The organism is Streptomyces sp. NPDC002133, assembly GCF_040296405.1.
Taxonomy (GTDB): domain Bacteria; phylum Actinomycetota; class Actinomycetes; order Streptomycetales; family Streptomycetaceae; genus Streptomyces.
In genome coordinates this window covers 215905-273575 of record NZ_JBEOXF010000002.1, presented here as the reverse complement: position 1 = coordinate 273575, position 57671 = coordinate 215905, and the positions used below count along the sequence as shown (strand labels likewise).

Annotated in this window: 48 protein-coding genes and 2 pseudogenes (1 of these 50 running past the window's edge); 14 read left to right on the top strand and 36 right to left on the bottom strand. The window is 70.5% G+C overall.

Translation table 11 applies throughout. The annotated features are described in order from the left end of the window. The 6 genes from serA to ABT078_RS03565 all read right to left on the bottom strand — a co-directional run. Positions 1-618, bottom strand: the 5' end (the start) of a protein-coding gene (serA, locus tag ABT078_RS03590; protein WP_351223369.1) for a phosphoglycerate dehydrogenase. 984 nt of this gene lie to the left of the window's left edge; the window shows 618 of its 1602 coding nt (coding positions 1-618); its start codon is at positions 616-618; the stop codon falls past the left edge of the window. Between the two features lie 232 nt (positions 619-850). Beyond that, positions 851-1852, bottom strand: coding sequence for a ketol-acid reductoisomerase (gene ilvC, locus ABT078_RS03585; RefSeq protein ID WP_351223367.1), 1002 nt, complete (start codon positions 1850-1852; stop codon positions 851-853). Between the two features lie 124 nt (positions 1853-1976). Next, entirely contained in the window at positions 1977-2501 is a 525-nt protein-coding gene (gene ilvN, locus ABT078_RS03580) for an acetolactate synthase small subunit (RefSeq protein ID WP_351223365.1), read from the bottom strand. A gap of 25 nt (positions 2502-2526) precedes the next feature. Continuing rightward, a complete protein-coding gene (locus ABT078_RS03575; RefSeq protein ID WP_351223363.1) occupies positions 2527-4413 on the bottom strand; it encodes an acetolactate synthase large subunit in 1887 nt (628 codons plus the stop codon). Positions 4414-4662: 249 nt separating this feature from the next. Then, entirely contained in the window at positions 4663-7533 is a 2871-nt protein-coding gene (locus ABT078_RS03570) for a putative bifunctional diguanylate cyclase/phosphodiesterase (protein WP_351223741.1), read from the bottom strand. Positions 7534-7961: 428 nt separating this feature from the next. Further along, complete coding sequence (locus ABT078_RS03565; protein WP_351223361.1) at positions 7962-8915, bottom strand: 2-hydroxyacid dehydrogenase; 954 nt, start codon at positions 8913-8915, stop codon at positions 7962-7964. Between the two features lie 75 nt (positions 8916-8990). On the opposite strand from ABT078_RS03565, the gene ABT078_RS03560 reads away from it, so the two are divergent. The 3 genes from ABT078_RS03560 to ABT078_RS03550 all read left to right on the top strand — a co-directional run bounded on the left by ABT078_RS03560 (position 8991) and on the right by ABT078_RS03550 (position 11580). Continuing rightward, entirely contained in the window at positions 8991-10067 is a 1077-nt protein-coding gene (locus ABT078_RS03560; protein WP_351223359.1) for an aldo/keto reductase, read from the top strand. A 158-nt stretch (positions 10068-10225) separates the two neighbouring features. Continuing rightward, positions 10226-11389: a PQQ-dependent sugar dehydrogenase gene (locus ABT078_RS03555; RefSeq protein ID WP_351223739.1), complete on the top strand. Its 1164-nt coding sequence runs from the start codon at positions 10226-10228 to the stop codon at positions 11387-11389. A 14-nt stretch (positions 11390-11403) separates the two neighbouring features. Beyond that, positions 11404-11580 carry a DUF6191 domain-containing protein gene (locus ABT078_RS03550; protein WP_351223357.1) on the top strand — a complete coding sequence of 59 codons (177 nt, stop codon included), beginning with the start codon at positions 11404-11406 and terminating at the stop codon, positions 11578-11580. A gap of 149 nt (positions 11581-11729) precedes the next feature. On the opposite strand, the gene ABT078_RS03545 is transcribed toward ABT078_RS03550, so the two are convergent. The 5 genes from ABT078_RS03545 to ABT078_RS03525 all read right to left on the bottom strand — a co-directional run bounded on the left by ABT078_RS03545 (position 11730) and on the right by ABT078_RS03525 (position 20617). Next, positions 11730-14762: a helix-turn-helix transcriptional regulator gene (locus ABT078_RS03545; RefSeq protein ID WP_351223737.1), complete on the bottom strand. Its 3033-nt coding sequence runs from the start codon at positions 14760-14762 to the stop codon at positions 11730-11732. A 97-nt stretch (positions 14763-14859) separates the two neighbouring features. After that, positions 14860-15018, bottom strand: a complete 159-nt coding sequence (locus tag ABT078_RS03540) for a hypothetical protein (RefSeq protein WP_351223355.1) — start codon at positions 15016-15018, stop codon at positions 14860-14862. Positions 15019-15197: 179 nt separating this feature from the next. Further along, positions 15198-15755, bottom strand: a complete 558-nt coding sequence (locus ABT078_RS03535; RefSeq protein ID WP_351223735.1) for a GNAT family N-acetyltransferase — start codon at positions 15753-15755, stop codon at positions 15198-15200. Between the two features lie 143 nt (positions 15756-15898). Then, the gene (locus ABT078_RS03530; protein ID WP_502981158.1) at positions 15899-18286 is read right to left on the bottom strand and encodes an MMPL family transporter; all 2388 of its coding nucleotides are present in this window, start codon (positions 18284-18286) and stop codon (positions 15899-15901) included. Between the two features lie 234 nt (positions 18287-18520). Then, positions 18521-20617: a phosphocholine-specific phospholipase C gene (locus ABT078_RS03525; protein WP_351223351.1), complete on the bottom strand. Its 2097-nt coding sequence runs from the start codon at positions 20615-20617 to the stop codon at positions 18521-18523. Positions 20618-20812: 195 nt separating this feature from the next. Here ABT078_RS03525 and ABT078_RS03520 point away from each other — a divergent pair, with 195 nt between their 5' ends. From ABT078_RS03520 to ABT078_RS03510, 3 genes are all read left to right on the top strand, one after another. Next, a complete protein-coding gene (locus ABT078_RS03520) occupies positions 20813-21721 on the top strand; it encodes a hypothetical protein (protein WP_351223349.1) in 909 nt (302 codons plus the stop codon). A 207-nt stretch (positions 21722-21928) separates the two neighbouring features. After that, positions 21929-23338, top strand: a complete 1410-nt coding sequence (locus ABT078_RS03515) for an MFS transporter (RefSeq protein ID WP_351223347.1) — start codon at positions 21929-21931, stop codon at positions 23336-23338. Then, the gene (locus ABT078_RS03510) at positions 23335-24294 is read left to right on the top strand and encodes an ATP-grasp domain-containing protein (protein WP_351223345.1); all 960 of its coding nucleotides are present in this window, start codon (positions 23335-23337) and stop codon (positions 24292-24294) included. The genes ABT078_RS03515 and ABT078_RS03510 overlap by 4 nt, the downstream gene beginning before the upstream one ends. Before the next feature lie 166 nt (positions 24295-24460). On the opposite strand, the gene gatB is transcribed toward ABT078_RS03510, so the two are convergent. From gatB to gatC, 4 genes are read right to left on the bottom strand one after another with little or no spacing between them, the layout of a single operon-like run. Then, positions 24461-25975 (bottom strand): Asp-tRNA(Asn)/Glu-tRNA(Gln) amidotransferase subunit GatB, encoded by a 1515-nt coding sequence (gatB, locus tag ABT078_RS03505; protein ID WP_502981150.1) that lies wholly within the window; start codon positions 25973-25975, stop codon positions 24461-24463. 16 nt (positions 25976-25991) lie between these two features. Continuing rightward, complete coding sequence (locus tag ABT078_RS03500; RefSeq protein WP_351223343.1) at positions 25992-26231, bottom strand: hypothetical protein; 240 nt, start codon at positions 26229-26231, stop codon at positions 25992-25994. Continuing rightward, positions 26228-27727, bottom strand: coding sequence for an Asp-tRNA(Asn)/Glu-tRNA(Gln) amidotransferase subunit GatA (gatA, locus tag ABT078_RS03495; protein WP_351223341.1), 1500 nt, complete (start codon positions 27725-27727; stop codon positions 26228-26230). The genes ABT078_RS03500 and gatA overlap by 4 nt, the downstream gene beginning before the upstream one ends. Positions 27728-27733: 6 nt before the next feature. Continuing rightward, on the bottom strand, positions 27734-28030 hold the full coding sequence (gene gatC / locus ABT078_RS03490; RefSeq protein WP_071961876.1) for an Asp-tRNA(Asn)/Glu-tRNA(Gln) amidotransferase subunit GatC: 297 nt from the start codon (positions 28028-28030) through the stop codon (positions 27734-27736). A gap of 287 nt (positions 28031-28317) precedes the next feature. Between gatC and ABT078_RS03485 the strand changes: the two genes are divergently transcribed. Together ABT078_RS03485 and ABT078_RS03480 are read left to right on the top strand one after the other, a co-directional pair. Then, positions 28318-29709 carry an endonuclease/exonuclease/phosphatase family protein gene (locus tag ABT078_RS03485; protein WP_351223338.1) on the top strand — a complete coding sequence of 464 codons (1392 nt, stop codon included), beginning with the start codon at positions 28318-28320 and terminating at the stop codon, positions 29707-29709. Continuing rightward, positions 29697-29885 (top strand): annotated as a pseudogene (locus tag ABT078_RS03480) (phospholipase domain-containing protein); the annotation flags it as partial. The gene ABT078_RS03485 and the pseudogene ABT078_RS03480, both read left to right, overlap by 13 nt. A gap of 171 nt (positions 29886-30056) precedes the next feature. Here the strand turns inward: ABT078_RS03480 and ABT078_RS03475 are convergent. The 5 genes from ABT078_RS03475 to ABT078_RS03455 form a co-directional block, all read right to left on the bottom strand. Further along, positions 30057-32177: a putative bifunctional diguanylate cyclase/phosphodiesterase gene (locus ABT078_RS03475; RefSeq protein ID WP_351223336.1), complete on the bottom strand. Its 2121-nt coding sequence runs from the start codon at positions 32175-32177 to the stop codon at positions 30057-30059. Between the two features lie 240 nt (positions 32178-32417). Beyond that, on the bottom strand, positions 32418-34601 hold the full coding sequence (gene ligA / locus ABT078_RS03470; protein WP_351223334.1) for an NAD-dependent DNA ligase LigA: 2184 nt from the start codon (positions 34599-34601) through the stop codon (positions 32418-32420). A 12-nt stretch (positions 34602-34613) separates the two neighbouring features. Beyond that, entirely contained in the window at positions 34614-35612 is a 999-nt protein-coding gene (locus tag ABT078_RS03465) for a methionine synthase (RefSeq protein WP_351223332.1), read from the bottom strand. Further along, on the bottom strand, positions 35609-36298 hold the full coding sequence (locus ABT078_RS03460; protein WP_351223330.1) for an SDR family oxidoreductase: 690 nt from the start codon (positions 36296-36298) through the stop codon (positions 35609-35611). The genes ABT078_RS03465 and ABT078_RS03460 overlap by 4 nt, the downstream gene beginning before the upstream one ends. A 16-nt stretch (positions 36299-36314) precedes the next feature. After that, positions 36315-36854 (bottom strand): LOG family protein, encoded by a 540-nt coding sequence (locus tag ABT078_RS03455; protein WP_351223328.1) that lies wholly within the window; start codon positions 36852-36854, stop codon positions 36315-36317. Positions 36855-36978: 124 nt separating this feature from the next. Between ABT078_RS03455 and ABT078_RS03450 the strand changes: the two genes are divergently transcribed. Continuing rightward, positions 36979-37785 (top strand): alpha/beta fold hydrolase, encoded by an 807-nt coding sequence (locus ABT078_RS03450; protein ID WP_351223326.1) that lies wholly within the window; start codon positions 36979-36981, stop codon positions 37783-37785. 29 nt (positions 37786-37814) lie between these two features. On the opposite strand, the gene ABT078_RS03445 is transcribed toward ABT078_RS03450, so the two are convergent. The 3 genes from ABT078_RS03445 to ABT078_RS03435 are packed head-to-tail and all read right to left on the bottom strand — an operon-like array spanning position 37815 to position 40359. Continuing rightward, on the bottom strand, positions 37815-38408 hold the full coding sequence (locus ABT078_RS03445; protein WP_351223324.1) for a hypothetical protein: 594 nt from the start codon (positions 38406-38408) through the stop codon (positions 37815-37817). Beyond that, a complete protein-coding gene (locus ABT078_RS03440; protein WP_351223322.1) occupies positions 38405-40189 on the bottom strand; it encodes an alpha/beta hydrolase in 1785 nt (594 codons plus the stop codon). The genes ABT078_RS03445 and ABT078_RS03440 overlap by 4 nt, the downstream gene beginning before the upstream one ends. Then, positions 40186-40359, bottom strand: a complete 174-nt coding sequence (locus ABT078_RS03435; protein WP_351223320.1) for a hypothetical protein — start codon at positions 40357-40359, stop codon at positions 40186-40188. Before ABT078_RS03435 ends, ABT078_RS03440 begins: the two co-directional genes overlap by 4 nt. Positions 40360-41034: 675 nt before the next feature. Between ABT078_RS03435 and ABT078_RS03430 the strand changes: the two genes are divergently transcribed. Continuing rightward, positions 41035-41475: a hypothetical protein gene (locus tag ABT078_RS03430; RefSeq protein ID WP_351223318.1), complete on the top strand. Its 441-nt coding sequence runs from the start codon at positions 41035-41037 to the stop codon at positions 41473-41475. Then, positions 41468-42412 carry a DUF2637 domain-containing protein gene (locus ABT078_RS03425; RefSeq protein WP_351223316.1) on the top strand — a complete coding sequence of 315 codons (945 nt, stop codon included), beginning with the start codon at positions 41468-41470 and terminating at the stop codon, positions 42410-42412. Before ABT078_RS03430 ends, ABT078_RS03425 begins: the two co-directional genes overlap by 8 nt. Before the next feature lie 71 nt (positions 42413-42483). Here ABT078_RS03425 and mnmA read toward each other — a convergent pair whose 3' ends face one another. Further along, positions 42484-43626, bottom strand: coding sequence for a tRNA 2-thiouridine(34) synthase MnmA (gene mnmA, locus ABT078_RS03420; RefSeq protein ID WP_351223314.1), 1143 nt, complete (start codon positions 43624-43626; stop codon positions 42484-42486). 106 nt (positions 43627-43732) lie between these two features. Here mnmA and ABT078_RS03415 point away from each other — a divergent pair, with 106 nt between their 5' ends. Then, entirely contained in the window at positions 43733-44416 is a 684-nt protein-coding gene (locus tag ABT078_RS03415; RefSeq protein ID WP_351223312.1) for an N-acetylmuramoyl-L-alanine amidase, read from the top strand. Positions 44417-44496: 80 nt separating this feature from the next. Here ABT078_RS03415 and ABT078_RS03410 read toward each other — a convergent pair whose 3' ends face one another. The 3 genes from ABT078_RS03410 to ABT078_RS03400 all read right to left on the bottom strand — a co-directional run bounded on the left by ABT078_RS03410 (position 44497) and on the right by ABT078_RS03400 (position 46485). Then, positions 44497-45660, bottom strand: coding sequence for a cysteine desulfurase family protein (locus ABT078_RS03410; protein WP_351223310.1), 1164 nt, complete (start codon positions 45658-45660; stop codon positions 44497-44499). 339 nt (positions 45661-45999) lie between these two features. After that, positions 46000-46275 (bottom strand): DUF4190 domain-containing protein, encoded by a 276-nt coding sequence (locus ABT078_RS03405; RefSeq protein WP_351223308.1) that lies wholly within the window; start codon positions 46273-46275, stop codon positions 46000-46002. An 18-nt stretch (positions 46276-46293) separates the two neighbouring features. Next, positions 46294-46485 (bottom strand): hypothetical protein, encoded by a 192-nt coding sequence (locus ABT078_RS03400; RefSeq protein WP_351223772.1) that lies wholly within the window; start codon positions 46483-46485, stop codon positions 46294-46296. Between the two features lie 62 nt (positions 46486-46547). Between ABT078_RS03400 and ABT078_RS03395 the strand changes: the two genes are divergently transcribed. Continuing rightward, on the top strand, positions 46548-47255 hold the full coding sequence (locus ABT078_RS03395) for a TetR family transcriptional regulator (protein WP_351223306.1): 708 nt from the start codon (positions 46548-46550) through the stop codon (positions 47253-47255). Positions 47256-47257: 2 nt separating this feature from the next. Next, positions 47258-47447: pseudogene (locus ABT078_RS03390) on the top strand (alpha/beta fold hydrolase); the annotation flags it as partial. On the opposite strand, the gene ABT078_RS03385 reads toward ABT078_RS03390, so the two are convergent. From ABT078_RS03385 to ABT078_RS03345, 9 genes are all read right to left on the bottom strand, one after another. Next, complete coding sequence (locus ABT078_RS03385) at positions 47444-48307, bottom strand: thioesterase family protein (protein WP_351223304.1); 864 nt, start codon at positions 48305-48307, stop codon at positions 47444-47446. The pseudogene ABT078_RS03390 and the gene ABT078_RS03385 sit on opposite strands and share 4 nt — an antisense overlap. Positions 48308-48362: 55 nt before the next feature. Then, on the bottom strand, positions 48363-49022 hold the full coding sequence (locus ABT078_RS03380) for a trimeric intracellular cation channel family protein (protein WP_351223302.1): 660 nt from the start codon (positions 49020-49022) through the stop codon (positions 48363-48365). Between the two features lie 133 nt (positions 49023-49155). Then, positions 49156-50583 (bottom strand): oligopeptide/dipeptide ABC transporter ATP-binding protein, encoded by a 1428-nt coding sequence (locus ABT078_RS03375; protein ID WP_351223300.1) that lies wholly within the window; start codon positions 50581-50583, stop codon positions 49156-49158. Next, positions 50580-51572, bottom strand: a complete 993-nt coding sequence (locus tag ABT078_RS03370; RefSeq protein WP_351223298.1) for an ABC transporter ATP-binding protein — start codon at positions 51570-51572, stop codon at positions 50580-50582. The genes ABT078_RS03375 and ABT078_RS03370 overlap by 4 nt, the downstream gene beginning before the upstream one ends. A gap of 8 nt (positions 51573-51580) precedes the next feature. Continuing rightward, the gene (locus ABT078_RS03365) at positions 51581-52543 is read right to left on the bottom strand and encodes an ABC transporter permease (RefSeq protein WP_351223296.1); all 963 of its coding nucleotides are present in this window, start codon (positions 52541-52543) and stop codon (positions 51581-51583) included. Then, positions 52543-53547: an ABC transporter permease gene (locus ABT078_RS03360; protein WP_351223294.1), complete on the bottom strand. Its 1005-nt coding sequence runs from the start codon at positions 53545-53547 to the stop codon at positions 52543-52545. The genes ABT078_RS03365 and ABT078_RS03360 overlap by 1 nt, the downstream gene beginning before the upstream one ends. Positions 53548-53652: 105 nt before the next feature. Then, on the bottom strand, positions 53653-55323 hold the full coding sequence (locus ABT078_RS03355; RefSeq protein WP_351223292.1) for an ABC transporter substrate-binding protein: 1671 nt from the start codon (positions 55321-55323) through the stop codon (positions 53653-53655). A gap of 243 nt (positions 55324-55566) precedes the next feature. After that, positions 55567-56370, bottom strand: a complete 804-nt coding sequence (locus ABT078_RS03350) for an enhanced serine sensitivity protein SseB C-terminal domain-containing protein (RefSeq protein ID WP_351223290.1) — start codon at positions 56368-56370, stop codon at positions 55567-55569. Positions 56371-56482: 112 nt separating this feature from the next. Further along, the gene (locus tag ABT078_RS03345; protein ID WP_351223288.1) at positions 56483-57247 is read right to left on the bottom strand and encodes an enhanced serine sensitivity protein SseB; all 765 of its coding nucleotides are present in this window, start codon (positions 57245-57247) and stop codon (positions 56483-56485) included. Between the last annotated feature and the right edge of the window lie 424 nt (positions 57248-57671).

The window sequence follows — 57671 nt, the reverse complement described above, 5'->3', positions numbered from 1 at the left end:
GTGGACCGTGATGAAGTCCGAGACCTCGAGCAACTCGTCGAGGGAGAGGAGCTTGACGCCCATCTGCGCGGCACGCGCAGGCTGTACGTACGGGTCGTACGCGACGATCTTCATGCCGAAGGCGGACATCCGCTGGGCGACCAGCACACCGATGCGGCCGAGACCGACGACGCCGAGGATCTTCTCGCTGAGCTCCACACCCGTGTACTTGGAGCGCTTCCACTCGCCGTTCTTCAGGGCGGTGTTGGCCTGGGGGATGTTGCGCGCCGTGGCGACGATCAGACCGCAGGCGAGCTCGGCGGCGGTCACGATGTTGGACGTCGGGGCGTTGACGACCATCACGCCGGCCTTGGTGGCGGCGGAGACGTCCACGTTGTCCAGACCGACACCGGCACGGGCAACGACCTTCAGCCTGCTCGCGGCGGCGATGGCCTCGGCGTCGACCTTGGTGGCGGAGCGGACGAGGATCGCGTCCGCATCGGTGACGGCAGGGATCAGCTCGGCGCGGTCCGCGCCGTTGCAGTGCCGGATCTCGAAGTCCGGACCGAGCGCGTCCACCGTCGCGGGCGACAGCTCTTCGGCAATGAGTACAACGGGTTTACGGGGCGCAGTGCTCACGTGAGTCCTCACTGGTCCAATGCGGACGGCCGTCCCGACGGCCGCTGGCGGTGGAGGGGGCTAGCCGCGTGGAAGACGCACGACGCTGTGGGCCTGACCTGACGCGTTTGTTGACCACTCTAGTGGTGTCGGAGGGCTGGTTTTCCGCCTTGACGGAAGGATCACCCGTCCGTGGTTGGACTGCATGTCCAACGGGAAGCGGCGGGCCCCGGAGGACCCGCCGCGCAGAGGCTTACGCCTCCTCGTTGTCGACCCAGCTCATGAGCTTGCGGAGCTCCTTGCCGGTGGTCTCGAGCAGGTGGTTCTCGTCCTGCGTCTTGTACTCGTTGTACTTCTTCAGGCCGCCGTGGTATTCGTCCATCCAGTTCTTGGCGAACGTGCCGTCCTGGATCTCGGCGAGGACCTTCTTCATCTCGGCCTTGGTCTGGTCCGTGATGATGCGCGGGCCGGTGACGTAGTCGCCCCACTCGGCGGTCTCGGAGACCGACCAGCGCATCTTCGCCAGGCCGCCCTCGTACATGAGGTCCACGATCAGCTTCAGCTCGTGGAGGCACTCGAAGTAGGCGATCTCCGGCTGGTAGCCGGCCTCGACCAGGGTCTCGAAGCCCGCCTTGACCAGCGCCGAGGCACCGCCGCACAGGACGGCCTGCTCGCCGAAGAGGTCGGTCTCCGTCTCCTCGGTGAAGGTCGTCTTGATGACGCCGGCACGGGTGCCGCCGATGGCCTTGGCGTAGGAGAGGGCGAGGGCGAAGGCGCCCCCGGTCGCGTCCTGCTCGACGGCGGCGATCGCCGGAACGCCGCGGCCCTCCTCGTACTGGCGGCGCACCAGGTGGCCCGGGCCCTTCGGGGCGACCAGGGCGACATCCACACCGGCCGGGGGCTTGATGAAGCCGAAGCGGATGTTGAAGCCGTGGGCGAAGAACAGCGCGTCGCCGTCCTTCAGGTTGTCCTTGATGGACTCCTCGTAGACCTGGGCCTGGATCGGGTCCGGGATGAGGATCATGATGACGTCGGCCTCGGCGGCAGCCTCCGACGGCGTCACCACGCGCAGGCCCTGCTCCTCGGCCTTGGCCTTGGACTTGGACCCCTCGTGCAGACCGACGCGGACGTCCACACCGGAGTCACGGAGCGACAGCGCGTGGGCGTGGCCCTGGCTGCCGTAACCGATGACCGCGACCTTGCGGCCCTGGATGATGGACAGGTCGGCGTCGTCGTCGTAGAACAGCTCGGCCACTGGGTTTCTCCTTGTTGACTGGTCTTGCTGGCTTTGCGTCCCACCGTACGGCGGGGAGGGACGAGGGGGTTCGAGGGTCTCGGTATCCGGGCGGGGCCGGACGGGGCGCTGCCGCCGGCGCCCGTTACGCGCTGCGGTCGAGGGCCCGCAGGCTGCGGTCCGTGATGGACCGCGCACCACGTCCTATGGCGATCGTGCCGGACTGGACCAGCTCCTTGATGCCGAACTGCTCCAGCATCTTCAGCATGGCGTCGAGCTTGTCACTCGATCCGGTGGCCTCGATGGTGACGGCCTCGGGCGAGACGTCCACGGTCTTGGCGCGGAAGAGCTGGACGATCTCGACGATCTGGGAGCGGGTCTCGTTGTCGGCGCGGACCTTCACCAGGACGAGCTCGCGCTGGATCGCGGCGCCGGGCTCCAGCTCGACGATCTTCAGGACGTTGACCAGCTTGTTGAGCTGCTTGGTCACCTGCTCGAGCGGCAGGTCCTCGACATTGACCACGATCGTGATGCGGGAGATGTCGGGGTGCTCGGTGACGCCGACGGCGAGCGAGTCGATGTTGAAGCCGCGACGGGAGAACAGGGCGGCGATCCTGGCCAGGATGCCCGGGGTGTTCTCCACCAGGACGGAGAGCGTGTGCTTGGACATGGTCGTTGTGTCTCTCTCTGCTCGCTCAGTCGTCTTCGTTGTCGCCGAAGTCGGGGCGGACGCCGCGCGCGGCCATGACCTCGTCGTTGGAGGTGCCGGCGGCGACCATCGGCCACACCATGGCGTCCTCGTGGACGATGAAGTCGATCACGACGGGGCGGTCGTTGATCGCGTTGGCCTCGGCGATGACCTTGTCCAGATCCGCCGGGTCCTCACAGCGCAGGGCCACACAGCCCATGGCCTCGGACAGCTTGACGAAGTCCGGGACGCGGGTGCCCTTGCGGGGCGCCTGGCTCGCGCCGACCTGGGAGCCTGCGGTGTGGTGGCCGGTGTCGTCGGCGTGCAGCACGGTGCTCGAGTATCGCTCGTTGTAGAAGAGGGTCTGCCACTGGCGGACCATGCCGAGCGCGCCGTTGTTGATGATCGCGACCTTGATCGGGATGTCGTTCAGCGCACAGGTGACCAGTTCCTGGTTGGTCATCTGGAAGCAGCCGTCGCCGTCGATCGCCCAGACGGCGCGGTCCGGCATACCGGCCTTGGCGCCCATCGCGGCCGGGACGGCGTAGCCCATGGTTCCCGCACCGCCCGAGTTCAGCCAGGTGGCCGGCCTCTCGTAGTCGATGAAGTGGGCCGCCCACATCTGGTGCTGGCCGACGCCGGCGGCGAAGATCGTGCCCTCCGGTGCCAGCCGGCCGATGCGCTGGATGACCTGCTGCGGGGCGAGGCTGCCGTCGTCCGGCGTCTCGTAGCCGAGCGGGTAGGTCTCGCGCCAGCGGTTGAGATCGTTCCACCAGGCGGTGTAGTCGCCGGTGTTGCCCTCGGTGTGCTCGGCCTGGACGGCCTGGACCAGGTCGGCGATGACCTCGCGGGCGTCACCGACGATCGGGACGTCCGCGGCCCGGTTCTTGCCGATCTCGGCCGGGTCGATGTCGGCATGGACGATCTTGGCGTACGGGGCGAAGCTGTCCAGCTTTCCGGTGACGCGGTCGTCGAAGCGGGCGCCGAGGGCGACGATCAGGTCGGCCTTCTGCAGCGCGGTGACGGCGGTGACCGAACCGTGCATGCCCGGCATTCCCACGTGCAGCGGGTGGCTGTCGGGGAACGCGCCCAGCGCCATCAGGGTGGTGGTGACGGGGGTGTTGGTGAGCTCCGCGAGGACCTTGAGCTCGGCGGTGGCGCCGGCCTTGAGGACGCCGCCGCCGACGTACAGGACCGGGCGCTTGGCCTGGGTGATCAGCTTCGCCGCCTCGCGGATCTGCTTGGCGTGCGGCTTGGTGACCGGCCGGTACCCGGGGAGGTCGGTCTGCGGCGGCCAGCTGAACGTCGTCCGCGCCTGCAGGGCGTCCTTGGCGATGTCGACGAGGACCGGTCCCGGGCGGCCGGTGGAGGCGATGTGAAAGGCCTCGGCGATCGTCCTCGGAATGTCCTCGGCCTTGGTGACCAGGAAGTTGTGCTTGGTGATCGGCATCGTGATGCCGCAGATGTCCGCCTCCTGGAAGGCGTCCGTGCCGATGGCCCTGCTGGCCACCTGGCCGGTGATCGCGACGAGCGGGACGGAGTCCATGTGGGCGTCGGCGATCGGCGTGACCAGGTTGGTGGCGCCCGGCCCCGAGGTGGCCATGCACACGCCGACCTTGCCCGTGGCCTGCGCATAGCCGGTGGCGGCGTGGCCCGCGCCCTGCTCGTGGCGGACCAGGATGTGGCGGACCTTGGTCGAGTCCATCAGCGGGTCGTACGCGGGGAGGATGGCGCCGCCGGGGATACCGAACACGGTGTCGGCCCCGACTTCCTCGAGAGAGCGGATGAGGGACTGCGCGCCCGTGACGTGCTCAACGGTGGCGGAGGTCTGTCCGCCGTTTCGGGCCCGCGGCTGCGGATGGTGGGCCCCGGTGGCCTGCTCGGTCATCGGCATTCTCTTCTCGAAGCTGAGGGTGTGTGCGGGTCTCGGAGCTGGGGTTCCAGCGGGGGTCTCGTGGGGGATTTTGCGGGGTTTTGGGAAGATCCAGTGCAACAAAAAACCCCTCGTGCCGTGAGGCAAGCGAGGGGAGCGCGCCGGTGCGGTCTACAGAGCCCAGAGGGCCCTGCTTCAGCCGACGCGCTTTCCAAGTACGAGAATTCGGGTGCGCATGGCACAGACCCTCCCCCCGGCGCACTACCACTGTCAAGCGGGTGGGACGGGCGTCTCATTATTTGAGCGGATCGGCGGACGCCCGACGAGCTCGGCGCCCGTGGGCGCGGAACGGCGTGCCGGCAGGGAGCTCCCGGTGAGGACCGGCAGGGCCGCTCCCCCGGGCACCGGGTACTCGCCACGGACCAGGGCGCGGCGCAGCCTGTGCTCGTCCAGCGGCCCCGAGAACGCCATCCCCTGGCCATGGCTGCACCCCATGGCACGCAGGGCCAGCACCTGCTCCGGCGCGTCCACGCCGTCCGCCACGGACTGCATGCCGAGATCGCAGGCGATCCGGAGCAGCCCCGCGGTGATCTTGTGCAGCCTGGCGGACTCCACGATGCCCTCGACCAGGCCCCGGTCGAGTTTCAGTACGTCGACGGGGAGCCGGCGCAGCGCGTTGATCGCGGCATAACCGCTGCCGAAGCCGTCCAGGGCGATCCGTACGCCGAGGCGGCGCAGGACGACGAGGCGTTGCTCCAGCTCGTCGAAGGAGATGCGGGGGTCGCTGTCGGCAAGCTCGATCACGAGGGCGCCTGAGGCCAGCCCGTGGCGGGTGAGCAGGGCCTCGATCGAGCCGAGGGGCACGGACCGGTCCAGCAGTCCGCGGGCGGAGAGCCGGATCAAGACCGGGATCTCGTGACCGAGGCGGCTGCGCTCGGCGGCCTGCTGGACGGCCTCCTCCAACTGCCAGCGGCCGAGCTCGGCGGTGCGGTCGCTGTCTTCGGCGGCGACCCGGAGGAACTCGGCCGGTGTGAAGAGGATGCCCTGCGCCGATCGCCAGCGCGCCTGGGCCGCGACGCAGGTGATCCGGCCGGTGGCCAGGCTCACGACCGGCTGGTGGAGCAGGGCGAACTCGCCGTCGTGGAGGGCTGCGCGCAGCCGCGTGGCCAGCTCGGCGCGGCGCACGACCTCGGCCTGCATCTGGGGCGCGTACAGCTCGACGCGGTCCTTGCCGCCCGCCTTGGCCCGGTACATGGCCAGGTCGGCGTTGCGCAGGAGGTCGCCCGCGCTGATGCCGGGCTCGGCGAAGGCGACGCCGATGGACGCGGCGACCCGCACTTCGTTGCCCTCGACGCGGTACGGCTGCGACAGCATGAGACGGAGCCGGTCGGCGATCTCGTGCACCTCGTACTGACGGCCGGACGGGTCCCGGCTGCCGTCACCGAGGATGAGGGCGGCGAACTCGTCGCCGCCGAGCCGGGCCGCGGTGTCACCCGCCCGCACGGACTCCTGGAGGCGCCGGGCGGCCTGGATCAACAGCTCGTCGCCGGCCTGGTGGCCCAGGCGGTCGTTCACTCCCTTGAAGCCGTCCAGGTCGATGAAGAGCACGGCCGTACCGGCGTCACCGGCGCGGCGGCCGCCGAGTGCCTGACGCACCCGCTCGGTGAACAGCGCGCGGTTGGGCAGGTCGGTGAGCGGGTCGTGCTCGGCGTTGTGCTGCAACTGGGCCTGGAGGCGTACGCGTTCGGTGACGTCCCGGCTGTTGAAGATCAGACCGCCCTGGTGGCGGTTGACCGTGGACTCGACATTCAGCCACTGGCCGGTGCCTGACCGGAAGCGGCACTCGATCCGGGTCGTGGGCTCCTCCGAGGGAGGAGCGGCCAGAAACCGGCGCACTTCGTGGACGACGCGACCGATGTCCTCGGGGTGGATGAGCGAGGCCAGTTCGGAGCCGATGAGCTCGTTCGCGTCGCGCCCGTACACACCCGCGGCGGCGGGGCTCACGTAGCGGAGTACGCCGGTCGGCGCCGCGATCATGATGACGTCGCTGGAGCCCTGCACGAGGGAGCGGAAGTGGTTCTCCTTCTGCGCCAGTTCGTGGGTGAGGGAGATGTTGTCGAGCAGCATGATGCCCTGCCGGATGACCAGGGCGAGCACGACCGTGCAGCCGGTGAGGACCACCACGCGGTCGACCCTTCGGTCCTCGATGACGTTGTAAAGGATCCCGAGGGTGCAGACCGCGGCCGCCAGATACGGGGTGAGCGCGGCGAGCGAGCCGGCGATGGGACGACTGAACGCCGTGTGGCTCGCGGGTCGGGGGCCGCGCGGGAGCGTGGTGGTCGCCTCCGTACGGCGTGCTCCCCAGGGCGCGTACGCGAGGAGGAGCGAGCCCGCGAACCAGCCGGCGTCGAGCAGCTGGCCCGAGCGGTAGTGCTCCCGCAGCAGCGGCGAGGTGAACAGCGCGTCGCAGAAGACGGTCAGGGCGAGGGCGGCGATGGCGGTGTTGACCGCCGACCGGTTCGCGTTCGACCGCCGGAAGTGCAGCGCGAGCACCATGCTCACGAGCACGATGTCAAGCAGCGGATAGGCGAGCGAGAGCGCCGCTTCCGCCACGCTCTCTCCCTGGAAGTGCGCCGTGTGGGCGAGCGCGAGGCTCCAGGAGAGCGTCAGCAGCGAGCCGCCGATCAGCCACGCGTCGAGCGCGAGGCAGACCCAGCCGGCCCTGGTGACGGGGCGCTTGGCCAGGACGAGCAGCCCGACGATCGCCGGTGGCGCGAAGCAGAGGAAGAACAGGTCGGCGAGGGACGGGCTCGGCACCGCCTGCCCGAGGACCACCTCGTACCAGCCCCACACCGCGTTTCCGCACGCGGCCATGGCGGAGGAGACCGCGAACAGCATCCAGGCGGGACGAAAGCGGCTGTACCGCGAGCGGGCGAAGAGGAAGCACGAGACCGAGGCGAGGAGAGCGGCGAAGCTGAGCCCGAAGTCACCCATGATCAGCGCCAGTTGCTCGGACCCCCAGCCGACGGCGGCCCCGGCGGCATAGCCCCCGCAGGCGACGGCGAGCAGCACCTGGGGCAGCAGGCTCCCGCCGCCCTCGGAGACCGGCAGCCGGGCAAGGAGGGCGCCCTGGGCATTCACCGCGCCGCCCCTGACAGCGCTTTCACCCGGCTCCGCCCGCGGAGGCGGCACTTCGGGGCGCGCTTCGAGGTGTGCTGCGGCGCGCGCGGGACTGGTGGGCGGCACCTTCGCCGCGTCGGATCGTTGGTCCATTGGCCGTGCATCGCCCGTCGCCCCCCTCGAAGTCTGGTCGCTCCGCAGCGCCGTCCGTACACGACGCAGCCCCCAACTCGGGACGATACACCAGTCTCGTCACTCAGGGACAGGGTTTATCTACTCTCCGTGACGATCTGGAATACCGTCGGCACTGGGTGCATCCGTACGACTCCACTGAGTGTCGAACGAGTCCCCGGCGGCGTCCAGAGCGGTGTCCCCTGATGGGGTTCACGGACCGGCACCACTGATGGTTCACGGGCGTCCGGAGGCAGTCGAAGCGCCGCAGCGGGCGGCTACCCGGTCGTGAGGACCACGTTGCGCAGAGGCTCTCCGGCCGCGAACCGCGTGAGTTGCCCGGCCAGCAGGCGCTTGGCGCGCGGCATGAACGCCGAGGTGGGGCCGCCGGCATGAGGGCTGATCAGCACGCCCGGAGCGTGCCAGAGGGGGTGCCCGGCAGGCAGCGGCTCCGGATCGGTGACGTCGAGTGCGGCGGTGATCCGGCCGCTCTCCAGCTCCGTGAGCAGCGCCTTGGTGTCGACGACCGGCCCACGGGCGACGTTCACCAGAAGGGCGCCGTCCTTCATCCGGGCCAGGAAGCCCGCGTCCACGAGGTGGTGAGTGGCCGTGGTGAGCGGCGTCGAGAGGATCACTACGTCCGCGTCAGGGAGCAGCCCCGGAAGTTCGGCGAGTGGGTGCACCTCACCGCGCTCTGTGGTGCGTGCCGAGCGCGCGACGCGCGCCACCCGCGCGCACTCGAAGGGCACGAGCCGGTCCTCGACGGCCGCGCCGATCGAGCCGTATCCGACGATGAGCACGGACTTGTCGGCGAGTGCCGAATAGATGCCGGCCCGCCACTCCTCCCGCTGCTGGCCCTCCACGAAGCCGGGGATGCCGCGAAGGGACGCCAGGGTCAGCGCGAGGGCCAGCTCGGCCGTGCTCGCCTCGTGGACGCCCTTGGCGTTGCACAGGAGCACGCCCGCGGGCAGCGAGCCGAGGCCGGACTGCACATGGTCGATACCGGCCGAGAGGGTCTGGACGACCTGCACGGACGTCATGGCGGCCATGGGTCGCACGGCGACCTCCGTGCCCCTCATGTACGGGACAACGTAGAAGGCGCAGTCGGCGGGGTCGGCGGGATAGTCCTGACCGCCGTCCCAGTAGCGGTAGTTGAGTCCTGCGTCGGAGGAAGCGGGGAGTCCCTCGATCTCGTCGGCCGGAATGGGGAGCCATACGTCCGTTGCAGTCATGGTCACGAGGCTATGCGAAGTGCGGCGGAGGACAGAGGTTAGTTTTGGGGGCGGCACAAGGAGGGGTACGAGCAGGTGGAGCGCAGGACAATCGGTGCGGCGGCGCTCGAGGTGGGCGCGATCGGCCTTGGTTGTATGCCGATGAGCTGGGCGTACACCACCTCGCAACAGCGTGGTGACCGCTCGTTGCGCACGGTGAACGCCGCGCTCGACGTCGGTGTGAATCTGCTCGACACGGCCGACATGTACGGGCCGTTCACCAACGAGCTGCTGCTCGGCCGGGCACTGAAGGAGCGGCGCGCCGACGCCTTCGTGTCGACGAAGGTCGGTCTGCTGGTCGGCGAGCAGCACCTCGTCGCCAATGGACGGCCGGCTTATGTGCGGCGGGCGTGCGACGCGTCGCTGCGGCGGCTCGGGACCGATGTGATCGACCTCTACCAGCTCCACCGGGCGGACCCGGAGGTTCCGGTGGAGGAGACCTGGGGCGCGATGGCGGAGTTGGTGTCCGCGGGCAAGGTGCGGGCGCTCGGGTTCTGCGCGGTGGGTGCGCGCGCGACGCGGAGGCCGGGTGCGGGGGCCGCGGGATCTCCCGCGTTCCCGGGGTCGGCGGCACCGAGAGCGGCGCCGGCGGCGGCGAGGGGGCCGGCGGGAGGACTGTACGAGGGAACGATCCGCCAGTTGGAGCAGGTGCAGCAGGTCTTCCCGGTCAGCGCGGTGGAGGCGGAGCTGTCGGTGTGGTCGCCCGAGGCGCTGTCGCAGCTGCTGCCCTGGTGCGAGGCCCGCGGTGTGGGTTTCCTCGCGGCGATGCCGCTGGGCAACGGCTTCCTGACGGGAAGGCTCACGCCCGGGGAGGGCTTCGAGCCGGACGATCCGCGGGCGCGGCATCCCCGTTTCACCGCGGAGATGATGGCGGCGAACCAGCCGCTGGTGGCAGGGCTCCGGCGGGTCGCGGAGCGCCACGGTCCCTCGACGACTCCCGCGCAGGTGGCGCTGGCGTGGGTGCTGGGGCGCGGACCGCACGTGGTGCCGGTGCCGGGGGCCAAGCGGGAGTGCTGGGCCGTGGAGAACGCGGCGGCCGCGGACCTCGAGCTGAGCGAGCGGGACGTCGCCGAGATCGCGGGACTGCCACCGGCCAGGGGATCCTGGGACTGACCTCCGGTCGTGTCCGTCGCCGGCTCGTCGTCGGGATCGTGGGCGGAGATCGGGAACCTCGGGCGGTGCTGCGGTGTATGAACAGTAGACGTGCGGCTCACGGAGATCGCACAGACCGATCACCCGGCGAAGGGACAAGTTCAGTGCCACGTCCAGCTGTGACGGCCGTGCTGGCCGCTGCCGCCCTCCTGCTCGCCGCCGGGTGCTCGTCCGACGGCCCCGCGGATCAGGCGGGCGGCAGCGGCCAGGACGCCCCCTCGCGCCCGGCCTCCTCGTCCGCCACGGCCGGCGGCACCCCTCCGAAGGCCCCGCCGGCGAAGGGGTCGGTGGAGGTGGCGGCCACCCTGGCCGAGGACCTGAAGTCGCCATGGGGCCTGGCGGCGCTTCCCGACGGCGATCTGCTGGTGTCCTCGCGCGACGAGGGCACGATCACGCGCATCGACGTGGAGAGCGGCAAGAAGTCCGAGATCGGGTCGGTGCCGGGCGTCGCACCGGCCGGTGAGGGCGGTCTGATGGGCCTGGCCGTCTCCCCGTCGTTCGCCTCGGACCATCTGGTGTACGCGTACTTCACGACGGAGTCGGACAACCGCATCGCCCGCATGCTGTACGACGAGAGGAAGCCCGCCGGGCAGCAGCTCGGAGCGCCCGACACGATCCTGCGGGGCATCCCGAAGGGGGTCGTCCACAACGGCGGCCGGATCGCGTTCGGCCCGGACAGGATGCTGTACGCGGGCACGGGCGAGACGGGTGACAGAGGGCTGGCCCAGGACAAGGATTCGCTGGGCGGCAAAATCCTCCGGATGACCCCGGACGGGCAGCCGGTGCACGGCAATCCCTCGGCGGACTCGGTGGTGTATTCGTACGGGCACCGCAATGTGCAGGGCCTCGCCTGGGACTCCGAGAAGCGGCTGTGGGCGGCCGAATTCGGGCAGGACACGTGGGATGAGCTGAATCTCGTCGAGCCCGGAAAGAACTACGGCTGGCCGGAGGTCGAGGGCAAGCGCGGCAGGTCGGGCTTCGTGGACCCGGTGGCCCAGTGGCGGACGGAGGACGCGTCGCCGAGCGGCATCGCCTATGCACAGGGCTCGATATGGATGGCGGGCCTGAGGGGCGAGCGCCTCTGGCGGATCCCGCTGTCCGGTGCGGAACGTTCCGCGGAGCCCCAGGCGTTCCTCCAGGGGGAGTACGGCCGTCTGCGTACGGTCCTGCCGGTCGGCGGGGCCGGCGGCGCCTCGGCTGTCTGGCTGGTCACCAGTGAGACGGACACCAGGGGCACACCCGAGGCGGGGGACGACCGAATCCTGCGGCTCGAGGTGAAGTGAGAGGTGGGCGGCTTGTGTTCAATCTGATCGAAGAGCTTTTCGCGCCCGGCCGTAAGCACACCGACGACGAGCGCAACCGGCTGCAGCTCACTCGGGTGGACGTCGGCGACGGCGATCCGGGGCACGGCGAGATAGACCTGGCCTCCGGGAAGGTCGTCATACGCACGCGGCGCGAGCACCCGGAGGCCTGACCCAGCGGGCCGACTTCCGCCCGTGCGGCGATCGAGGACGGGCAGCCCCGGCCCACCGGGCGTTGAGGACGGCGCGAGCCCGTCGGGCGGCACCGGGCGTCGAGGGGTCTCGCCCGGTCACGGGTGCCGTGTGGCGCGGTGCCGCGCGCTCAGGCTGTCGCGGGGAACAGGTGGAGGCGATGGGCGAGCGCCGCTGCCTCGCCTCGTCCGGTCACGCCCAGCTTGGCCAGGATGTTGGAGACATGGACGCTTGCGGTCTTGGGTGAGATGTAGAGCTCCTCGGCGATCTGGCGGTTGGTACGGCCCGCCGCGACCAGGCGCAGCACGTCCTGTTCGCGGGGGGTCAGCCCGAGGTCTTCGGCCGGGGCGGGTGCGGCAGGGGCGGGGAGGGCCTCGGCGCCGGGACCGGTGAGCCGTAGGCGGGCGCGCTGGGCGAGCAGCGTGGCGGCCTCGGCGAGCGGACGGGCTCCGAGGCGCTCGGCGGTCTCGTGGGCCCGGCTCAGGAGCTCGGCCGCGCTCTCGCGCTCCCCGGCGGCCAGCAGCGCCTCGGCGGTGCGGTGGCGCACGCGGGCCACGTCGTAAGGGCGGTCGACCGTGGCGAAGGCGGCCAGCACCGCGGCCCAGGTGTCAGGGGTGTCCCGGTCCTCGGCGCGCAGGAGTTCGGCGTGGAGCCACTGTTCGTAGGCCGTCCAGACCGCCGCGCAGGTGGGGAGTGCCTTGGCGGCGCGCTTGATGCGGGACAGGGCTTCGGCGCGGCCCGGCGCGGCGGCGGGCAGCCCGCGGATGTCGGCCTCGGCGACGGCGGCGGAGAGCAGGAGCGGCCAGGCATAGCGCTGGGTGCCGGGCGGGAAGCCGGCGGCCACGGCCCGGTCCAGTTCGGCACGGGCGTCGAGAATGCGGCCCTCGCCGGCGGCGACGCCGACCGCGATGCGGGCGAGGGGCAGCGACTGCTGCGGCTGCGGGTCGTGGGTGCCGTAGTGGTCCTGGGCGGCGGCGAGCCGCCGGGCGGCCTCGGCCATGTCGCCCCGGGCGAGCGCCAGATAGGCGAGCCGTCCGGCCCCCGCGCCGCGCGGCTGGCCGCTGTGCCCGAAGCGCTCGGCCTGCCCGGCGGCCTCCGCCGCCTCGTCCCAGCGTCCGAGGGCGTACAGCGATTCGGACAGATTGCCCCACACCCACGCTTCGACGTCCAGCAGTCCGTACTTCCTGGACAGGACAAGGCCTTCTTCGAGGATGCGGACCGCTTCCCCGGATCGGCCGACGCCTTCCAGGCTGGAGGGGAGGTTGACATGGCTGCGGCCCACCAGGGAAGCGAAGCCCAGTTCGACGACGCGGTCCTTGACCTCGTACAGATCGGCGAGGCCGGCCTCGACGTCACCCGCGTCGACCATCAGGCCGCCCAGGGTGATCCGGGCCGTCATCTCGATCTCGCGGGCACCGACCATGCGGGCGTACTCGACGGCGCGTTCGGCGGCGGCGAGGGCGTCGGGCCCGGGTTCGTGCAGCATGGACCAGCCGGCGACACTGGCGAGGACCTCTGCGTGCACCTCGGACGGCGGGAGTCCGCGCATCAGCTCCTGCGCGGTGGCGAGTTCCCTCCAGCCGTCGCCTCGGCCCTGGCTCTGTATCAGCCGGGAGCGCTGCACCCAGAACCAGGCCGCGCGCAGCGCGTCGTTCTCCCGCTCCAGCAGCCGCAGCGCCCGCTTGGTGATCGTCAGGGCGCGTTCCCTCTCGCCGCTGTGCCGGCCCGCGACCGCGGCCTCGGCCATGAGGTCGAGGTAGCGCAGGGGGGTGGTGGCCGGGTCGCAGCCGCACGGAGGGTACACCTCGGCGTAGTCGGCGGGCCGCAGGTCGATCCGCACGTCTTCGGGGGCGTCGTCCCACAGCTCCATCGCCCGTTCCAACAGCCCGAGTTGCTCGGAGTAGGCGTGCCGCCTCCTCGCCTCGACGGAGGCGAGGAGGACGGCGGGGAGGGCCTTGGCCGCGTCGTGGGCGTGGTACCAGTAGCTGGCGAGCCGGGCGGCGCGCTGGTCGGCGGGTACGAGCGCCGGGTCGGCTTCCAGCGCCTTGGCGTAGCGGCGGTTCAGCCGCGAGCGTTCGCCGGGGAGCAGATCGTCGCTGACGGCCTCGCGCACGAGCGAGTGACGGAAGCGGTAGCCGTCCCCGTCCGGGGTGGCGAGCAGGATGTTGGCGCCCACGGCCGCCCGCAGTGCCTCGATCAGCTCGTCCTCGCCCAGCCCGACGACGGCGGCCAGCAGTGGGTACTCGACGGTGGATCCGCCTTCGGCGACGACCCTGGCGACTCGCTGGGCGTACTGGGGCAGCCCTTCGACGCGGACGAGCAGCAGATCGCGCAGGGAGTCGGTCAGTCCGGAGCAGGAGTTGCCGTTGTGCGTGGCGACGGCGAGTTCCTCGACGAAGAAGGCGTTGCCGTCGGAGCGTTCGAAGATGTCGTCGACGAGGGACTGGGCGGGCTCGGCGGCGAGGATTCCGGCCATCTGGCGGGCGACCTCGTCCCGGCTGAAGCGGGGGACCTCGATGCGCTGGACGGTGCGCAGCCGGTCGAGTTCGGCGAGGAGGGGCCGCAGAGGGTGGCGGCGGTGGATGTCGTCGGCGCGGTAGGTGGCGATGACGACGAGCCGGCCGCGCCGCAGGGTGCGGAAGAGGTAGGCGAGGAGATGGCGGGTGGAGGCGTCGGCCCAGTGCAGGTCCTCCAGCACGACCACGACGGTGCGCTCGGCGGCCAGCTGCTCCAGGAGGCGGACGGTGAGTTCGAAGAGCCGGGCCATGCTCTCCTCGTCGTGCCTGCCCGGTTGGCGCGACGAGTCGCCCACCTCGGGGAGGAGTCTGGCGAGTTCCTCCTCACGCCCGGCGGCCGCCGCGGCGAACTTGTCCGGGAGCTGCCGAAACAGGCTCCGCAGGGCAGTGGAGAAGGGGGCGAAGGGCAGCCCGTCGGCGCCGATCTCGACACAGCCGCCGATGGCGAGGACGACCTCCCCGCGGCAGGCCTCGTCGCGGAACTCCTCGATGAGCCGTGTCTTGCCCACGCCGGCCTCGCCGCCGATGAGAAACGCCTGCGGCTCGCCCGCTGCGGCGCGGGCGAGCCCATCGGTGAGTGTGGTCAGTTCGCCGGCGCGGCCGACGAAGACGGGGCTGACGGACCTGGTCTCCACGCCGCCGAGCATCGCACATCCGTCCGCTCGGGCGGCACCGGTTATCGCGGCGGCGACGGCACCGGCAGCCGAGGCTGCCGTCGTCGGGACGACCGTCACGGTGCGGGCCTCAGGCGGCCCGCTCCAACCCGCCCCGCGCACTCACCCGCCCTTCGGGTTCGTTCTTGCCGGACCGGCGGTTCCGGCGCACTTGGCGGGCCAGCCGCTCTTCGTCGGCACGGCGGATCAACTCGGCCTGGTGCAGCTTGTGGAACTCGTAGTCGAGCATGGGGTTCTCCTGAGGACGAGGTTTCGGCGGCTCGTGGGAGCCTCGCGTTCTGCGATGCCTCAACTCTCGTCTCCCAGGGGGTGCGACCACATCGGGAGAGTGCCGCATCTTTGCGGCCGCGGCGCCTTAGACCGCCGGGCCCGGTGCCCCGGTCCGCCCTAAGGCACCCCCGTCGGAACTCAGTGGTGGTCCATCGCTGCGCGTCGTTCGCGCCATTCGGGCGCGAGGACGGACCAGACCTCCATGTCGTGGCGGATGCCCTGCCAGGGGAAGCTCTCGCGCAGGACTCCGCCACGGGTGAAGCCGAGTCGCTCGGCGACACCGGTGGAGCGGTGGTCGGCGGAGGAGGCGAGCCGTTCGACGCGGTGCGTGCCGCGCTCGTCCACGGCCCGGTCGACGAGGTGGTCGACGGCACGGGTGATCAGTCCGCGGCCGGCCGCGGCCGGCTCCAGCCGGACGCCGACCTCGCAGGACTCGGTCCGGGTGTCGAAGACCCGGAAGAGCGCTCCGCCGACGAGGGTGCCGTCGTGCCGGATCACGTAGAGACTGCCGGTGTCGGCGGCCTGCCTGTCGGCGAAGTTCTGGAGGAAGGAGCGGGCCGATTCGCGATCGGTCACTCCGACCATGAACGGCACCCAGGGCCCGGCGTACTCACGGGCCCGCTCGACATGGGCGAGGAACTCCTCGGACTGCCAAGGGCCGATGGGCTGCAGCTCAGCGCCGTCTCCGAGGGATATGAAGAACGTGCCGCTCCTTCACAGTCGTGGTGTCGGATTCACGGTGGTGCGGGACCCGGTGGTGCGGGACCCGGAGGTCCGACAGCCGGTGATCCCGGCCCTGTGATCCCGGTCCCGGTGGTGCGGGACGTGGGCGTGTCGGACTACCGCGCGAGCGGACTGTCCTCGTTCACCCGCACTCCGGGGATCTTCGCCTGGGGGCGGGTGCGGCTCTCGGGAGCTTCGATGCTGATACGCGGCAGCCGCCGGTCCAGCCATCGGGGCAGCCACCAGTTGGCACCGCCCAGCAGGTGCATGAGCGCGGGCACGAGGAGCGTACGGAGGACGAAGGCGTCCAGGGCGACGGCGGCGGCGAGGCCGATGCCGAACATGGCGATGACCCGGTCGCCGCTGAGGACGAACGCGAGGAACACGGAGATCATGATGATTGCCGCGGAGTTGATCACGCGGCTGGTCTCGGCCAGGCCGATCCGGACGGCCCGCCGGTTGTCCTTGGTCTCCAGCCATTCCTCGTACATCCGGCTGACGAGGAAGACCTGGTAGTCCATCGACAGCCCGAAGAGCACCGAGACCATGATCACGGGCAGGAACGGTTCGATCGGGCCGGCGCTGCCCAGGCCGAGCAGATCGCTGCCCCAGCCCCACTGGAAGACGGCGACGACGACGCCGAAGGCGGAGGCGACGGCCGCCACGTTCATCAGGGCCGCCTTGAGCGGGATGCCGAGGGACCGGAAGGCAAGGAGCAGAAGCAGACAGCCGAGCGCGATGACGACCCCGACGAACAGGGGCAGCTTGCCCACGATGACCCCGGCGAAGTCGTCGTAGCTCGCGGTCACCCCGCCGACGTGGACGTCCAGCGACGTACCGCTCTCGGCGACCGGCAGGACGGTGTCGCGGAGCCGGTCGACGAGTGCGCTGGTCTCCTGCGACTGCGGCGACGTCTCCGGCACGACCGTGAGGAAGGCGGTGTCGGCGCTGCCGTTGTACGTGACGGGCCCGACGGACGCGATGCCCGGGGTGCCCCGAAGCGTGTTCGGGAGCCCGTTCAGCGCCAGCCGGTCGTCGGCACCGTCGAGTTCGGCGACGAGGGTGAGCGGGCCGTTGACGCCGGGCCCGAAGCCGTCGGCGATCAGGTCGTACGCCTTGCGGGTGGTGCTGGACACGGGGTTGTTGCCCTGGTCGGAGGTGCCGAGGTGGAGCGAGAACGTGGGCAGCGCGAGCACCAGCATCACCACGGCCGCGATCGCGCCCAGCAGCTTCGGACGGCGCTCGACGAAAGCGGACCAGCGGGCGGCGAAACCGGTCGGGAGCTCGGGCCGGGGGCCGCGGCTGGCGAGCAGGCGGCGCTCGCGTCGGCTCAGCGCACGCATCCCGATGAAGGACAGCAGCGCAGGCAGCAGGGTCACGGACGCGGCGACGGTGAGGAGGACCGTCAGACAGGCGGCGACCGCCACGCCGTTGAGGAACGACAGACGCAGGACCAGCATGCCGAGCAGTGCGATGCACACGGTCGCTCCGGCGAAGACGACGGCCCGCCCCGTGGTCGCCACGGCGTTCTCCACGGCCTCGGCGACGGGCAGACCGCGTTTGAGGCCCTTGCGGTGCCGGGTCACGATGAACAGGGCGTAGTCGATCCCGACTCCGAGGCCGATCAGCAGACCCAGCAACGGCGCGAAGTCGGCGACGTCCATGGCATGGCCGAGCAGCACGATGCCGGCGTACGCGGTGCCGACGCTGACCAGTGCGGTGGCTATGGGCAGCAGGCTGGCGGCAAGCGAGCCGAAGGCGAGGAAGAGGACCACGGCGGCGACGGCCACACCGACGACCTCGGCGATGTGCCCCGAGGGCGCTTCGGTCAGTGCGGTGACACTGCCGCCGAGCTCGACCTGGAGCCCGTCGTCCTCGGCCGCCTTGGCGGTGTCGATGACGGCCCGCGCCTGCTGCACGGGAATGTCGTCGGTCTGCCTGTCGAACGTGACGGTGGCGTAGGCGGTGCGACCGTCCTCGCTGATCCGGTCGTCGCCGGACGAGAGGGTGGCACGCCGATCACCACCTTTGTCCGCATTCCCCTTGGGGGCTTTTGCTTCCTCGCCGGAATTGCGAGTCCCGCTCGTACCGTTGGCGTCCGCTGTGCCCTGGGCCTCGACCTCAGCCTTGCCCTTGGCCTTCTCCTTGGCTCCGGCTCCGGCTTTCGCTCCGACTTCGGCTTGGGCTTGGGCCTTTTCCTTGGCCGTCACCTCGGCTCCGGCATCGGCGTCGTACGGGCCCGTGACCGAGGCGACGCCGTCCAGCCCGGCGATCTCGTCGAGCGCACGGGACATGCGCTGTTCCACGGCGGCCGCACCGACCGTGCCCTGCGGCGTGTGCCAGACGATGGTGTCGCTCGCGCCACCCTGTCCGTGGAAGGCATCCTCGAGGAGTGCGACAGCCCGGCCCGATTCGGTGCCCGGGACCTCGTAGTCGTTGGAGTACGCGGCACCCGCGAAGGCCGCGGCGGCCGAGACGCCGCCGAGGGTGAGCAACCAGAGCAGGACGACTACAAGGCGGTGCCTGATGCACCATCGGGCAATGGCTGCCAACGGACGGGCTCCCTGGTGGTTCGTGGGTCTTCACTGGGAAATGCCCGTAAAGAACACATGACCTTGGAGAAGTCACTCTCTCAGGCGATAGTGATCGTTAGTGATCTTTTGCCCGGTTCGTGGCGATACTCACACAGGTGCGCGGGAGCAGGGGGCTCGGGTCCTGCTCCCGCGCACCCCGAAACGTCAGCCGGAGACGCTCGGGCGCCCGTTCTCGATATGGCCCATCAGGCGCCGGCGGAAGCCGGTGTCGCCGTCCGCGGTGACCTCGACGTCGTACCAACCGTGTGCGTCGGCGGCCGAGTGGACGACAGTGCGGCTGCGGCCCGGCTTCACCGTGAGCCGGCGGCTCCAGTCCCGCAGATCCTCGTCGTCGACATAGCCGAGCGGGCGGACGGTGAAGGTGACGGCCCGGTCGCCGTTGTTCCGGAGCGTGAGGTGCAGGTCGCGGTCGTGGTGGTCGATGCGCGAGGTGACCTCGGCGCCCGCGCCGGCGGCACGTCCCGCGAACTCGCGGCGGAATCCGTTCGGCCCGGTGATGGTGAAGCGGTACGCCTCCCCGGTGAGGGGCACGTTCCACTGTGCCGTGCCCCGGACGTCCGTGTGCTGCGGGACGGGGAACTCACCGGCGTACGGGTAGAGCGCGAAGTGCGCGCTCGCGCGCCCGGTGTTGCTGAGCGTGACCGTCAGCGCGCCGTCGCCGAGCCGAGCCGAGGCGTCCGGCTGGTACGGCAGCGGGCGCGCCGGCCGGCTGCCAGGCTCCTGCACGGGCATGTGCTGCACCAGCGGCGGCTGCGGCCGCCAGCGGCCCGTGAACGCCGGGATCGCCCCGGGCTGCTCCACATCCGGCAGCGGTCGGCCGCGCCGGAAGTCGAAAGCCGAGGTGAGATCGCCGGTGACGGTACGCCGCCAGGCGGTGATGTTGGGCTCCTCGACGCCCGTCCACTTCTCCAGGAAGCGGATCACCGAGCTGTGGTCGAAGACCTCGGAGCAGACATAGCCGCCGACGGTCCAGGGCGAGACCACGAGCAGCGGCACGCGGATGCCGAGACCGGTGGGCTTGCCCTGCCAGCGCTCCTCCGTGTTGCCCGCGGGCGGCACCGGCGGCGGCACATGGTCGAAGAAGCCGTCGTTCTCGTCGTAGTTGATCAGTACGACGGTGTGCCGCCAGACGTCGGGGTGCGAGCCGAGGGCGTCGAGCACCTTGTAGACGAGGGTGGCGGAGGCGATCGGCGAGGACGAGCCCGGGTGCTCCGAGTCGATCGCGGAGGGCACCAGGTACGACACCTCGGGCAGCGTGCCCGCCGCCACGTCCGCGCGGAACTGATCGGCGAGCGATCCGGTCTCACCGCGCCGCAGCCCGCGCTCGAAGAGCGATCGCTCCTCCTGGGTGAGCCTCGCGACGCCCTCCTCCAGGGCGGCGAGCAGCCGGGCCCGCTCGGCCGTGTCGGAGGTGTCGCGGACCTTCGCGTAGAACGCCTCCATAAAGGTGAAGTCGCCGGCCTCGGCGAGGGCCTTCCGCGCGATCTTCTTGAAGGTGGTGAAGAACTCGATGTTGTTGTCGGTGAAGTTCTCCCACTCCTGGTACGTCTTCCAGCTGCGGCCCGCCTTCTCCAGGCGCTCGGCGTACGTCGGCCACGCATAGCCGGGGTGGCTGCCCTCGGCGTACGCGGCGTTGGTCACGGCACGGCTGCCGTCGGCCTCGAAGCCGGTCCAGCCGCTCCACAGGTGGTTGCGGTTGGGGCTCGTCGACGTGTGGATCGAGGAGTGGTAGGCGTCGCAGATGGTGAACGTGTCCGCGAGCTCGTAGTGCAGCGGGATGTCACGGCGGTCGTAGTAGGCCATGGTCGCGGCGGTCTTGGCCGAGATCCAGCCGTCCATCCAGCCGTCGCGCCAGGCCTTGGCGCCGCCGCCCCAGGAGTGGTCGAGGTCGCCTATGTACTGCAGGTCCTTCTTCTGGGCCTCGGCGGCGCCGCGCACCGGGAAGGGCAGCACGGCGCCCAGCGGGCCGGGCTGTTCGAAGACCGCCTTCCCCGAGGGCAGTTCCACGGCATTGCGGTCGCCGAAGCCGCGTACACCGCGCAGGGTGCCGAAGTAGTGGTCGAAGGACCGGTTCTCCTGCATCAGGATCACGACGTGCCTGATCGCGTGCAGACCGCCCGTCGGCGGCTCGGCTGCGAGCGCGGCCTGCAGGGAGGGCGGCAGCAGGGACCCGGCCGCCGCGGCACCGAGGGCTCCTCCGCCGAGTGCAAACAGCCGTCGCCGAGAGATGTCCGTGGCCAAGTGATCCTCCTGAGTCGCGCGTTACCGCCCGGAAGCTAGTGAGAGCAGATGGCGGAGGAAAGACCCGTGGACGACAGCCGAATGAACGTCCAAGAGGTGCTTCCGGACAGTCCGGGCGAGATCACGCCACCCGATCGGGGAATGCAAAGATCTGGAATTGGCAGCGTTGTCAGCAACGCCTGGCAGCATGGACACATGACCAATACGGGGGCATCGAAGACCATCACCGTCAGGACGCCCGAGGATGCGGCCGTGCTCGCGGAGCAGCTGCACGACGCTCCGGGGGGACACTTCGGCCGCCCACCGGTCACGGTCGTGGCATACGAGTCGGGCGCGGCGCCGGTGGAGCGGCGCGAGGACTTCCGTGTGGTGTACAACGCGATCGTCGCCCGGATCGGTGAGCCGACGCTCTACGGGGGATCGGCGCAGGGGCCCAGCGTCCGCTGGCGCGACGGCCGCCGGCTGGTGCTGCTGTCCGGCGACCGGTTCGGCGCCAGGCTCTCGGTGCACCGGCCCGAGGCACTCGAGGCGGAGGAGCTCCGGAACTTCGAATGCGGCGGCGCCTGGTCGACGGCCGAGCCGCACGACTTCGATCTGCTGCCGTACTGCTGGCAGTTGTACCGGGGAGGGCCGGGCGAGCGCCCGGCGGCCCGGCCCGGCGCCCGTCTGGCGGGGTGCTGGGAGCATCTCGAGGCCGCCCTCGAGCTGATGCTCGCCGCATGGATCGAGCAGCTGCCCGTGCAGGTGCCGGGCGACTGGGCGGGATTCACGATCCTGTCCAGCCGGGACTGGGGGCGCCATCTGGTCGTGTCGTACAGCCCGGACGAAGGGCTGGGGGTGGCCGTCGACGACCGGGACGCACAGCAGGGCCCCGAGCGGGAGCTGCAGATGAGGGCCCACGGCTGGCAGACGAGCGACCGCGGCTGGTGGCAGTCGGCGTTCCTGGAAGCGGACGAGCGCTCGGCGGGCGCCGCCGCGCGGCTGACCGTCGCCGAGCTGCGCGGCCGGGGCGCGGTGTCCCCGGACGAGCTGGTGGCCCGGGACGTCGGCGTCAACGACCGGGGCGAGTTGTGGCTCCCGGGCCTGGGGATACGGACGCACTGAGGCGCTCACCGGCGCGCTGGCCGATGCGCGGGTGAGCCGCGCGCGGGCGCGGGCGAAGCGGTATCTCTCAGTCCACTCTCACCCGCTCTGGGATGCCTTGTGCGGATGTTTCCGGGCCGTTAGATTCTGCACGCCCTGACCCCCCTGACGTGATCGCCTTGCGCGCCCGTACTTCGGCGTGCCCCGGCGCGTCCCCGAGGCACGGTGGTGAGCACGGCGATGCAGAAGCAGGCGCGGACGCACCCGCACAGGCACACGAAGTCCGGCGGCAGGGGGTTACGACAGCTCCTGCTCGCGCAGTCCCTGAGTCAGTTCGGCTTCTGGCTGATGAGTCTGGCGATGCCGCTGCTCGCCGCGACGACGCTGCGTGCGTCGCCGTTCGAGGTGAGTGCGGTGGCGGCCAGTCAGACCGCGGCCTTCCTGCTGGTCGGCCTGCCCGCCGGGGCGTGGGTGGACCGGCTGCGCAAGCGGCCGGTGATGATCGCGACCGACATCGGCCGGGCCCTCGTGCTGGGCAGCGTGCCGGTCGTCTGGGCCCTGGGACACCTGTCGATCGGCTACCTCTGCGCCGCAGCGCTCGCGACCGGCGTACTGACCGTCTTCTTCGACGTCGCGGACCAGAGCTTCCTGCCGCACCTCGTCAGGCCCCAGCAGCTTGTCTCGGCCAACGCCAGACTCGTCGGGGTCGAACAGGTGGCGGCGGTCGCAGGCCCCGGCACCGGCGGCCTCGTCATCCAACTCACCACCGCCCCCCTGGCGTTGATCGGCACCGCCGTCGGATACCTCTGGTCGGCGGTGTGCCTCATGTTCATCAGGGACCATGAGCCCGCACCGGTCCGCGACAAGGACACCCGGCTGTTCCGGGACGTCGCCGAAGGTGTGCGGTACGTGCTGGCCGACCGGTTCCTGCGCCCACTGGTCTGCTGCTCGACCACGATGACGCTGTTCTGGAGCATGGGGTACGCGATGCTCCTCGTCCTGCTCGCCCAGGACCTGGCCGTACCGGCCGGCACCATCGGGCTGCTGTTCACGTTCGGCAGCCTCGGCGGTCTCGGCGCCACTGTCGTGGCCCGTCGCATCATCGACGCCCTCGGCGACAGCACCACGATCAAGCTGAGCGTCGCCGTCGCCGCCCCCTTCACCCTGTTCTCGGCCCTGGTCCAGCCGGGATGGCGACTGGGCCTGGTCAGCGTCTCCAGCTTCGTATTCGGGGCGGGGCTCGTCCTCTACAACGTGGCCCAGGTCAGCTTCCGGCAGCGCAGTGTCACGGCCGCCCTGCTCGGGCGGGTCAACGCCACGGTGCGTTTCTGCGCCTGGGGAGCACGGCCGCTGGGGGCGCTGTGCGGCGGCGCGATCGCCGAACTCGTCGGCGTGCGCCAGGCCGTGTGGGTCGGTGCGGCCGGGACCTCGCTGGCGATCGTCTGGCTTCTCCTCTCCCCGCTGCGCGGCCTGCGCACGCTGCCCATGGATGCCGCCACGGAAGACCGGGGCACCGAAGACCGGATCACCGAGGACGCGGTCACCGACACCCCCATCGCCGATGCCCCAGCCGCCGAAGGAGCAGCCGCCGCCGACGCAGTCACCGACGATGCAGCCACCACGAAGGAGCGCATATGACCGAGCTCGTCTGGATCACCTGCCCCGACAACTACGACCCCGTCGTCCAGGAACGGCTCAGACGCGCGGGCTCGGAGCGCGTCGACCTCCTCAGATCCCGAGGCTTCGACCTCACCGTCGTCCACGCAAACGAGATCGTCCCGGCCTGGAACGACGGCCCCCGCCTGTGGCAGGGCGACACCGATCTCCTCGGCAAGCGCCGCGGCTTCATCCTGTCCTCCTGGACCTGGGACGCGGGCGCGGGCCGGCACCTCCAGGCCGTCGCCCGCACGATCCGGGCCTCCGACAGCGTCCTGCTCAACGACGGGATCAAGGACCCCGAGACGCTCGGCAACGACAAGCTGGCCATGCACCACCACGCCGGGATGCTCGGTCTCCCCGTCCTGCCGACCGTGTCCGTCCCCTTCGGCCGGTACGCACGCCGGGCCCTCGCCACCGTCGCCGCCCGAATGGACGGCTCCGAGGGCTATGTCGTCAAGCCCCGCGAGATGGCGATGGGGTACGGCGTCCTCAAGGCGGACACCTTCGAGCAGCTGACCGCGGCCGTCGATCTGCTCACGCCCGGCGCGCTCGGCTGCATCATCCAGCCGTTCCGCCGCAACTCCGGTGACGTACGGGTCTACGTCCACAACGGCACGTTCGTCGCCGCGCTGCTGCGCGAGCCGGCCGGAGGCAGCTATCTGGCCAACGTCAGCGAGGGCGGGACGGGTTCGGCGCTGGACAAGGCCGACGGGGTACCGGCCGCGGTGGCGGAGATGAGCGAGCGCCTGGCGCGCAGCCTCGATGCGCCCTATCTGTGCGTGGACTGGCTGCTGTCGCCGGCCGGGCCGGTCTTCAACGAGTGGATGACCATCTCGGCCGCGTACGAGGACCTGCCCGAACCGGACCGTTCCCGGGTCGCGGACGCGCTGATCGACTGCATCACCGGCCGGCTGGCGGCCGCCGCCAGACCCTGACCGGGCACCCCGCACGCCACACCCGGCACTCCCGCACTCCGGCACCCCACAGTCGCCGGCCGCGCCCGGGCAGAGCGAAGGGCGGGACACCTCTCGGTGCCCCGCCCTTCCGCCCGTACAGCTGCGCAGCTCCGCACAGCACTGCGTAGCTGCGTACAGCCGTGGATCAGCCCTCGGTCACGCCGAGCCTCTCCAGGATCAGCTCCTTCACCCGAGCCGCGTCGGCCTGGCCGCGGGTGGCCTTCATGACCGCGCCGACCAGCGCGCCGACCGCCGCGACCTTGCCGCCGCGGATCTTGTCCGCGACAGGGGCGTTGCCGGCGATCGCCTCGTCGACGGCCGCGCCGAGCGCGCCCTCGTCCGAGACGACCTTCAGACCGCGCTTCTCCACGACGGTGTCGGGGTCGCCCTCGCCCGCGAGGACGCCCTCGATGACCTGACGGGCCAGCTTGTCGTTGAGCGAGCCGTCGGCGACCAGTGCGGACACCCGGGCGACCTGCGCCGGGGTGATGGCCAGCCCGTCGAGCGAGACGCCCGACTCGTTGGCGTTGCGCGCCAGCTCGCCCATCCACCACTTGCGCGCGGACACGGGGTCGGCACCCGCCTCGACCGTGGCGACGATCAGGTCGACCGCGCCCGCGTTGAGAATCGACTGCATGTCGTGCTCGGAGATGCCCCACTCCTCGCGCAGCCGGTTGCGGCGTACGCGCGGCAGCTCGGGCAGCCCGGCACGCAGCTCCTCGACCCACTCGCGGGACGGGGCCACCGGGACGAGGTCGGGCTCGGGGAAGTACCGGTAGTCCTCGGCCTCCTCCTTCACCCGGCCGGACGTCGTCGTGCCGTCCTCCTCGTGGAAGTGGCGGGTCTCCTGGACGATCGTGCCGCCCGACGAGAGCACCGCCGCGTGGCGCATGACCTCGAAGCGGACCGAGCGCTCGACCGACCGCAGCGAGTTGACGTTTTTCGTCTCGGAGCGGGTGCCGAACTTCTCGGTGCCGTTCGGCCGCAGCGAGAGGTTCACGTCGCAGCGCATCTGGCCCATCTCCATGCGGGCCTCGGAGACACCGAGGGCCCTGATGAGCTCGCGCAGCTCCGCGACGTACGCCTTGGCGACCTCGGGGGCACGCTCACCTGCACCGACGATCGGCTTGGTGACGATCTCGATGAGCGGGATGCCGGCTCGGTTGTAGTCGAGCAGCGAGTGGGACGCGCCGTGGATACGGCCGGTGGCGCCGCCGACGTGCGTCGACTTGCCGGTGTCCTCCTCCATGTGGGCGCGCTCGATCTCCACGCGGAAGATCTCGCCGTCCTCCATCTGGACGTCCAGATAGCCGTTGAAGGCGATCGGCTCGTCGTACTGCGAGGTCTGGAAGTTCTTCGGCATGTCCGGATAGAAGTAGTTCTTCCGGGCGAAACGGCACCATTCGGCGATCTCGCAGTTGAGTGCGAGACCGATTTTGATGGCGGACTCGACGCCGACGGCGTTCATCACCGGCAGCGAGCCGGGCATGCCGAGACAGATGGGGCACGTCTGCGAGTTGGGCTCGGCGCCCAGCTCGGTCGAGCACCCGCAGAACATCTTGGTCCTGGTGCCGAGTTCGACATGGACCTCAAGGCCCATGACGGGGTCGTACGCCGCAAGGGCGTCCTCGTACGACACCAGGTCAGTCGTGACGGTCACGATGAAACTTTCCCTCTCAGCCCAGCAGGACGTCGTCGTCGCCCAGGCGCTTCAGCTCGCGGTAGAGCAGCGCGAGGCCGGTGATGATGGCGGCGGCGGACACGGCGGCGTCGATCAGCCGGAGCGTGTCCTGCTCCATGCGCGCCTTCTTGACCTGCTTGACGACGCTGATCGCGCCGAAGGCGGTGGTGCCCATGGACAGGTACGTGCCGGTCCTGGACTTCTTGAAGCCCTTGGCCTTCTGCAACGTGCTCACAGTGACGGTGCCTCCTCCAGCAGCGGGTGACCCCACCTTTCCACGAAGGCGGCCTCGACGGCGGCACCCACCTTGTAGAGGCGGTCGTCCTTCATGGCGGGGGCGATGATCTGCAGACCGACCGGGAGGTCGTCCTCCGGGGCCAGGCCGCAGGGCAGCGACATCGCCGCGTTGCCGGCCAGGTTGGTCGGGATGGTGCACAGGTCGGCGAGGTACATCGCCATCGGGTCGTCGGCACGCTCGCCGATCGGGAAGGCGGTGGTCGGGGTCGTCGGGGAGACGATCACGTCGACCTGCTCGAAGGCCTTCTCGAAGTCCTGCTTGATGAGCGTGCGGACCTTCTGGGCACTGCCGTAGTACGCGTCGTAGTAGCCGGACGACAGGGCGTAGGTGCCGAGCATGATCCGGCGCTTGACCTCGTCGCCGAAGCCGGCCTCGCGGGTGAGGGCGGTGACCTCCTCGGCCGACCTCGAGCCGTCGTCACCGACGCGCAGGCCGTAGCGCATGGCGTCGAAGCGCGCAAGGTTCGAGGAGCACTCGGACGGCGCGATCAGGTAGTACGCGGAGAGCGCGAGGTCGAAGGACGGGCAGTCCAGCTCGACGATCTCGGCGCCCAGCTCGCGCAGCAGCACGACCGACTCGTCGAAGCGCTGCACCACGCCGGCCTGGTAGCCCTCGCCACGGAACTGCTTGACGACACCGATGCGCATCCCGGCGACGGAACCGTTCTTCGCGGCCTCGACGACCGGCGGGACCGGTGCGTCGATGGAGGTCGAGTCCAGCGGGTCGTGCCCGGCGATGACCTCGTGCAGCAGGGCCGCGTCCAGGACCGTACGGGCGCACGGGCCGCCCTGGTCGAGGGACGAGGAGAAGGCCACCATGCCGTAGCGCGAGACGCCGCCGTAGGTCGGCTTGACGCCGACCGTGCCGGTGACGGCGGCGGGCTGGCGGATGGAGCCCCCGGTGTCCGTACCGATGGCGAGCGGGGCCTGGTACGAGGCCAGGGCCGCGGACGAGCCGCCGCCGGAGCCGCCGGGGATGCGGGTCAGGTCCCAGGGATTGCCCGTCGGGCCGTAAGCGCTGTTCTCGGTGGAGGACCCCATGGCGAACTCGTCCATGTTGGTCTTGCCCAGGATGACGACGTCGGCGGCCTTCAGCCTCTTCGTGAGGGTCGCGTCGTACGGCGGGATCCAGCCCTCGAGGATCTTGGAGCCGACGGTGGTCGGGATGCCCTCGGTGGTGAAGATGTCCTTCAGCGCGAGCGGCACACCGGCCAGCGGACCGAGCTTCTCGCCGCGCTCGCGCTTGGCGTCCACGGCACGGGCCTGGGCCAGAGCGCCCTCACGGTCGATGTGCAGGAAGGCGTTGACCTTCTCGTCCACGGCCTCGATCCGGGCGAGGTGCGCCTCGGTGACCTCGACGGCCGTGAGCTCGCCCGAGGCGATCTTCGCGGCGATCTCGGCCGCGGTGAACTTGATGATGGTGTTGTCCGTCATGACTGTTTAGTCCTCCCCCAGGATCTGCGGCACCTTGAAACGCTGCTGCTCCTGTGCCGGGGCGCCGGAGAGCGCCTGCTCGGGGGTGAGCGACGGACGGACCTCGTCCGGGCGCATGACGTTGGTCAGCGGCAGCGGGTGGGAGGTCGGGGGTACGTCTTGGTCGGCGACCTCGGAGACGCGGGCGACCGCGCCGATGATGTCGTCCAGCTGTCCGGCGAAGTGGTCGAGCTCTTCGTCCTTCAGCTCCAGACGCGCCAGCCGGGCGAGGTGGGCGACCTCCTCGCGCGTGATGCCAGGCATGCAGCGATCCTCAGGGGTGAGTGTGATGGTTTTGGCCCAATCCTATGGGCCACGCCCCGGTGCCCGCGAAACGCTTTCCCCTACGCACCGGCGCGGGCCGTCCGGGCCCGGCGTCCGATGCGCCGCCCGCCCGGTGTCCGACCGGCGCGGCGCCACGTTCCACCGGCCCCCCTTGGCGGTCATGTCCCGTTCATCCGCCTGGCGCCGACGCCGGACTCACTGGCTCAAGTTGTCCGAACAACTTCTGGCGCCGGCGTCGTCCCGGGGTGGAGAGGACCTTCGGTCAGGTGTCCCCACTCGGAACCGCTGCCTCCGACGGCAGCAGCACACTGTCGCTGCTCTCACCCACCAGCCCGCGCGAAGGTGACCTGCTGACCTTCCGCTGTTCCACCGATGCGCCCCACCCCAAGAACTGGATCGGGATCTACGACGGCGACCGCACGCCCGGCGTGGGCTCCTCGCTGGTGTGGACGTACGTCACCACCGCCTCCGGAGACGCCACGCTCGACACCACCGGCCTCGGTGAAGGCACGTACACCGCCTGTCTGCTGGCCGAGGACGGGTACGACATCCTCGCGAGGACCGCCCCCTTCACCATCGCGGTCAGGCCTCCCGTGACACCCCCGCACTGTGCCGTCGACTCGTTCACGACCGGCGCCGTCGACCCCGGCTCCCGGGTGTCCGTCGCGCTCGCTCCGCTGTGGATCCGCCCGCAGGGCAACGCGTCCGGCACACCCTCCTTCCGGCGGCTGTCCGGCGACTCCTGGCTGGGTGCGTCGTCCGACGGCAAGGTGAGCGGCACCGCACCGGCCGTCCCGGTCAGGCACCCGGCGCGGATCACCGTCGCCGTGAAGGACAGCGCGGGCGGGACCGACGCCGTGACCGTGCAGGGCCCGGTCCTGGCTGCCGCCGCGCGGGCCCGTCTGACGGTCGCCTCGCTGAACCTCTGGGAGGCGGGCGGGAACGTCGCCGACGCCCACGAGAAGCTCCTCCGGCTCGTCCTCGGGCAGGGACTCGACGTCGTGGCGCTCCAGGAGACCGGCGGCACCGCCGCCGGGCCGCTGGCCGACGCGCTGGGCTGGTACGCGTACGACACCCCGGCCGGGGTGGGGCTGATCAGCCGCTTCCCGCTGGACGGGACGTCGGCTCCGCTCACCGATCTGCCGGCCCTGAGGGCGACCCTCCGACTGCCGGGCGACCGGACCGTACGGCTATGGGCGGCGCAGCTCGACGAGGCCGCCTACGGGCCGTACGCCCGCAGGGAGGGCCGTACCCCCGCCGAGGTCGAGGCGGCCGAGCTGAAAAGCGTCCGGTACCGGCAGGCGGGCGCGCTGCCAGCCGCGATGAAGTCCGACCTCGCCTCCGGTACGACGCCGGTGGTCCTCGCGGCCGGGCTCGCCTCGCCGTCGCACCTCGACCGCAAGGACCGCGGCGCGGTCCGCTGGCCGGTGACCGTCGCCCTCGCCAGGGCCGGGCTGACCGACGCCTCCGCGAGGAGCACCCACAGGCCGCGCGCCAGCCGGGCATCACCTGGTCGCCCGTGCGCCCCGAGGGACACGTCGGAGACCGACGGGCGGTACGACTTCACGGTCATGGGCGCGCGGACGGTTTCGTACGCCGCTTCTCCGGCACCGTCGTACGCGAGGGCCGGGAGGCGGGCACGCCGGTGCCCTCGGTGACGGCCTCGCTGCGCGGCCGCCTGGCCGAACGGGCCACCGTGGAATTGAAGTTCGGCAACCCGGGGCGCTCGGAGGTGTCCTTCACGGTGACGCCGGACGGCGACGCGAGGGCGGCCCGCACGGTGTGGGTGGGTCCGGGTGGACGGTCCTCGATGACGTGGCAGGTGCGCGACGGGCGATACGACCTGGAGGTGACGGCGGCGAGCGGGTCGCGCTTCGTCCGGCGTTACGCGGGAACGGTGCACACCCTGCGGACAGGCCGACAGGCAGCTGGGCCGACGGGCTGCATCGAGCGTGGCGGGTGGCCGGTGGCGGGTGGGGCGGCCTCTTCAGGCCCGCACCCGCCACTAGTTGACCACGTGGCCCGACGGGCTGTCCGCGTCGGCCTGTGCGGCGGGCAGCTCTGCCACGGGACGGCGCCAGCCGTGCTCGCCGCGGGCGCGGAGCCAGGCCGTGGTCTCCTGCGGGGGCATCGCGGCGGCGACCAACCAGCCCTGGACCGCGTCGCAGCCCAGGTCGCGCAGCCGCTCCCAGGTCTCGTCGTCCTCGACGCCCTCCGCCACCACGAGGAGGCCGAGCGAGTGGGCGAGGTCGATGGTGCAGCGGACGATCTCGGCGTCCTCCGTGTCGACCGCCAGTCGGGCCACGAACGAGCGGTCGATCTTCAACTCGCTCACCGGGAGCCGGCGCAGATGGACCAGCGACGAGTACCCCGTGCCGAAGTCGTCCAGCGACATCTTCACCCCGTGACCGGTGAGCGCGGCCAGGGTGTCGGCGGCGCGCTGCGGGTCCTCCAGCAGCACATGCTCCGTGATCTCCAGCTGCAGCGCGCCCGCCGGGACGCCGTGGCGCGCCAGCCGCGCCGCGACCCCGCCCGCGAAGCCCGGGGTGTGGACGTCGCGCGGCGACACATTGACGGCGACCGGCACGAAGAGGCCCTGGGCCCGCCACTCGGCGACCTGGCCGAGCGCGGTCTCCAGGACGTACCCCGTCAGATGGGGCATCAGCCCGGAGGACTCGGCGATGGCGATGAACTCGTCGGGCGGGACCCGGCCGCGGTCCGGGTGCACCCAGCGCACGAGTGCCTCGAGGCCCGCCACATGGCCGTCGAAGCCGACCTTGGGCTGGTAGTGGAGCTCCACGTCGCCCGCGTCCAGCGCCCGGCGCAGATCGCCGAGCAGTCCCAGCCGGTCCGGCGTGTTCGAATCGCGCTTGGATTCGTACACCTCGACGCCCGTGCGGTCGCGCTTCGCCTGGTACATCGCCACATCCGCGCGCCGAAGCAGCCCTTCGGCGTCCATGGCGTGGTCCGGGAAGACGGCGAGGCCTGCGCTCGCCTCCAGGACCAGCGTGAGCCCGTCGAGGTCGAGCGGCGAGGAGAGCTGACCCACCAGATGCCGGGCGACGCGCTGCGCGCTGGTGGTGGAGTCGGCCGTCGGGAGGAGCACGGCGAACTCGTCGCCACCGAGCCGTGCGGCCTCCGCCCCGCGCGGCAGGGCGAGCCTCAGCCGCTCGGCTATCTGGACCAGCAGCCGGTCACCCGCCAGATGGCCGAGTGTGTCGTTGACCGAACGGAAACGGTCGAGGTCGATCAGAACGAGCGCGGACCGGGCACCGACGCCTTCGGCCTCCTCCAGCGCCGCCCAGGTGCGCTCCAGGAGCCACTGACGGTTCGGCAGCCCCGTGAGAGGGTCGCGCAGCTGCTCCTCGGCCCGTGCGCGGGCGATCCACAGGGTCGAGTCGAGCGCGATCAGCGGGACGGCGAACAGCGGCAGCAGGACCGGCCGGGCGGTCGCGACCACACAGATCAGCGGGGCGATACCGAGCAGAGCGACCGCGATGAGGCCTTGCCGCATCAGGGCCGTACGGGCGACGGTGGGCAGCCCGCCGCCCTGCGGAGCCAGCGCGTACCAGAGCAGCAGCCGGGTGACCGCGAGATACGCCGCCGCCGCGAGCACCACCTCGGGAACCGCCTCCAGGCCCCATTCCAAGGTCTGCCAGGGCTCCTCGACGGTCGGTGACTCCCCGAACGCCGCCAGGACCAGCGCCGCTGCGGCGATGCCCAGGATGTCCGCGGCGCCGTGCAGCACCCCTTGGCGCCAGCGGTTCCGGCGGGCGGTGCCGACGAGCACCACGATGGCCAGGCTGACGAGCCCGGCCGGCACCCAGCCGAACAGCAGCAGCACGGCGAGGGTGAGTGCGGCACCGGAACCCGTGCCGCCCCACCAGCGGTCGCGGCCGAGTGCCACCAGATGACCGACGATGATGCCGGTGAGCAGGGCGAGCGCCCAGCCCTCGACGCCGCTGGGGAACAGCGCGTGCCCGTCCCGTACGGCGCTGAGCAGACCCGTCGCCAGGACGGCGGCCGCGAACCCGACGACCACGAAGGGCATCCTCGCGGTGATCCCCGCAAACCCCGCGAAACGAGGCGGCCGTGAGTCCGGGGCGGCGCTTTCGGTCGGTTTCATTCCCGTCCCTCTCACAGCCGGCGGTGCCGATGCCACGCGGTGGCCCCCTCGTCATGCCACCACGGCTGGAACCTCACCACGCAGCCATGCACGACAGACGCACGACTCAACAGTAGGCCGCGGAAGGCTCTGACGGGCAGCGCTCTACAGGTCTTGCCCGAATGCGACCCGGCCACCCTTGTCCGTCGGGTATGCGCCGAACGGGTGATCTTTGCCGGACGTCGGGCTCGAGCATGCGCGCTACCCCTCGGCCGGCACCGCGGCGTCACGGGCGGCCTCCGGCCCCTGTTCGAGCAGCACCGCGAAACCGTCCTCGTCCAGCACCGGCACCTTGAGCTGCATGGCCTTGTCGTACTTCGAACCGGGGTTGTCACCCACGACGACGAATGCCGTCTTCTTGGAAACGGAGCCGGTCACTTTCGCGCCGAGGCTCTGGAGCGCTTCCTTCGCGCCGTCCCGGGTGTAGTTCTGCAGGGTTCCGGTGACGACGACGGTGAGGCCCTCCAGGGGGCGCGGCCCCTGGTCCTCGCCCGCGCCCTCTTCCTCCATCCGGACGCCCGCGGCCCGCCACTTGCGCAGGATCTCGCCGTGCCAGCCCTCCTCGAACCACTGCTTGAGCGAGGCGGCGATGGTCGGCCCGACGCCCTCGACGGCGGCGAGCTCCGCTTCGGTGGCCTGTTCGATCCGGTCGATGGAACGGAACTCGCGGGCCAGCGCCTCGGCGGCGACCGGACCGACATGGCGGATGGACAGGCCGGTGATGATGCGGGCCAGCGGGCGCTGCTTGGCCGCCGCGATGTTCTCCAGCATCGCGAGGGTGTTCTTCTTGGGCTCGCCCTGCTGGTTGGCGAAGACCGTGACGATCTTCTCCTCGCCGGTCCTCGGGTCGTGCTTGGGCAGGCCGCTGTCCTGGTCCAACACGTACGCCTTGATCGGCAGCAGCTGCTCGACGGTGAGATCGAAGAGGTCGCCCTCGTCGGTCAGTGGCGGGTCGGCGGGCTCCAGGGGCTTGGTGAGTGCCGCGGCCGCCACATAGCCGAAGTTCTCGATGTCCAGGCACTTGCGCCCGGCGAGATAGAAGAGCCGTTCACGCAACTGGGCGGGGCAGCTGCGGGCGTTGGGGCAGCGGAGGTCGACGTCGCCCTCCTTCATCGGCCGAAGGGGCGTGCCGCACTCGGGGCACTCGGCCGGCATGACGAACTCCCGCTCGGTGCCGTCCCGCAGATCGACCACCGGCCCGAGGATCTCCGGAATCACATCGCCGGCTTTGCGCAGCACGACCGTGTCCCCGATGAGGACACCCTTGGCCTTCACCACGTCCTGGTTGTGCAGCGTGGCGAACTCGACCTCGGAGCCCGCGACTTTCACCGGCTCCACCTGCGCATACGGAGTGACCCGGCCCGTGCGGCCCACGCCCACGCGGATGTTGACCAGCTTGGTGTTGACCTCCTCCGGCGCGTACTTCCACGCGATGGCCCAGCGCGGCGCCCGCGAGGTCGAGCCCAGACGACCCTGGAGCGGGATCTCGTCGAGCTTGACCACGACCCCGTCGATCTCGTGCTCCACGGAGTGGCGGTGCTCGCCGTAGTACGCGATGAACTCGCGCACGCCGTCAAGCGAGTCCACGACCTTGTAGTGCCGGGAGGTCGGCAGGCCCCACTCGTGGAGCAGTTCGTACGCCTCCGAGAGCCGCGCGATCTCCAGGCCCTCGCGCGCGCCGATGCCGTGCACCACCATGTGCAGCGGAAGGGCCGCCGTGGCCTTCGGGTCCTTCTGGCGCAGCGAACCCGAGGCGGAGTTGCGGGGATTCGCGTAGGGCTGCTCGCCCGCGGCGACCCGCCGGGCGTTGAGCTCCTCGAAGGCCTCCATCGGGAAGTAGACCTCGCCCCGGATCTCGACCAGGTCAGGGATCCGGTCACCGGTGAGCCGGTCCGGGATCTCGGCGATCGTCCGCACATTGGGCGTGATGTCCTCGCCGGTGCGACCGTCACCACGGGTCGCGGCACGGGTCAGCCGGCCCTTCTCGTACGTCAGATTGACCGCCAGGCCGTCGACCTTCAGCTCGCACAGGAAGTGGTACGACGACGTCCCGACCTCCTTGGCGACGCGGTCCGCCCAGGCGGCCAGCTCCGCCTCGTCGAAGGCGTTGTCGAGCGAGAGCATCCGCTCACGGTGCTCGACCTTGGCGAGCTCCGTCTCGTACGCCCCCGCGACCTTCTGGGTCGGGGAGTCGGGCGTGCGCAGCTCCGGATACTCCTCCTCCAGGGCCTGCAGCGACCGCATCAGTGTGTCGAACTCGGCGTCGCTGACGACCGGCTGGTCCTTCACGTAGTACCGGAACCGGTGCTCTTCGACCTGCTCGGCCAGCTGGGCATGCTTCTCGCGCGCCTCGGCGGGCACCGACCCCTGCTGTTCGACAGCCACCTTCGTCCTCCGTCACTCAGGGTTGTCCGCGAGCGATCTCGCCGCTCTGACGCAGTGCGCGAGCGCCGCGCGCGCATACGCGGGCGAAGCGCCCGCCAGCCCGCACGACGGAGTGATCACCACGGACTCGGCGAGAGTCCCCGGATTCAGCCCCAGCCTGCGCCACAGCGTCCTGACACCCATGACGCTACCGGCAGGGTCCGACAATGGACCGTCCGTGGACGCCACGACTCCCGCGAGCAGCTTCGTACCGCCCTCCACCGCCTCACCGATCGCCTCCTCGTCACGCTCGGTGAGCAGGTCGAAATCGAACGACACGGCCGCAGCCCCGGCCCGTCGGAGCAGCGCGAAGGGCACGTCCGGCGCGCAGGAGTGCACGGCCACCGGCCCGTCGGCGGCGCCCATCACGTCCCGCAGCGCGCTCTCGACGATCTGCCGGTCCACCGCACGGTACGTTCGGTAGCCGCTGGCCGTTCTGACCTGGCCGCGCAGGACGGCCGTGAGCGACGGCTCGTCGAGCTGCAGCAGCACCTGGGCGCCCGGGATGCGCCGCCGCACCTCGGCGAGATGCGTACGCAGCCCCTCGACGAGCGAACCCGCGAGGTCGCGGCAGGCACCTGGGTCGCCCAGCGCGGCCTCGCCGTTCCTGAGCTCCAGGGCGGCCGCGAGGGTCCAGGGCCCGACGGCCTGGACCTTGAGCGGGCCCTGGTACCCCTGCGAGAACTCCTCCAGCGCGTCCAGGTCCTCCCCGAGCCAGGACCTGGCCCGCCGGGTGTCCCGGCCCGGCCGGTCGCTGACGCGCCAGCCGCTGGGCTCGACGTGCGCGTACATCTCGACGAGCAGGCCGATGGTCCGCCCGATCATGTCGGCACCGGGGCCGCGGGCAGGCAGCTCCGGAAGATGCGGGAAGTCCTCGAAGGACCCGGTGACGGTCCTGGCGGCCTCGCGCGCGTCGCCGCCGGGCATCGAGCCGACCCCGGTGGCGGGGCCCCAGACGAAGGCGTCGCTCATCGTCCCGGCCGCACCGTCAGGTCGTTGATCTCCGCGTCGCGCGGCAGATCGAGCGCGGTGAGGATCGTCGTCGCGACCGAGTCCGGGTCGATCCACTGCGACCCGTCGTACTCCTTGCCCTCCTGCTGGTGCACCTTGGCCTGCATCGGACTGGCCGTGCGCCCCGGGTACACGGAGGTGACCCGGACGCCGTTCGGCTTCTCCTCCTGACGCAGCGAGTCGGCGAGCGCCTTGAGTCCGTGCTTGGAGGCCGCGTAGGCGCCCCACTCGGCATGGGCGTTGAGGCCGGCGCCCGAGTTCACGAAGACCACCGTGCCCTGGACGACCCGGAGTTGGGGGAGCATCAGCCGGGTCAGCTCGGCCGGGGCCACCAGGTTGACGTCGAGCTGGGCGTGCCAGGTCTTCGGCGTGAGGTCGCCGATCCGGCCGAGGTCCACGATGCCGGCGATGTGGAGCAGTGAGTCGAGCCGCTCGGGCATCGTCTGGTGCGAGAACGCCCAGGAGAGCCGGTCCGGCGCGGCGAGGTCGCCGACGAGAGTGCGGGAGCCGGGGTAGGCCTGGGCGAGTTCCTTGGCGCGCCCGGCGTCCCTGGCCAGCAGCACGAGCTCGTCGCCGCGCTCGTGCAGCCGGCGCGCGACGGCCGCGCCGATGCCGGAGCCTGCCCCGGTGATCAGATGTGTAGCCATGCCGGCAATGCTCGCATCAATGCACCCCCATGCTCTCCTCCAGGTAGGAGAGCGCGCCGACGCCGTCCTCGGCGAAGAACACCAGGTCGGTGAGTGGCACCGGCAGGAAGCCCTCGTCCTCCATACGCCGGAACTGCTGCTTCAGCCCGTCGTAGAACCCCGCCGTGTTGAGCAGCACCACCGGCATGGCCTGCCGGCCGTGCTTCTTCAGTTCCAGGATCTCGGTGGCCTCGTCCAGGGTGCCCGTGCCGCCGACCATGATCACGACAGCGTCGGACCTGGCGAGCAGCAGCGCCTTCCTCTCGGCGAGGTCCTTGGCGACGATCATCTCGTCGGCGCCCGGCCTGGCCTTCCCGGCCAGAAAGTCCACCGAGACGCCTATGAGCCGCCCGCCGGCCTCCTGCACACCGTCGGCGACGACCTTCATCAGGCCGACGTCGGAGCCTCCCCACACGAGGGCGTGCCCGGCCTTGCCGAGCAGCTCCGCGAACTCACGGGCGGGGCGGGTGTAGCGCTCGTCGAGCTCGGCAGCGGAGAGGAAGACGCAGATGTTCATGCGCTCCACGGTACGGTCCGCCACTGACAGCTGCCCCGTCGACGGCTGCGGGCCGCGGTCAAGATCTTTCCGGAAATCCCCGTCTCAGCCGATGAGTTCGGGTCGCTCCCCGGGTCTCCACGGCATGGAAAACCCGAAAAGGACGCTGAGCAAGATCCGGGGAACGGCGCTTTCGGCGGACGGCACCGCCATCGCGTACGAGCGCCAGGGCGACGGGCCTCCCGTGATCCTGGTCAGCGGCACGCTGGCCACGGCCGCGAACGAAGCCCCGCTCGCCGCCCTGCTCGCGCACCGCTTCAGTGTGATCACGTACGACCGGCGCGGCCGCGGCTCCAGCGGGGACACCACTCCGTACGCCGTGAAGCGTGAGATCGAGGACCTCGCGGCGCTGATCGACGCGGCGGGCGGCAGCGCGTCCGTCCACGGGATGTCGTCCGGCGGAGCCCTGGCCCTGGAGGCGGCGGCTGCCGGACTGCCGATCACCCAACTGTCCGTCTACGAGCCGCCGTTCCTGACCGACCCGGCAGGCCGTCGCGCGAACGCCGACCAGCGGGCGCGGCTTGACGGCCTGCTCGCCGAGGAACGCCGCGCGGACGCCCTGGAGCTCTTCCTGGACGGGATGATGCCGTCCGGGACGCTCGCCCAGCTGCGTCGCTCCCCCCTCTGGGGAAGGCTGGAGGCGCTCGCACACACCCTGGCGTACGACCACGCCGTCATGGGCGACGCCCGCGTTCCCACCAAACGCCTCCGCGAGATCACCGCGCGCGTCATGGTCGTCGACGGCGGCGCCAGCCCGACCTGGCGGCGCGAGACGGTCCGCGTGATCTCCGAGACCCTCCCCCGCGGCCGCCACCGCACGCTGACCGGCCAGACGCACGAGGTGGCACCCCATGTGCTGGCGCCGGTGCTGGAGGACTACTTCGCGGCGTGAGCGCACTCGGCCATACGGGGCGGCGTCCGTCAACGTTGCGGAGAGGCGACCACGGCAGGGCTTTCAGCGGACCAGAAATCGGAACGCACGTCGGGGTAGGGAATCTCGCCACCCGCATAGTCCGGGCCATTGGGCTCGGCCGTCGGGTCTGCTACCTCGGACTCTCGCACGCACGGTGTGGCGACCTCGAAGAACGCCTGCCCCCTGTCGCCGATGATCAGGCTGATCCCAAATCCATCGGCTGACGTGGCAAAGATGGCTGGATGCGCCTTGCTCTTATTCACGTCGGTGATTTTATATCCGCTCTTCTGCCAGAATCGCTCAATGACTCCAAGAAAATTTCCACGCCGCTGCTCGGAAATAATCGTCATCACCGTCCGATATCGGGACAGATCACAGCTTCCGATCGTCGTGGTGTCATGGGTCCATTGGATTTTCGGTACGACCGCAGCGATCGTCGCGTCGAGCATCGCATCGGCACGCTCTGCCGCTTCTTGCATATCCACGCCGACTGCAGCACCCTTGCTTTCCTTGGCGTCTCCCAGAAGCCCACACCCGGAGAAAAGGGCGCCTGCCAGGGCCATCGGAATGGCCACGCCCATCGCCCGCCCCACTCGATTCATCGATGATCCTCGGTCTTGATGTCGTACTCCCCTGAGACGATCCTGGCGATATTGTCTGCGGACACTCTGTCCTTCTCTGGCGTGAAGTACTGGGAGTGGGCATCGAAGGCACCCAGGTCAAGTAAGGGACGTGGCCCTTCGTCTACCTTGAAACGACGTGCACCGAAGGCCTCACTCGCCGGGTCCTTACCGAAGTAGATATCGTCATTCCTCAGGTCGAAGGCATCACGATGGACGAACGAGCCCAGAGGGCCCGCCAGAGCCATCTCGCCCTTCGACGGCAATGTGGTTACCGGGTCATTTTCAGCCGCACCAACGAAGACGCGACTCCGGTCGACGCCAAGTTCCCCCGCCTTGTCGACACCAACACCGGGACTGCCGAGCAGGATGATGTCGTCAGCTCCTGGAATCCCGCCTGACTGTTTCGCCGCCGTCCCCACAGTGAGTGAACCGTAGGAGTGGCCGATCACCGTCAGATGGGGATCCTTGTTCTCGTTGGTTGCCTCCAGTCCGGCCATGAATTTGTTGTACGCAGGAGCCCCTCGATCGGCGTCAGCGGTACCCATAACGTCCACGTCCTGCGGGGCGTCGTAGCCGAGCCAGACGATCGCCGCGCTGGACTTGTCGTACCGCTGCGCACCCTTGACCGTGTCCTCGGCACGCTTCAGCGTGTCCCTGACGAACTCGTCGTCCAGTTTGGTGCCCAGACCTGGAACATACGCCGACACGTTCCGTGAAGTGTCCGGATTTCCGTACGCAATGATCGCGCGGCCGTTGCCCTCTTCCCCGATTCCCAAAAGGAACATGGGCGGGTGGCTGGACTTGCTCAGCTTCTCCTCGATCTTGCGAAGCGCGTCCACCTTCATACGAGCGTCCTCGTCGTCCTGCCCCGCCAGTCTGTCGATGAGCACCGGCAGGTAATTACGGTTCGCCTCGTCGCGCGCCACCGCCGGAATCCCATCGAGCCCACCGACCAGATCCGGAGCGACGTTCAGGTACTCCTGGCGCTGCTCCTCGGTGAGCCCGTCCCACCATTCCTTGCGTTCTGCCGGGGACTTGTCCTCGGGAACGTCCCGCCCGAGGTACATGCCCGCGGTGGACCGGACCGCCGCCGTGTCGCGTGCCGCGTCCTCCAGTGTGGCCTCGGTGACATCGAGCCCCTTGGCCGCTCTCAGCCTGCTCAGCGCCTTCGCGTACCTGCCGTCGATTTCGGCTGCGGACCGGACGGCCCGGGCAATACGGTCCGCGATGTCCTGCGCCTTCGCCGCGTTCGGGTTCAGCGGTTCGAGACCCGGATGGAGCGGGGACGGGGACTTCTCGCCGAGGCGGGGCGGCTCCAGCGGGAGCCGTGCGCTCCCCCGAGCCCTCCCCGCGGGGGCCTCCTGCGGTCCGGTCAGGGTGTCGGCGGTGGCGGCCGGACAACTCACGGAGCCGTCCACGTGAACCGCGAACTCCAGCTCGGCCGCCTCCTCCAAGGCCTGCTTCAGCCGGCGCTGCGGCTCCGCCACGTCTGCGGCCAGACCGTTCAGCGCGGTACGGACGAGGCCACACTCGGTGTGGAGGTACTGAAAGTTGCGACTCAACCGCTGCAGTCGCCCGAGCGCCGCCTCCGCGGATTCGCTTTCCTGGGTGTCCCGCAGTCTCGCCGTCATCGCCCGGTCGACCTGGACGCGATCCCCGTCCGACTGTCCGGAGACCTCGTTCCAGCCGTCGCCTGCGCCCTCGAGCTCGGGCAGTCTCAGATCCCGCAGTTGCTGCCAGGTGAGTGCCGCTCCGGTCACCGGCGCTCACCCGCCTTGTCAACGGCCCGGAAGGACTGCTTCACCGCCGCCTCGGTCTCCCCCATCTCCTTGGCGACCTTCAGCAGCGCACCGTGCAGGTGATCGCACTCGTCCCGCACCGCGACCAGGCGCTCTTCCCAGGACTTGAGTACGGCGTTCAGTTCGGTCACGGAGGTCAGGCCCGCGGCACCCGTCGCAACGCCCTCATGCGCCGGGCGGAGACGGCTCCGGATCCTCTCGGTGTTCGTCCGCAAGGTGCCGGCGGTACCCGACGCGCTCGTCCACGGTCCTCCGCTGTGCTTCAGCCTGCCGGTGCCCGAACCCGAACCGGCAGCCGAAGCGGGAGACATCCTGGCTTTGCCTGCACCCGTCGCTTCCGCGCCCGGACCTGGATCAAGGTCGAACAGCTCCTGCCAGCGCTCCGAATGGGACACGTTCGCCATCCCCCGTCGTTCTCCTTGCTTTCCCCATGCACACCTGCGCGACCTGCACGATCGCGGAGCGAGGTTAGCGAAGGTCAACTAGGCGTCCGCGAACACGGAGCGGATCGGTCCCGCAAACAGGCTGGGTGTTCAACACACAGAAACCACCCCCCGCGGGAGCATTGCGACTCAGGTTCAGGTCGCGATGGACAGGTCCTCCAACTCAACGGCCCCGACCCGCTCAAGGCGCGCGACGCGACTCCCGGGCGCACCACCCTCGTCGCACAGTTCACCCATACGGGGGACAGTCGCATCACGGCCCGGTGCACTCCGATCGCGCCGTCCGGACCGCAGGCGCCCCAGCGATGTCCGAGGTCCTCCACCACGTCAGAAGTACCGCACCGGCACCGGGGGACTGTTCCGATGATCACCAAGACGGTTCCACCGATGGAGCAATACGGACACTTTCGCAATGTTGCGAAAACCCGATCAAGATTTCTTGATTTATCAGCTGTATACAGCGATTACGTCACCCGATTGCCGGGCACCACGACCGGCGCCGAGGTCGTTGTTTGGAATATGACGAAAGCACAGCATCCAACAGCAACTACCCCCTGGAATACGGCCGGTTCCCCAGCGCTCGGGCGGGGAGAATGGATCTTCACCCCTGCATCTGTGGAGTGCGCGCCGACGCTCCGCTACGCCGACCGGCAGATCGAACTGAGGTACTCCTCCTCGGTGCTGGGGGATTTTCTGACAGCGATCGGCCAGATCCAGGCCAATTTCCACCGACTCTGGAACGCAGCCCACCCATCGCCCGCCGGACACGGTGACGAGGGGACGGGGCGAAGCGTCCATGTATAACGAGCCCGGCTCGTACGGTTCTGCCGGCGCCCACCCCCACACCGGAGGCTTCACCCCCTGGATGGACCCTTACGCCACCGCACCCCAGGATGCCCACCCGTCGTTGGGCGGCCAGCAGCCGCTCGCTCCACTCGGCCTGGAGGCTCTTGACGCGTCCTGGGACCCCGCCGAAGAACTGGCGGAACTCCTGCAGACCGCGGAGGCGAATCAATCCGGCGCGTTTCCCTACGGCTATGAAGAACCGGCTGGGCCGGAGGACGACGATGCATTCGCCTGGATGACCGAGAGCACGGCCGAACTCCCCCGCCAGCGCCCCGCGCCCGGCCACCGGCGACGCGGCCCTGCGCGAAAACCCGGGCGTACGCCGCTGCAGACCATCAGCCTGTACATCGCCGCACTCGCCGCCGTGATCGTCTCCATGGTCAGCGTTCTCGGGGGCGTGATCGCCTTTGAGCCTCTGCGGCGCGTCGCCGAGCCGGGGACGTCTCCCGGCATGGTCGCGTGGTGGCCGTTCCTGGTGTACGGACCCTGGATGGTCGCCTCGCTGTCCATCCTGCGCGCGTGCATCCACCGGCGCCGAGCTCTGCACTCCTGGATCGTCGTCGTGTTCTTCAGCACGATCGCCACGGCGCTGTGTGTGGCTCAAGCCCCCAAGAGCCTCGCCGACATGGCCTCGGTCGCGCTGCCGCCCATCGCGGCCCTGGCCTGCTTCCAGCAGCTCGTACGCCAGATCACCATGGCCCGGCCTCCCCGCCAGGCGAGTGCGCGCCACCGCACCACGCCGCCGTCGTCGGCCCTGTGGCGGCCCTCTCTCAGGCAGGCGGGCACGAGGACGCGCACCGCACCGGTCGCGTCCAACAGGACGGTCGGTGAGAAGCGAGCCGCCAGGAGCCCGTATCCGCAGCAGCCGACCCATCGCAGCGCGTTCCTTCAGTAATGCCTCCGGCGGCGCCCGGCCGCCGGACGGTTCAGCACTCGGGCGGACGCGCCCGGACGCGGATCGTCGGCTCAGCCACGGCCCGCGACGACCGCGTCCGCCCCGCGCCGCGTCGTCGTCGCGATCGTCGCCGAGCCGACGACGCGCGTCCCGTCGTACAGGACGATCGCCTGGCCGGGCGCCACGCCGCTCACGGGTTCGGCGAAGGTGACCCGGAGCTCCGAGTCCTCGACGAGTTCGGCGCTCACCGACGTCTCGCCGCCGTGGGCGCGCAGCTGCGCCGTGTACGTACCCGGACCGGCCGGGGCAGTGCCGCACCAGCGGGGCTTGATCGCGGTGAGGGCGGTGACCTCGAGGGCCTCGGCGGGGCCGACCGTCACCGTGTTGCTGACGGGCGAGATGTCCAGGACGTAGCGCGGCTTGCCGTCGGGGGCGGGGTGGCCGATGCGCAGGCCCTTGCGCTGGCCGATGGTGAAGCCGTAGGCGCCGTCGTGGCTGCCCAGCTTCGTGCCGGACTCGTCGACGATGTCGCCCTCGGCCTTGCCGAGCCGGCCGGCCAGGAATCCCTGGGTGTCGCCGTCGGCGATGAAGCAGATGTCGTGGCTGTCGGGCTTCTTCGCCACCGCGAGACCGCGGCGCTCGGCCTCCGCGCGGATCTCGTCCTTGGTGGTGAGGGTGTCGCCGAGCGGGAACATCGCGTGGGCGAGCTGCCGCTCGTCGAGCACACCGAGGACGTACGACTGGTCCTTGGCCATGTCGCTCGCGCGGTGCAGCTCGCGGGTGCCGTCCTCCTGGACGACCACGGTGGCGTAGTGGCCCGTGCACACGGCGTCGAAGCCGAGCGCCAGGGCCTTGTCCAGCAGCGCGGCGAACTTGATCTTCTCGTTGCAGCGCAGACAGGGGTTGGGCGTGCGGCCCGCCTCGTACTCCGCGATGAAGTCCTCGACGACGTCCTCGCGGAAGCGCTCGGCGAGGTCCCAGACGTAGAACGGGATGCCGATCACGTCGGCGGCGCGGCGGGCGTCGCGCGAGTCCTCGATGGTGCAGCAGCCGCGCGCTCCGGTGCGGAAGGACTGCGGGTTCGCGGACAGGGCCAGGTGCACCCCGGTGACATCGTGCCCGGCTTCGGCGGCACGGGCGGCGGCGACGGCGGAGTCCACACCGCCGGACATGGCGGCGAGCACACGGAGGGGGCGCTGGGGTGTCTGAGTCATAGCCCTACCAGGGTACGGGGCCACGGGAACCGAAGGCGCGCGAGTAAACGTTCGGGAGGTTGATGCGGGCCGGACGGCGGTGGCGCGGCAGGTGGAGAGGGCTGGCATGGGGAGCAGGGGCAAGGCCGCGCAGGGCGGCGTCGGCCGTCGGGCCGTGCTGATCGGCGGCGGGGCGGCCCTCGTCGGGGTGGGGGTGGCGGCTCGGGACGAGCTGAAGCGTGCCTGGTGGCGGATGCCGGGCATGGAGAAGAAACGGGTGGAGGGGGAGCTCGACCACGCGGGCGCGGCGTGGACGGCGGCGGCCCGGGCGAACTGGCGGCGGGCGGACCGGCCCGACGACTACACGATCGACCGGATCGTGATCCATGTCGTCCAGGGCAGCTATCCGACCGCCCTGAAGGTCTTCAAGGACCCGGGACACGGCGCGGCCACCCACTATGTGGTGGGCAAGGACGGCCGGATCGCCCAGATGATCCGCGAGCTCGACGTCGCGTTCCACGCGGGGAACAGGGACATGAACGAGCGGAGCATCGGGATCGAGCACGAGGGCTTCGTGGACCGGCCCGAGGGCTTCACGGACGCGATGTACACGGCATCGGCGCGGCTCACGGCCGGGATATGCAAGCGGTACGGGATGCCGGTGGACCGGAAGCACATCATCGGCCATGTCGAGGTGCCTGGTACGGACCACACCGATCCCGGTCCGCACTGGGACTGGGACCGGTACATACGGCTGGTGCGCGAGGCCGCTGCCGCTCCGCCGGAGCCCGCGACCACTACCGCGAGCTGAGTCCCGGGGTCGGCCGTGCCCGGCCGCCGGCTGAGCCCGGCGGCCGACCGAGCCGGCCGTCCGAGCCGGCCGTCCGCGGTTCAGCTGAGCCCGGCCGTCCGCGCACGCTCGACCGCCGGGCCGATGACGTTCGCGACCGCCTCGACGTCCGCATCCGTCGAGGTGTGGCCGAGGCTGAAGCGGAGTGTGCCGCGGGCCAGGTCCGGGTCGGTGCCGGCGGCCAGCAGGACATGGCTGGGCTGGGCGACGCCGGCCGTGCACGCGGAGCCGGTGGAGCACTCGATGCCCTGGGCGTCAAGGAGCAGCAGCAGCGAATCGCCCTCGCAGCCGGGGAACATGAAGTGGGCGTTGGCCGGGAGCCGGTTCTCCGGGTCGCCGCCGAGGATCGCGTCCGGTACGGCACTGTGCACGGCCTCGATGAGCCTGTCGCGCAGTCCGCCGATCTCACGGGCGAAGTCGGCGCGCCGCTCGGCGGCGAGCCGACCGGCGACGGCGAAGGCGGCGACGCCGGGCACGTCGAGGGTTCCGGAGCGTACGTGGCGCTCCTGACCGCCGCCGTGCATGACCGGCACCGGACTGTACTCGCGGCCCAGCAGCAGGGCGCCGATTCCGTACGGGCCACCGATCTTGTGGCCGCTCACCGTCATCGCCGCGAGGCCGGACGTGCCGAAGTCGACGTCGAGCTGCCCGAAGGCCTGTACGGCGTCGGAGTGCATCGGAATGCCGAACTCCGCTGCAGTGTCCGCGAGTTCGCGGACCTGCATGACGGTGCCGATCTCATTGTTGGCCCACATGACGGTGACGAGGGCCACGTCGTCCGGGTCGCGCTCGATCGCCTCGCGCAGCGCCTCGGGGTGCACGCGTCCGTACCGGTCGACGGGCAGGTACTCGACGTTCGCGCCCTCGTGCTCGCCGAGCCAGTGCACGGCGTCCAGCACGGCATGGTGCTCGACGGGCGCGGCCAGAACGCGGGTGCGACGCGGGTCGGCGTCGCGGCGCGCCCAGTAGAGGCCCTTGACGGCGAGGTTGTCCGCCTCGGTGCCGCCGGAGGTGAGGACGACCTCGCTGGGTCGCGCCCCGAGCGCCTCGGCGAGCGTCTCACGGGCCTCCTCGACGGTACGGCGGGCTCGGCGGCCCGCGGCGTGCAACGACGAGGCGTTGCCGGTGAGGGCGAGCTGGGCGGTCATCGCCTCGATGGCCTCCGGAAGCATCGGAGTGGTCGCGGCGTGGTCGAGGTAAGCCATGGTGCCCACGATTCTACGAGCCGCCGGACGCCGGGCTTGCGCCGCCGGGGTGCGGACCGGTCGGCCACGGGCGGCACCGGGCCCGGCGCTCACCTGCCGGCCGGTTCGCCCGGTGTTCCCGGGCCGGGCCGTGCTTGTCCGTGAGTCGGGCCGTCAGTGTCCGTGCGTCGGTCCGTGCTTGTCCGTGAGTCGTGCCGTACGTGTCCGTGAGTCGGGCCGTACGTGTCCGTGCGTCGGTCCGTATGTGCTCAGGGGGCGAGCCGTACGGGCACGGACGCGCGCAGGCAGGCAGGCACGGTCACACGCTCCGGCGCGGACGCACCGGCGAACGGACCCGGTTCAGCCGCCGAAGTGCCAGGCGACCGTCCCGTTGCCGCTCAGGAGCACGGCGAGGACGACCAGATCGGCGACGCCGAGGCTCAGGCCGAGCAGGGCACGGCCACGGCGGGCGGTCCCACGGAACAGGGCGAGTCCGGCGAGGACGATCGCGGCGGGGCCGAGGATCACGTTCATCACGAGCAGGCCGACCAGACCGAGCACGAACGCGGCGACGGCCATGCCGTCGGCGTCCCGTGTCGGCCCGGCGAACCGGCGGGCGGAGGGGGCGAGTTCCATGGTCCGGCTCCCGGGAGGTCAGTGGGCGCGGCGGCGTGCGAGCCGCTCACGTACGGCGAAGACGAGCAGCCAGGCGCCGATGACGGCGGCGGCGACGACGGACGCGGGGAGCGGAATCTGAGCCACGGCACCCAGAAGGACTCCCAGGAGAAGGAGCGCGGCGACGAGGGCGATCATCATCAGCCTTTCGCGGAACGAATTGGAGCACAACTGTTCACTGACTAATCAGTCTAGTCTTCCCGGAACCGGAGAACAGTTGTTTACTGAATGTCATGAGTCACACCGTCGGCATCCGCCAGGCCCAGAAGTTGAAGACCCGTCAGGCACTCCTGGACGCGGCACTGCGGCTCCTGGAGGAGCAGAGCCTGAGCAGCCTGGGACTGCGCGAGGTGACCCGGGCCGTCGGGGTGGCACCGGCCGCGTTCTACCGGCACTTCGCGGATCTCGCGGAGCTGGGCGTGGCACTGGTCGAGGAGACCCTCGGCAGCCTCCACGGGCTCATCGGCGAGATCCTGGCGGAGACGGGCGACGCCGAGCTGCGGATCGAGCGCACCGTCGATCTCATCGCCCGTCATGTACGGGAGCAGCCGGCACACTTCCGCTTCATCGCGCGCGAACGGCACGGAGGCGTCGGCCGGGTCCGCGCGGCCATCGCGACCCAACTGCGCCGCTTCACCGAGGAGGTGGCCGAAGCACTCGCCCGGGAGCGGGCCTCCGCGGGCTGGAGCGAGGCGGACGTGCGGATGCTTGCCGGGATGTACGTCGACCACATGGTGATGACCGCGTCTGCCTTCCTGGAGGCCCAGGAGACCAGCGGGGCCAGTGATACCGGTGGAGCGGGCGGGACCGGGGGGAACACCGACGGACTGCCGGTCGAGGAGGACGTCGCCCGAGCAGCCCGCGACCGTCTGCGTCTGGTCTCGCTGGGCCGCCGTCACTGGCTGGAGAACGACGCTGGCCGCGGCCCCCGGGATCGATAGGGGGTGCCGAGGACACGTGGATTCCTGTCACGAAGGCCCATGAGCTCGCGGCCCTGATCCCGGGCGCGGCTGCGGCTGATCGACGGGGCGGGCCATCTCGTCCAGGAGGACGCGCCGGCCGAGCTGACCCGCGGCGATCGGCCGCCACTTCCGTACGGGCTGACTCGGGAAGGAGCCCCCGAGCCGTCCTAGGCAGTCGTCAGCGGCGCCTTGGCCAGCTGGCGGGACTGGGCGACCAGGCGGTCAGCACTGTCCCAGACCTCGGCGTCCTCCTCGAGGAAGCCGCCGGCGAGGTTACGGGTGGTGATGGCGACCCGCAGGGGGCCGGGGGCCGGGCGGCACCGTACGTGGGTGGTGAGCTCGACGGTCGGGGTCCAGCCCTTGAGGCCCAGCTCGAACGAGGTCGGCGGCAGCGCGTCGACCGTGAGCAGCAGCGAGAGCGGGTCGGCGTCGCGGCCGTCGGCGAGCCCGAACCAGCCGCGCATCTCGCCCTTGCCCGAGGGCGCGCCGACGGCCCAGCCGACGGTGGCGGGGTCGAGCTTGATGTTCAGCCGCTCGGTGATCGCCGAGGAGCCGGGGATGGCGGGCGCGGGGCCGTCGGACGGGCCGAGGCAGTGCTCGTACGGCGCGATGGCCGGCGGCTTCGCGGTCGTACGGACATCGTCGGGGAGGCCGTCGAGGTCGCCGTAGGTGGCGAGGACGCGGATGCGCTCGACCTCGGTGCCGTCCTGCGCGTACTGGAAGAGGGAGGCCTGGCCGGTCGAGAGGGTGCGCCCGGTGCGGATCGTCTCGGTGCGGATCACGGCAGGCCCCGGAGCGGACGGGCTGAGGTAGTGCGCCGAGACACTGAAGGGGTCCGGGTGCGGCAGGGCATCGCCGAGGGCACGGCCGAGCAGCGCCAGCAGATAGCCGCCGTTGACGGCGTGGATGATCGTCCAGCCGGCGGAGAGCTCCGCGTCGTACACGCCCGGGACGTCCGGGTCTCGCAGAGCGACAGCGGTGTCGCGGTCGAATTCGCTGTTCCCGATGGTTGCCTGTGCCACCTGTGCCATACCTGAACCGTACAACAGATAACTACTAAGCGGTAGCTTTCTTCGGCGAGTGGGCTCAGGCCTCCTCTGCGGCGGCTGACCGGCGGTTCCAGGCACGCGGCGCCCGCCAGTGCAGGCGCATGGCCAGCAGACGCATCAGGAACGCCGTCAGCACGGCAAGGCCGCTGGTGATGGCGTTGAGCATGTCGAAGCGGATGCACAGGGCGACCATCGTGGCGCCGACCATGGCGGGCACGGCGTACAGGTCACGGTCCCAGCGCAGCAGCGACGGCACCTCGTTGGCGAGCACGTCACGCACCACACCGCCGCCGACGGCGGTGGCGAGGCCGAGGGTCGCGGAGGCGGTCAGGCCCAGGCCGTACTCGTACGCCTTGGTCGTCCCGGTGACGGCGAAGAGGCCGAGGCCGGCGGCGTCGAAGACGTTGACCGACCCCTGGATGCGCTCGACCTCGGGGTGCAGGAAGAAGACGAGCGTGGCGGCCACGAGCGGCATGAGGAAGTAGCCGAGATCCGTGAACGCGGCGGGCGGCACGGCGCCGATGACCAGGTCCCGGAACAGTCCGCCGCCCAGTGCCGTGGCTTCGGCGAGGACGGCGATGCCGAAGACGTCGAAGTTCTTGCGTACGGCGAGAAGAGCGCCGGAGATGGCGAAGACGAAGATCCCCGCGAGGTCGAGCACATGCTGGACGGAGGGCGTGAACAGTTCGTGGAGCACCGCTCAATTGTGCAGGCTGCGCGTCAGGGGCCCGATCCACCCCCGGGGCAGGGGAACGGACCGCGGAACGACCGCCCACGGACCAGGGGCCCGGGGACCGTGGCCGGTCCCCGGGCCCCCCGGGCCCCACGGCTCAGCTCGACTGCTTCGCCGGCGCTTCCGAGACCTCACCGGAGCCGTCGGACTCGCCGGGGTCGTCGGACTCGCCGGATTCACCGGCATCGGCCGCCTCGTCCGGGTCCTCGGAGCCCTCGCGGTCGTCCCGGTCGTCGGACTCGCCGGATTCACCGGCATCGGCCGCCTCGTCCGGGTCCTCGGAGCCCTCGGGGTCGTCCGTGGCCGCCTCCTCGCGGGGCGCCGGAACCGTGGCCTCGGCCTCGGCCGGAAGCGCGTCGTCGTCGGCGTCCCCGCTCGCGTCCTGTGTGGCCGGGTCCTCGCTTGCGTCCTCCCGGACCGCGTCCTCGACGCCCTCCGTCCGGGTCGGGGAGGTCGCCGACGGCACATCCACCTGAGCGTCCTCCACACCCTCGCGCACCGCGGGGACGACCTCGCCCGAGGTGCGGGTGATCTCGCCGGAGGCGATCTCGGCCGCGAAGTGGCACGCCACCTTGTGGCCGGAGCCCAGGTCCCTCAGCTCGGGCCGGTCCGTGGCACACAGCGTGTCCTGCTTCCACGGGCAGCGCGTGTGGAAGCGGCAGCCCGCAGGGGGGTTCGCGGGCGACGGAAGGTCCCCGACCAGCAGGATGCGCTCGCGGTGGTCCTCGACCTCCGGGTCCGGCACCGGCACCGCCGACATCAGGGCCTTGGTGTACGGGTGCTTCGGCTCGGCGTACAGCGCGTCGCTCGGCGCCTCCTCCACCAGCGAGCCCAGGTACATCACGCCGATGACGTCCGAGATGTGCCGGACGACGGCGAGGTCGTGCGCGATGACCAGATAGGTCAGGCCCATCGACTCCTGGAGCTCCTCCAGGAGGTTGATGACCTGGGCCTGGATCGACACGTCCAGCGCGGATACCGGCTCGTCGCAGATGATGACGTCCGGTTCGAGCACCAGCGCCCGGGCGATGCCGATCCGCTGGCGCTGGCCGCCGGAGAACTCGTGCGGGTAGCGGGACAGGGCGTTCGACGGCAGCCCCACCTTCGCCAGGATCTCCTTGATCTTCTCCCGGCGCTCGTCCTGGTTCGCGCCGATCCCGTGCGCGGCCATGCCCTCGCTCAGGATCGACTCGATGTTCTGCCGCGGATTGAGGCTGCCCAGCGGGTCCTGGAAGACCATCTGGAGTCGCCGCCGGAACGACCGCAGCTCCTTCTCGGGGAGCTTCGCCAGGTCCGTACCGTCCAGCACGACCTCGCCGTCGGTGATGTCGACGAGCCGCAGCACCGCCCGCCCGAGCGTGGTCTTGCCGCAGCCGGACTCGCCCACGAGGCCGTACGTCTGGCCCGCCTCGACCGACAGCGAGACGCCGTCGACGGCATAGACGTGGCCGACCGTACGGTCGAAGAGGATGCCCTTCCTGACGGGGAAGTGGACCTTCACTCCGTCGAGTTCGAGCAGGCTCATGCCGAGACCTCCGTCGTGGCCAGGACCGGGTTGACGCAGCGGGCCTGGTGTCCGGCTTCGCGTGGTTCGGTCAGTTCGGGCGTACCGGTCAGGCAGCCCATCTCGTAGCGGTCGCAGCGCGGCGCGAAGGCGCATCCTTCGGTCCAGGCGATCTGGTCGTTGATGGACCCGCGGATGGGGTTGAGGGGCTCGCCGCGCGGGGCGTCGAGCCGCGGGATGGAGCCGAGCAGTCCGTGCGTGTACGGATGCGTCGGGTGCGCGAACAGCTCGCGCCGGCCCGACGACTCGACGACCTTGCCCGCGTACAGCACGTTGACCTCGTCGCACAGACCGGCGACGACACCCAGGTCATGGGTGATCATCAGCAGCGCGGTGCCCTCCTGGTCCACCAGCTCCTTGAGCAGCTCCAGGATCTGCGCCTGGATCGTGACGTCCAGTGCGGTGGTCGGCTCGTCGGCGATGAGCAGTCGCGGTGCGCACGCCACCGCCATGGCGATGAGGGCGCGCTGCCGCATGCCGCCGGAGAGCTGGTGCGGGTACTCCTTGAGCCGGCGCGTCGGGTCGGGGATGCCGACCCGGTCCAGCAGATGCGCGGCCTCCTTGCGGGCGGCCTCGCCCTTCATGCCGCGGTGGCGCTGGAGGATCTCGGTGACCTGCACGCCGATCGGGATGACCGGGTTCAGCGAGGACAGCGGGTCCTGGAAGATCATCGCGAGCTTGCTGCCGCGCAGATCACGGATCTTCGACTGGCTCATCGACAGCAGGTCGCCGCCGTCGAAGTCCGCGCGCCCGCCGAGGGTGACGCCCTTGCGCGGGAGCAGGCCCATCAGGGCCAGCGAGGTGACGGACTTTCCGCAGCCCGATTCGCCGACCAGGCCGACGACCTGGCCCTGGTCCACGGAGAAGGAGACCCCGTTGACGGCCTTGACGTCCTTGCGGCCGCGTCCGCCGAAGGTGACGGTGAGTTCGTCCACAGTGAGCAGTGGCATGACTGACATCAACCTCGCAGCTTCGGGTCGAGGGCTTCGCGCATGGCCTCGCCGAGCAGGGTGAAGCCGAGGGCGGTGATGATGATCCCGACCGCCGGATAGACCGCCATCATGGGCGCGTTGTCGAAGAAGCGCTGCGCCTGGGAGAGCATGACGCCCCACTCGGGGATGGCGGGGTCGGGGTTGCCGAGGCCCAGGTACGACAGCGCCGCGGCCTCGATGATGGCGGTGGCGAGGCTGAGCGTCGCCTGGACGATCACCGGGCTCAGCGAGTTGGGCATGATCTGGGTCATCACGATGCGCCGCTTGCGCACGCCGAGGGCGCGCGCCGCGAGCACGTAGTCGCTGCCGCCCTGCGCGAGCATCGAACCGCGCAGCAGCCGGGCGAAGATCGGCACCTGCACAACGCCGACGGCGATCATCACGGTCGTCAGCGACTGGCCCATCACCGCGGCGATGGAGACCGCCAGGAGCAGCGAGGGCAGCGCCAGCATGATGTCGGTGACACGCATGACGACATCGTCGATGCGCTGTCCCGTGCGCCCGCCGAGGGTGGCCGCCGCACCCGACACGGCGCCGACCACGGCACCGATGATCAGGCCGATGAGCATGGAGACCACACCGACCAGCAGCGTCTGCCGGGCGCCGACGAGCATCCGGGAGAACATGTCGCGGCCCAGGTGGTCCAGGCCGAACCAGTTCTCGCCGCGCGGGCCGACGAACCTGCCCTGGTTGGGGAAGACCTCGCCGCGCCAGGTCTGCTCGGTCGGCGTGAACGGGGCGAACCACGGGCCGACGATCGCGACCACGACGAACGCCCCGATGATCACGGCACCGATGATCGCCATCTTGCTGCCGCGCAGTCGGCGGAACGCCTCGCGCCACAGGCTCGCGCCGCTCGACGACTCGGTCTTCGCCGTGAGCTCGGCGAGCCGGTCGATCTTGGACGTCTTGGTTGTCTGCAGGCTCATCAGTGCACCCGCACCCTCGGATCAATGACGCTGTACGCGAGATCGACCAGCAGGTTGATCAGGACGTACACGGTCGCGATGAACATGATGAAGCCGACGAGCACCGGGTAGTCACGGGCGTCGATCGCCTTGCGGATGAAGTCGCCGATGCCACCGAAGGAGAAGACCGACTCAGTGAGCACGGCACCCGACAGCAGGCTGCCGGTGAGGAGGCCGATCGTGGTGACCACGGGCAGCAGCGCATTGCGCATGATGTGCCGACCGCGGACGACCCTCCGCTCGAGCCCCTTGGACTCGGCAGTGCGGATGTAGTCCTCGCCGAGGACCTCCAGCACGCTGGCCCGGGTCATACGGACGATCACGGCGAGCGGAATGGAGGCAAGGGCGAGCGCCGGCAGCACCAGGTGCATGATCGCGTCCCAGGAGGCGTCGAACTCCCCGGTGAGGACTCCGTCGAGGACGGCGAAACCGGTCACGGAGGTCGCGTCGATTCCGGTGGTCTGGCGGCCGAAGCTGGGGAAGATGCCCAACTCGACGGCGAAGATGCCCTTGAGGAGCAGTGCGAGGAAGAAGACCGGGATGCAGATCCCGACCAGCGATCCGGAGACCGAGGCCACATCGAGCCAGCCGCCGCGCTTGCGCGCCGCGAGGTAGCCGAGCGGGATGCCGACCGCGATGGCGATGATCATGGCGGCAATGCTGAGTTCCACCGTTGCCGGGAAGCGCAGCACGAACTCGTCCCACACCGGCTGGCCGGTCTGGACCGAGGTGCCGAGGTCCAGTTCGAAGAGCCGCTTCAGGAAGCGGCCGTACTGGACGTGGAGCGGCTGGTCGAGTCCCAGCGCCCGGTTGATGCGCGCCACTTCGGCTTCGGTCGCCCGCTCGCCCAGGATCGCTGAGGCGGGTCCGCCGGGCAGCCGGTTCAGCCAGATGAAGAGCAGAACCGACAGGCCGAGCAGGGTGGGTATCAGCTGGAGCAGTCGTCGTACGACGAGTCGCAACACCCCGCATGCCCCTTTCTTACGTGTGTAGTACGAGTGGTACGGCAATGAGATGCGGGTCCGCCCGGCCACCGGTGTTCCGTGGCCGGGCGGACCCCATGCGGTGTGTTACTTGAAGGAGACCTCGGCGAAGTTCTCCTGCGTCAGCGGGGAGACCTTCGGCGGGTTGACGTTCTTGCCGAAGGCGATCGCCGGCGGCGAGGACGAGATCGGGAGACCGGGCAGGTACGCCATGATGGTCTCGTTCGCCTTCTTGTAGAGCTCCGTGCGCTTGGTCGCGTCGGCCTCGACCGATCCGGCCTTCACGTCGGCGAACACCTTGGCGTCCTTGAAGCCCCACTGCTTGTCGTACTCGGCGAACCAGGTGCCGATGAAGTTGTAGCCGTCGTTGAAGTCACCGGTCCAGCCGAGCATGTGCAGGGCGCAGGAGCCGGCCTCGGTGGCGTCCAGGTAGTCCGGGTTCCACTTCATGGGCTTCGGGGTGACCTTGATGCCGGCCTTCTCCAGGTCGGCCTTCATCAGCTCGAACATGTCCTGCGGAGCGGGCATGTACGGGCGGGTGACCTCGGTCGGGTAGCAGAACTCGATCGCGAGGTTGCTCTCCTTGGCGGAGGCGAGCAGCGACTTGGCCTTGGCCGTGTCGAAGGGGTACTTCGTCACGTTCTCCGAGAAGCCGGCGACCGTGTCGGGCATGAACTGCGTCGCGACCTTGCCGCCCTCGGGCAGCTGCGTCTTGACCAGGTTCTCGCGGTCGATGGCGTGCGCGATGGCCTGACGCACCGCCGGCTTCTTCAGCGCCGGGAGCTTCTCCTGGGACATACCGACGTAGAAGAGGTTGAAGACGTCGCGGGTCGGCACGTTGAAGCCGGCGCTCTCGAGCGTCTTGATGTCGGCGGGCGCGACCAGGTCGTATCCGTCGATGTCGCCGGCCTGCAGCGCCTGGCGGCGGCCGTCCTCGGTGTCGATCGTGCGGAAGACGAGGTTCTTCACCTTCGCCTTGTCGCCCCAGTAGTCGTCGAAGCGCTCAAGGGTGACTTCCTTGTTGCCCTTGTTCCACTTCGTGATCTTGTACGGGCCGGTGCCGGCGACCGTGCCGGCCTCCTGGCTGTACTTGGGGTACGTGATCGCGTCGCCCTTGGCGGTCGCGTCCTGCTTCTTGTACTCGGCGAGCGCCTTCGGCGAGTGGATCGCCAGGGCCTGGAGCGAGAAGCCGCCGGGCAGGTTGGCGGAGGTCTCGTTGACCTCGATGACCGCCGTGTTCTCGTCCTTCGCGGTGCAGGACTTGTAGTTGGGCTTCGGCGCTTCCTTGTCCTCGTTCTTCGCGAAGCCGCCCATGATGGTCTGCCAGTAGTACGAGACCGCGCTCGACTGGTACGTGCCCGTCCAGTTGAACCAGTGGTCGTAGTTGGCACAGACCGCGGCCGCGTTGAACGCCTCGCCGTCGTGGAACTTGACGCCCTTGCGCAGGTTGAACGTCCAGACCTTGCCGGCCGGGTCGCTGGACCACTTCTCGGCGAGACCGCCGACAAGCTCGCTGCCGCCCGACTCGTGCTCGAGCAGGGCCTCGAAGGCCTGACGGGTGACGCGGAACGTCTCTCCGTCGCTCGCGAGGGCCGGGTCGAGCGAGCCCGGGTCACCCGGGGCACCGAAGACAAAGGTGTCCTTGGCCCCACCCTTTTCGCCGTCCGTGCCACGCTCACTCGAGCAGCCGGTGGCGATGAGGCCGACCGCAAGGACCGCCGTAATCGCCCGAGCGGCTCGGGACTTGAATATTCGCATGGGTCCACCCCTGGGTCGCCATGTGTGGTCTTGACCGGCCGAACACTACTCACGAGTCCCAGACCAGAGAACAGTCCGCATAGCGGTGATACCGACCTGAGACCCGGACACATGCCAAATCGGGCGGTTGCCGGACATCGCAGCGCTTCGGTTAACTTCCCGGACACAAGACGCTGTTGAGCAGGGGGCCGGCAGGTGGACGAAATGTCGGCCTGCGGTCGTGGGACGGCCGGGCGGGGTGGGTCAGTGGTACTGGCTGGAGGTCCCCCCGGCGAGGCCAGGGGGAGGGTATCCGTACCCGGACTGCTGGGGCGGTGCGCCGTGCGCCTCACGGTCGTAGAACGGGCGGGCATTGGCCCGCAGCCACATCGTCACCGGGTCGTACTCGTCGGACATGGCGACCGTGGAGACGGGGAGCCCGTCGGGAACCGCGGCGATCGACTGCTGCATCATCGTGCGGACGGCGTCGACGGACTGCTGCCCCGTGTCGTAGAGATCGAGACCGATCGCGAGATACGGGGCACCGAGTGCGGGCTGCACCCAGGCTCTGCGCAGGGAGCGGACGGCCGGGGTGCGGTGGGCGTTCTGCGTGAGCAGGGCGTAGAACTGGGGGATCTCGATGGCGGGCTCGGTCAGCCGCAGCGGTCCCGCGGGCATCCGGTCGAGGCCGGTGGCGATCCGGCGCAGGTCGGGCCAGGGGATGCCGACGCCGCCGCCCGGCGCATGCGGATTGAGCCAGATGCCCCAGCGGTCGGGGAAGAGGGCGCGGGCGACGTCGGTGCCCGTGACGACCTCGTGCGCGCGGTTCCAGCCGGAGGCGGCGAGCTCCTGGGCGGAGGTGACACAGGGGGCGTATCCCTGGCCGTCCACCTCCATGTTCCCGTACTGGGCGTCGGGGGAGCCCGCCCGGCCGTGCCAGAGCAGCATCCAGAGCCGGCCTTCGGCGAGGGCGTGCAGCAGCGCCTCGTACGCGTCATAGCGTCCGGGCGTCACCTGGCGCAGCATGTGCTCGACCTGCCCGGCCGCCGCGGTGCCTGACGCACTCACTCTGGGTCCCGCCCCTCTTCGATCCGCCATGGAGTGTGCGGCCGCACCGGGCAAGTGCGGCGGCCACGTCATCAAACCAGCTTAAGCGGCGATACTGACACCGACTTGACGACTACACGTGCGGATGGGCGTGCGAGTGCGGGTGCTGCCGGATGTAGAAGGGCCTCACCCGGTTGAGCATCCAGTCGCCGACAGGGTCCTGGGCGATGTCCAGAAGAACCAGGTTGACCGGCCACTTCACGGCCGCGCGGCCGAGCGCACGGCCAAGGGCGTCCATCGGGGCGGTGCGGTGGTGGCCCTCCCAGGCGGAGAGCTGTACACCGATGAACAGCGTCGGCGCGTCGCCCTCGACGCTGGCGAGGACGCGGCGGGCGGTCTGGACGACGCCGGTCTCCTCGAACTCGCCTGCGGCGGCGGCGAGAAAGTCGATCGGCTCGTCCTGCCAGTCAGGCTCGAACAGCCGCACCCTGCCCCCGCCGGCGCCCCCGTCCAGGGGCGTGCGCCCGCTCCTGCACAACTCGGCGACGGCGGGTGGCGGCAGCGGTACGCCGACGGCGCCGCCGGGATTCACGGCGATCCCGAGCTGCGGGGGGAGGCCGCGGGCGAACTCGATCGCGGGCGCGACGGTGCCGGGCATGTGGTCGCCGACGCACTGCAGGAACTGCTGCTGCGAGCTGTAGACGGGCACGTACGGCGCTCCGTCGATGTCCACCGTCGGCAGGTCGAGGCTGGGGCTGTCGGGTCCGCCGCCGTTGGGCAGTGGCACCCATATGTGGCTCCGCCCGAGCACCTCGACGAGACGGGCGCCGGCGCCCGGATTGCCGAGCGACGCGGCAAGCACCTCTTCGAGTTCATTGGCGGGCCAAGTCGTGTCCACTGCGTTCCCCTGCTTCCCCGCCCGCCCGTTCCGGGCGCGATGTCCTGCGCCAGCAGGGTAACGGTAGCGGGGCGCGGGGCCGCATATCGGACTCCGCCCCACCCCGGCCCTTCCCGCGTCGGGGCTCCGCCCCGAGGCCCCAAGGCTCCTCCCCACGCCCTGCGGGCGTGGGGAGACCGCGGTGAAGCTGGTTTTCGGGGCTCCGCCCCGGGCCGCTCCCCCACGTCCTGGCGGGCGGGAGGTTCCTCCACCGTCGGCCTCCGAAAGAGCCCGACGGGCGTTGGAGAGCGGCGTCCACTCGGCCCGGCTCCGGAGGGCACCGGCTCATCTCAGGCCCGTCCGGCGCCCGAGGTGCCGACAGGCGTCGGGCGGGTCCGGCAGTTGGGCTACCGGCACGTACGGAGCCCGTCCGGCACTTGTGGAC

Bases quoted from the DNA above. Each gene is read 5' to 3' on its own strand.
- ilvN (WP_351223365.1), bottom strand. From the start codon at position 2,501: ATGTCCAAGCACACGCTCTCCGTCCTGGTGGAGAACACCCCGGGCATC.
- ABT078_RS03575 (WP_351223363.1), bottom strand. From the start codon at position 4,413: ATGCCGATGACCGAGCAGGCCACCGGGGCCCACCATCCGCAGCCGCGG.
- ABT078_RS03565 (WP_351223361.1), bottom strand. From the start codon at position 8,915: ATGACTGCAACGGACGTATGGCTCCCCATTCCGGCCGACGAGATCGAG.
- ABT078_RS03545 (WP_351223737.1), bottom strand. From the start codon at position 14,762: ATGCTCGGCGGCGTGGAGACCAGGTCCGTCAGCCCCGTCTTCGTCGGC.
- ABT078_RS03540 (WP_351223355.1), bottom strand. From the start codon at position 15,018: ATGCTCGACTACGAGTTCCACAAGCTGCACCAGGCCGAGTTGATCCGC.
- ABT078_RS03520 (WP_351223349.1), top strand. From the start codon at position 20,813: ATGACCAATACGGGGGCATCGAAGACCATCACCGTCAGGACGCCCGAG.
- ABT078_RS03510 (WP_351223345.1), top strand. From the start codon at position 23,335: ATGACCGAGCTCGTCTGGATCACCTGCCCCGACAACTACGACCCCGTC.
- gatA (WP_351223341.1), bottom strand. From the start codon at position 27,727: ATGACGGACAACACCATCATCAAGTTCACCGCGGCCGAGATCGCCGCG.
- gatC (WP_071961876.1), bottom strand. From the start codon at position 28,030: ATGCCTGGCATCACGCGCGAGGAGGTCGCCCACCTCGCCCGGCTGGCG.
- ABT078_RS03475 (WP_351223336.1), bottom strand. From the start codon at position 32,177: ATGAAACCGACCGAAAGCGCCGCCCCGGACTCACGGCCGCCTCGTTTC.
- ABT078_RS03465 (WP_351223332.1), bottom strand. From the start codon at position 35,612: ATGAGCGACGCCTTCGTCTGGGGCCCCGCCACCGGGGTCGGCTCGATG.
- ABT078_RS03460 (WP_351223330.1), bottom strand. From the start codon at position 36,298: ATGGCTACACATCTGATCACCGGGGCAGGCTCCGGCATCGGCGCGGCC.
- ABT078_RS03455 (WP_351223328.1), bottom strand. From the start codon at position 36,854: ATGAACATCTGCGTCTTCCTCTCCGCTGCCGAGCTCGACGAGCGCTAC.
- ABT078_RS03450 (WP_351223326.1), top strand. From the start codon at position 36,979: ATGGAAAACCCGAAAAGGACGCTGAGCAAGATCCGGGGAACGGCGCTT.
- ABT078_RS03445 (WP_351223324.1), bottom strand. From the start codon at position 38,408: ATGAATCGAGTGGGGCGGGCGATGGGCGTGGCCATTCCGATGGCCCTG.
- ABT078_RS03430 (WP_351223318.1), top strand. From the start codon at position 41,035: ATGATCACCAAGACGGTTCCACCGATGGAGCAATACGGACACTTTCGC.
- ABT078_RS03425 (WP_351223316.1), top strand. From the start codon at position 41,468: ATGTATAACGAGCCCGGCTCGTACGGTTCTGCCGGCGCCCACCCCCAC.
- mnmA (WP_351223314.1), bottom strand. From the start codon at position 43,626: ATGACTCAGACACCCCAGCGCCCCCTCCGTGTGCTCGCCGCCATGTCC.
- ABT078_RS03415 (WP_351223312.1), top strand. From the start codon at position 43,733: ATGGGGAGCAGGGGCAAGGCCGCGCAGGGCGGCGTCGGCCGTCGGGCC.
- ABT078_RS03410 (WP_351223310.1), bottom strand. From the start codon at position 45,660: ATGGCTTACCTCGACCACGCCGCGACCACTCCGATGCTTCCGGAGGCC.
- ABT078_RS03405 (WP_351223308.1), bottom strand. From the start codon at position 46,275: ATGGAACTCGCCCCCTCCGCCCGCCGGTTCGCCGGGCCGACACGGGAC.
- ABT078_RS03395 (WP_351223306.1), top strand. From the start codon at position 46,548: ATGAGTCACACCGTCGGCATCCGCCAGGCCCAGAAGTTGAAGACCCGT.
- ABT078_RS03385 (WP_351223304.1), bottom strand. From the start codon at position 48,307: ATGGCACAGGTGGCACAGGCAACCATCGGGAACAGCGAATTCGACCGC.
- ABT078_RS03375 (WP_351223300.1), bottom strand. From the start codon at position 50,583: ATGAGCCTGCTCGAACTCGACGGAGTGAAGGTCCACTTCCCCGTCAGG.
- ABT078_RS03370 (WP_351223298.1), bottom strand. From the start codon at position 51,572: ATGCCACTGCTCACTGTGGACGAACTCACCGTCACCTTCGGCGGACGC.
- ABT078_RS03365 (WP_351223296.1), bottom strand. From the start codon at position 52,543: ATGAGCCTGCAGACAACCAAGACGTCCAAGATCGACCGGCTCGCCGAG.
- ABT078_RS03355 (WP_351223292.1), bottom strand. From the start codon at position 55,323: ATGCGAATATTCAAGTCCCGAGCCGCTCGGGCGATTACGGCGGTCCTT.